42 protein-coding genes are annotated in these 44,938 nt (G+C 70.8%); 15 read left to right on the top strand and 27 right to left on the bottom strand.

Annotation, left to right across the window (positions count from 1 at the left end):
* Positions 1-303: GNAT family N-acetyltransferase (locus I4J89_RS50620; protein ID WP_507236535.1), on the bottom strand; the 303-nt coding region annotated here is incomplete at its 3' end.
* A gap of 307 nt (positions 304-610) precedes the next feature.
* Between I4J89_RS50620 and I4J89_RS46650 the strand changes: the two genes are divergently transcribed.
* The 4 genes from I4J89_RS46650 to I4J89_RS46665 all read left to right on the top strand — a co-directional run bounded on the left by I4J89_RS46650 (position 611) and on the right by I4J89_RS46665 (position 6,840).
* Entirely contained in the window at positions 611-1,297 is a 687-nt protein-coding gene (locus tag I4J89_RS46650; RefSeq protein ID WP_196420688.1) for an SMI1/KNR4 family protein, read from the top strand.
* Between the two features lie 1,027 nt (positions 1,298-2,324).
* Positions 2,325-3,437, top strand: a complete 1,113-nt coding sequence (locus tag I4J89_RS46655; RefSeq protein ID WP_230860763.1) for an outer membrane protein assembly factor BamB family protein — start codon at positions 2,325-2,327, stop codon at positions 3,435-3,437.
* Positions 3,438-3,574: 137 nt separating this feature from the next.
* Entirely contained in the window at positions 3,575-5,767 is a 2,193-nt protein-coding gene (locus I4J89_RS46660) for a hypothetical protein (protein WP_196420690.1), read from the top strand.
* 83 nt (positions 5,768-5,850) lie between these two features.
* Positions 5,851-6,840, top strand: a complete 990-nt coding sequence (locus I4J89_RS46665) for a hypothetical protein (protein ID WP_196420691.1) — start codon at positions 5,851-5,853, stop codon at positions 6,838-6,840.
* Positions 6,841-6,892: 52 nt separating this feature from the next.
* On the opposite strand, the gene rlmB is transcribed toward I4J89_RS46665, so the two are convergent.
* The 6 genes from rlmB to I4J89_RS46695 form a co-directional block, all read right to left on the bottom strand.
* Complete coding sequence (rlmB, locus tag I4J89_RS46670; protein ID WP_196420692.1) at positions 6,893-8,014, bottom strand: 23S rRNA (guanosine(2251)-2'-O)-methyltransferase RlmB; 1,122 nt, start codon at positions 8,012-8,014, stop codon at positions 6,893-6,895.
* Positions 8,014-9,429, bottom strand: a complete 1,416-nt coding sequence (gene cysS / locus I4J89_RS46675) for a cysteine--tRNA ligase (protein ID WP_196420693.1) — start codon at positions 9,427-9,429, stop codon at positions 8,014-8,016. Before cysS ends, rlmB begins: the two co-directional genes overlap by 1 nt.
* A 79-nt stretch (positions 9,430-9,508) precedes the next feature.
* The gene (locus tag I4J89_RS46680) at positions 9,509-11,077 is read right to left on the bottom strand and encodes a S8 family serine peptidase (protein ID WP_373688217.1); all 1,569 of its coding nucleotides are present in this window, start codon (positions 11,075-11,077) and stop codon (positions 9,509-9,511) included.
* Between the two features lie 65 nt (positions 11,078-11,142).
* Entirely contained in the window at positions 11,143-12,795 is a 1,653-nt protein-coding gene (locus I4J89_RS46685) for a S8 family serine peptidase (RefSeq protein ID WP_196420694.1), read from the bottom strand.
* Between the two features lie 75 nt (positions 12,796-12,870).
* Positions 12,871-14,226, bottom strand: coding sequence for a class II fumarate hydratase (locus tag I4J89_RS46690; protein ID WP_230860769.1), 1,356 nt, complete (start codon positions 14,224-14,226; stop codon positions 12,871-12,873).
* Between the two features lie 31 nt (positions 14,227-14,257).
* A complete protein-coding gene (locus I4J89_RS46695) occupies positions 14,258-14,404 on the bottom strand; it encodes a hypothetical protein (protein ID WP_196420696.1) in 147 nt (48 codons plus the stop codon).
* A 73-nt stretch (positions 14,405-14,477) separates the two neighbouring features.
* Between I4J89_RS46695 and I4J89_RS46700 the strand changes: the two genes are divergently transcribed.
* Complete coding sequence (locus I4J89_RS46700; protein ID WP_196420697.1) at positions 14,478-14,996, top strand: hypothetical protein; 519 nt, start codon at positions 14,478-14,480, stop codon at positions 14,994-14,996.
* Between the two features lie 69 nt (positions 14,997-15,065).
* Here the strand turns inward: I4J89_RS46700 and I4J89_RS46705 are convergent, their stop codons facing one another.
* The 3 genes from I4J89_RS46705 to I4J89_RS46715 form a co-directional block, all read right to left on the bottom strand.
* Positions 15,066-16,727: a fumarate hydratase gene (locus I4J89_RS46705; RefSeq protein ID WP_196420698.1), complete on the bottom strand. Its 1,662-nt coding sequence runs from the start codon at positions 16,725-16,727 to the stop codon at positions 15,066-15,068.
* 71 nt (positions 16,728-16,798) lie between these two features.
* Complete coding sequence (locus I4J89_RS46710; RefSeq protein WP_196420699.1) at positions 16,799-18,076, bottom strand: hypothetical protein; 1,278 nt, start codon at positions 18,074-18,076, stop codon at positions 16,799-16,801.
* 62 nt (positions 18,077-18,138) lie between these two features.
* Entirely contained in the window at positions 18,139-18,624 is a 486-nt protein-coding gene (locus I4J89_RS46715; RefSeq protein WP_196420700.1) for an Lrp/AsnC family transcriptional regulator, read from the bottom strand.
* Between the two features lie 139 nt (positions 18,625-18,763).
* Between I4J89_RS46715 and I4J89_RS46720 the strand changes: the two genes are divergently transcribed.
* Both I4J89_RS46720 and hisC read left to right on the top strand, forming a co-directional pair.
* The gene (locus I4J89_RS46720) at positions 18,764-19,771 is read left to right on the top strand and encodes an RDD family protein (RefSeq protein ID WP_196420701.1); all 1,008 of its coding nucleotides are present in this window, start codon (positions 18,764-18,766) and stop codon (positions 19,769-19,771) included.
* Positions 19,768-20,850, top strand: a complete 1,083-nt coding sequence (gene hisC / locus I4J89_RS46725) for a histidinol-phosphate transaminase (RefSeq protein WP_196420702.1) — start codon at positions 19,768-19,770, stop codon at positions 20,848-20,850. The genes I4J89_RS46720 and hisC overlap by 4 nt, the downstream gene beginning before the upstream one ends.
* A 6-nt stretch (positions 20,851-20,856) precedes the next feature.
* Here hisC and I4J89_RS46730 read toward each other — a convergent pair whose 3' ends face one another.
* Positions 20,857-22,065: an MFS transporter gene (locus tag I4J89_RS46730; RefSeq protein WP_196420703.1), complete on the bottom strand. Its 1,209-nt coding sequence runs from the start codon at positions 22,063-22,065 to the stop codon at positions 20,857-20,859.
* 47 nt (positions 22,066-22,112) lie between these two features.
* On the opposite strand from I4J89_RS46730, the gene I4J89_RS46735 reads away from it, so the two are divergent.
* Positions 22,113-23,291 (top strand): ROK family protein, encoded by a 1,179-nt coding sequence (locus I4J89_RS46735; RefSeq protein WP_196420704.1) that lies wholly within the window; start codon positions 22,113-22,115, stop codon positions 23,289-23,291.
* Positions 23,292-23,374: 83 nt separating this feature from the next.
* On the opposite strand, the gene I4J89_RS46740 is transcribed toward I4J89_RS46735, so the two are convergent.
* The 6 genes from I4J89_RS46740 to I4J89_RS46765 all read right to left on the bottom strand — a co-directional run bounded on the left by I4J89_RS46740 (position 23,375) and on the right by I4J89_RS46765 (position 28,378).
* The gene (locus I4J89_RS46740) at positions 23,375-24,526 is read right to left on the bottom strand and encodes an outer membrane protein assembly factor BamB family protein (protein ID WP_196420705.1); all 1,152 of its coding nucleotides are present in this window, start codon (positions 24,524-24,526) and stop codon (positions 23,375-23,377) included.
* Between the two features lie 19 nt (positions 24,527-24,545).
* On the bottom strand, positions 24,546-25,388 hold the full coding sequence (locus I4J89_RS46745) for a hypothetical protein (RefSeq protein ID WP_196420706.1): 843 nt from the start codon (positions 25,386-25,388) through the stop codon (positions 24,546-24,548).
* A gap of 46 nt (positions 25,389-25,434) precedes the next feature.
* Positions 25,435-26,556, bottom strand: coding sequence for a tetratricopeptide repeat protein (locus I4J89_RS46750; protein ID WP_309238787.1), 1,122 nt, complete (start codon positions 26,554-26,556; stop codon positions 25,435-25,437).
* 78 nt (positions 26,557-26,634) lie between these two features.
* Positions 26,635-27,111, bottom strand: a complete 477-nt coding sequence (ispF, locus tag I4J89_RS46755) for a 2-C-methyl-D-erythritol 2,4-cyclodiphosphate synthase (protein WP_196420707.1) — start codon at positions 27,109-27,111, stop codon at positions 26,635-26,637.
* 26 nt (positions 27,112-27,137) lie between these two features.
* Positions 27,138-27,848 (bottom strand): 2-C-methyl-D-erythritol 4-phosphate cytidylyltransferase, encoded by a 711-nt coding sequence (gene ispD / locus I4J89_RS46760; protein WP_196420726.1) that lies wholly within the window; start codon positions 27,846-27,848, stop codon positions 27,138-27,140.
* A 44-nt stretch (positions 27,849-27,892) separates the two neighbouring features.
* Entirely contained in the window at positions 27,893-28,378 is a 486-nt protein-coding gene (locus tag I4J89_RS46765; RefSeq protein WP_014447856.1) for a CarD family transcriptional regulator, read from the bottom strand.
* A 335-nt stretch (positions 28,379-28,713) separates the two neighbouring features.
* Here I4J89_RS46765 and I4J89_RS46770 point away from each other — a divergent pair, with 335 nt between their 5' ends.
* Positions 28,714-29,490, top strand: coding sequence for a hypothetical protein (locus I4J89_RS46770; protein WP_196420708.1), 777 nt, complete (start codon positions 28,714-28,716; stop codon positions 29,488-29,490).
* Positions 29,491-29,499: 9 nt separating this feature from the next.
* Here the strand turns inward: I4J89_RS46770 and I4J89_RS46775 are convergent, their stop codons facing one another.
* Genes I4J89_RS46775 through I4J89_RS46790 form a run of 4 tightly spaced genes read right to left on the bottom strand, consistent with a single transcriptional unit; the run spans position 29,500 to position 32,892 of the window.
* Positions 29,500-29,958: a DUF6023 family protein gene (locus I4J89_RS46775; RefSeq protein ID WP_196420709.1), complete on the bottom strand. Its 459-nt coding sequence runs from the start codon at positions 29,956-29,958 to the stop codon at positions 29,500-29,502.
* The gene (locus I4J89_RS46780) at positions 29,955-31,022 is read right to left on the bottom strand and encodes a type III polyketide synthase (RefSeq protein WP_230860766.1); all 1,068 of its coding nucleotides are present in this window, start codon (positions 31,020-31,022) and stop codon (positions 29,955-29,957) included. Before I4J89_RS46780 ends, I4J89_RS46775 begins: the two co-directional genes overlap by 4 nt.
* Complete coding sequence (locus I4J89_RS46785; protein ID WP_196420710.1) at positions 31,016-32,170, bottom strand: acyl-CoA dehydrogenase family protein; 1,155 nt, start codon at positions 32,168-32,170, stop codon at positions 31,016-31,018. Before I4J89_RS46785 ends, I4J89_RS46780 begins: the two co-directional genes overlap by 7 nt.
* Positions 32,167-32,892 carry a methyltransferase domain-containing protein gene (locus tag I4J89_RS46790; protein WP_196420711.1) on the bottom strand — a complete coding sequence of 242 codons (726 nt, stop codon included), beginning with the start codon at positions 32,890-32,892 and terminating at the stop codon, positions 32,167-32,169. The genes I4J89_RS46785 and I4J89_RS46790 overlap by 4 nt, the downstream gene beginning before the upstream one ends.
* A 47-nt stretch (positions 32,893-32,939) precedes the next feature.
* Between I4J89_RS46790 and I4J89_RS46795 the strand changes: the two genes are divergently transcribed.
* From I4J89_RS46795 to I4J89_RS46815, 5 genes are all read left to right on the top strand, one after another.
* Positions 32,940-33,767 carry a UbiA family prenyltransferase gene (locus I4J89_RS46795; protein WP_196420712.1) on the top strand — a complete coding sequence of 276 codons (828 nt, stop codon included), beginning with the start codon at positions 32,940-32,942 and terminating at the stop codon, positions 33,765-33,767.
* Between the two features lie 129 nt (positions 33,768-33,896).
* Positions 33,897-34,610 (top strand): hypothetical protein, encoded by a 714-nt coding sequence (locus tag I4J89_RS46800; RefSeq protein ID WP_196420713.1) that lies wholly within the window; start codon positions 33,897-33,899, stop codon positions 34,608-34,610.
* 35 nt (positions 34,611-34,645) lie between these two features.
* Entirely contained in the window at positions 34,646-36,070 is a 1,425-nt protein-coding gene (gene radA / locus I4J89_RS46805) for a DNA repair protein RadA (RefSeq protein WP_196420714.1), read from the top strand.
* A gap of 83 nt (positions 36,071-36,153) precedes the next feature.
* Positions 36,154-37,335, top strand: coding sequence for a DNA integrity scanning diadenylate cyclase DisA (gene disA, locus I4J89_RS46810; RefSeq protein WP_196420715.1), 1,182 nt, complete (start codon positions 36,154-36,156; stop codon positions 37,333-37,335).
* 310 nt (positions 37,336-37,645) lie between these two features.
* Entirely contained in the window at positions 37,646-38,689 is a 1,044-nt protein-coding gene (locus I4J89_RS46815; RefSeq protein WP_196420716.1) for a hypothetical protein, read from the top strand.
* A gap of 65 nt (positions 38,690-38,754) precedes the next feature.
* On the opposite strand, the gene I4J89_RS46820 is transcribed toward I4J89_RS46815, so the two are convergent.
* The 4 genes from I4J89_RS46820 to I4J89_RS46835 all read right to left on the bottom strand — a co-directional run bounded on the left by I4J89_RS46820 (position 38,755) and on the right by I4J89_RS46835 (position 41,137).
* The gene (locus tag I4J89_RS46820) at positions 38,755-39,264 is read right to left on the bottom strand and encodes a 2'-5' RNA ligase family protein (RefSeq protein ID WP_196420717.1); all 510 of its coding nucleotides are present in this window, start codon (positions 39,262-39,264) and stop codon (positions 38,755-38,757) included.
* 3 nt (positions 39,265-39,267) lie between these two features.
* Positions 39,268-40,008: an adhesin gene (locus tag I4J89_RS46825; protein WP_196420718.1), complete on the bottom strand. Its 741-nt coding sequence runs from the start codon at positions 40,006-40,008 to the stop codon at positions 39,268-39,270.
* A gap of 83 nt (positions 40,009-40,091) precedes the next feature.
* A complete protein-coding gene (gene def, locus I4J89_RS46830) occupies positions 40,092-40,631 on the bottom strand; it encodes a peptide deformylase (protein ID WP_196420719.1) in 540 nt (179 codons plus the stop codon).
* On the bottom strand, positions 40,628-41,137 hold the full coding sequence (locus I4J89_RS46835) for a glycine cleavage system transcriptional repressor (protein ID WP_196420720.1): 510 nt from the start codon (positions 41,135-41,137) through the stop codon (positions 40,628-40,630). The genes def and I4J89_RS46835 overlap by 4 nt, the downstream gene beginning before the upstream one ends.
* A gap of 20 nt (positions 41,138-41,157) precedes the next feature.
* Here I4J89_RS46835 and I4J89_RS46840 point away from each other — a divergent pair, with 20 nt between their 5' ends.
* The gene (locus I4J89_RS46840) at positions 41,158-42,054 is read left to right on the top strand and encodes an iron-sulfur binding domain-containing protein (RefSeq protein WP_196420721.1); all 897 of its coding nucleotides are present in this window, start codon (positions 41,158-41,160) and stop codon (positions 42,052-42,054) included.
* A 12-nt stretch (positions 42,055-42,066) separates the two neighbouring features.
* Here the strand turns inward: I4J89_RS46840 and I4J89_RS46845 are convergent, their stop codons facing one another.
* Both I4J89_RS46845 and I4J89_RS46850 read right to left on the bottom strand, forming a co-directional pair.
* Positions 42,067-42,651 carry a DUF4291 domain-containing protein gene (locus I4J89_RS46845; RefSeq protein WP_196420722.1) on the bottom strand — a complete coding sequence of 195 codons (585 nt, stop codon included), beginning with the start codon at positions 42,649-42,651 and terminating at the stop codon, positions 42,067-42,069.
* 106 nt (positions 42,652-42,757) lie between these two features.
* Positions 42,758-44,938, bottom strand: a 2,181-nt coding sequence (locus tag I4J89_RS46850; protein ID WP_196420723.1) for an ATP-dependent Clp protease ATP-binding subunit, incomplete at its 5' end; no start/stop codon positions are given.

Consider the following 44,938-nt stretch of genomic DNA (forward strand, 5'->3'; position numbering starts at 1 on the left):
ATGCTTCGGCAGCACGTAGACGGCCTGGATCTCGCCCACCCGCCGAGAATCTGTATCGGAGTCGCGGCACGGCGAGACGTAAATGAATCCCACGACACCGTCAACCGGATGTTCCGCGACGAGAGTTGCGGTAGGTGCATGATCCGATCGAAGATGCTGGGCCCATATCTGCCGGCGTCGCGATAGATCAAGCTGATCAAGGTGAGCCTGGGGGAACTGCCCGCGGTATGCCTCCTGCGAGGTGTGTACGTGCACCACAGCAAGCGCATCAGCGTCGTCCGCGGTTGCCACTCTGACAATCACGGCAGCTATCGTGCCATCCACGAGCCGGCGCACTGATCTCGGCAGTTCAGCACGCCGACCGGCAGAGGGTGCCGACCACCGAGCGTGACTGCACGTCGTCTCCAGGCGCGCACGGACGGCGGCAGATTAGTGCGTTCCAGCCGTCGTGCCAGCCTCAGTGCGAATTTGGATGTGAGCGACGGCGGGCGTCAGTTTGTGGTCACTGGTTATGCGAAGGCGGTCGGTCCCGGGCTCGTCAGCAGGCGGCTCCGCATCACCTTCCCGTGAATTGCGGACGGCGCCCCGACGCAGGGCCTAGCGTTCGGCTGTGACCCGCAGCGTCGAGGAGTCTTGGGAGATCATCGAAGGCTGGCTTCGCCAGCGGGTGCCTCACGTCCACCGGATGCTGGCGCCGCCAGCCACCGATGACGACCTGCGGACAGTAGAAGAGGCGCATGGCGTCGCCCTCCCGCCCGACTTGGTGTCGCTGTGGCGTGGTGCGAACGGGCCGGGTCCCGGAAGCATGAACTTCAACCTGATCGTGCCACCGGGGTTCATGCTGATGGGCACCCGCTTCGCGATCAAGCACCTGCACGAGACACGGTCGATCGCCATCGACCCTGCGAACCGGTACCGCTTCCCGGGCGACGAAGTGGATGAACAGACGCTGGTGGAGGAGTACGACGCCGCCGTCGCAGAGCTGATGGGCCGGCCCGCGGGTTTGGGCGACGACTCACCGGACGGGTTGCTGGTGCACTTGCCCGCATGGTTCATGTTCGCGCGGGAAAGCGACTGCTACTTCGTCGACTGCCGGGCCGGTGAGCAGCATGGTTGTGTGATGCGGCAGGGCGCGTACGGCGGCTGGGGCGAGCCGCTGTGGCCCGGCGTGGCGGCGCTGTGGGAAGAGACCGCCGACATTCTGGCCGCCATCGGCCCCGGCGACGAACCGGACTGGGTGCCGACCAGCGCCGGTGAGTGGTGGTTCCCCGCCGCTTGGTGGCACTCGGACAGCTGAGCACGCCCGACCGGCGGGCCAGCGCATCGCTACAGCGTCAGTTCAACAGTGAACCCTTTTCAACATGGCGAGGGCTCGCCAGCCTGACGCCGGCCGGAGCTTTAGGGCCTGTCGGCCCGAGGCCAGATTGAAAAGGGTTCACTGTTCTATCCCGGTGAGGATGATCGACGCACTCATCTCGGCAGATCCGTGCACATGCATCGGCGCAGGTGTGACGCACGGTAGCTTGGTGGCCGCAGGTGCGGGCACCGAGCGATGATCCCTCCGCTTGTCCCCAAGATCCATGCCAAGCGCTGACTATCAACGACAAGCGATGATCGCCTCGTAGCGCGTTTGTGCAGTTCAACGCCAACTGGCGGCATTCAACGACGAATCCTGATCGATATGATCGGCAAGACGAGGTCATCGGTTCGGACGCGGCCAAGCCCGCCAACTCGGCCAGCGGACAGTTGCTGTGAACGGCGCGGAGGAGGGCCGGAAATCGCGGCATCGACTGGAATCACCCGCCACAGCCCGGCATGGGCCGGGACGATGGTAGGGATCTTGGTAGGTAACCGGCTGGAATCACCCGACCGGCCCTGCGATGTGCCGGAACCGGGCTGACATGAAGCAGCAGGTCAACGGCACTGCGCAGGACCGGGCGGGACCGTCGGGGATGATCGGCTTCTTGCTTGTAAACGGGAGGTCGTCGGTTCGATCCCGACCGGGGGCTCGATCGGGGCTACTCCTGTCCGCGGACTGCGCGGACCGGGCCTCCTCGCATGCTGACCCGGGGGGCCGAGCCCCCCGGACCCCCCACGTTACGGTGGTTGCGGTAGGCGCAACGGTTGCGGTAGGCGCAGCGGTTGCGGTAGGCGCAGCGGTTGCGGTAGGCGCAGCGGTTGCGGTAGGCGCAACGGTTGCGGTAGGCGCAACGGTTGCGGTAGGCGCAGCGGTTGCGGTGGAGCCGTCCGCCTTTTACGCCACGTTCCGGTGGTTGGGGTGGTGGAGTGCTCGCGGTGCGGGGTCGGCGTTCTTTGATCTTCTTATGAGCTGCGTTCTGGTGAGTGCGATCGCTGCGGCCCTTGTCCTTGCCCAGCCCCTTCCGGCCTCGGGTTCGGAGTGGGGGCAGCCTGGCTATGGGCCGGGGGCTACCTATTTCAATCCGGGGGAGAGCGGTCTTACGGCTGCGACGGTTGGTGCCGTGCGTAAGCGGTGGGAGATCCCTACGCATGGTGGGCCGGACTGTGAGATCGGACGGGAGCCGCTGGTTTCGGGTGGGAACGTCTACACCAGTGATCCGGGGGGTGTGGGGGCGTATGACCCGGGCAGTGGGGTTCGGCGCTGGCATGCCGCTCTGCCTCGGCGTGGGGTCAGCCGGATGGCGGTCGGCGACGGCAAGCTGGTCACCCTGACCTATGCGTGTGATGGTCAGGGCAGCTATCTGAACGCTTTTCAGAGCAGCACGGGTGCGCGGCTCTGGGAGGTGCCGCTCGGTGGTCCGGCGCAGGACATGGTGGTTGATCGGGGTGTGGTCGTGGTCGACACCCGGCCCGACTATGCCCTCAGCACCACGGCGTACCGGCTGACCGACGGTCACCGGAGCTGGCGGCTCACCGGCACCCGCGGCGACGGGCTGCTGTCGGCGGGCGGGCGGCTGCTGCTGCGTACCGAAGGTCAGGGCTCCCGGGCGGTCGCCGTCGGCACCGGCGCGACGCTCTGGCAGACGCCGGAGAACTGGTACGCGGTCGGCAGCGACCCGGCCGGCACCCGTTTCTACGTCGGCGGGGCGGGCGGCGGGCTGACCGCGGTCGACGCGGCCACCGGCGTACCGATCTGGAAGTCCGCCTGGCCCTCGCCGTCGGTCACCGCTGACGAGGAGCGCGTCTACTTTCCGCGCCATCGCAGCGTCGTCTGCCTGGACGCCCGGACCGGCCGCAAACTCTGGTCGGTGCACCTGCCCGACGCGGCCGGCCAACCGGTACGCGCCGGCAGCCTGCTCTACAGCCCGTCCGGCATGGACTCGCCGCTGCGGATCACCGACGCCGCCACCGGGCGAGGTCTGCGGGGCGGCATGCCCAGCGATCAGCACTACCCACCGACCGTCGCCGGCGGCCGCCTCTTCCTCACCGACGGCGCGCGGCTACGCGCCTACTTCTAGATCCAGAATGTATGTGAAACATACGACGGTAGATATCTCTGCGACCTACGCTCCCGCCCGTAAAGATCATCGATCGATGAACGGGGCGTTCTATGGGTTCGCGCAAGCGTTTACGGCGAAGAAGTCTCGCGTTGGCGATGACGGCAGCCTTGGCCGGGCAACTCGCCTTCGTCGACGGATCGGCGCTGGCCGCCGACACTCCGCTGTGGAAGGTGGAGGTCGCGAAGATCCCCTCCGCCGAGTACACCCGGGACGCCAAGGTCTACATGACCGAGGCGACCCAGGCCCTGCGGCCGTACGTCGGTGGCGGCCTCGGCGACAGCCGGATCGACCCGGTGCTGGCGGACGTCGGCAGCCGGTATTTCGACGGTGCCCGGCTCAACGGCGCCGCCGACGGCGCGGTGGTCTGGGACAACCTGCAACACCTGGAGTCGTTCCTCAAGAGCCGGATGACCGGTGCCAGCCCGCCCAACGGCGAGGCCGAGCAAGCTCACGTCCGGACGCTGGTGGAGACGCTCACCGGCATGCGCCTGCTGTCCGACGCGGCGATCCAGGACGCCGAGGCGACGATCGGCCCGTTCCGCGCCAGCCCCATGCCGGCACCGGCCCCGGCCGGGCTGACCGAGGCGTTCGCCGACCTGGACGAGGCGAAGGCGAGCCTCGCCAAGTCCGACGAACTGCTGCGCAAGGCCAGCCCCGAGCCGGCCACCGTGCACGCCGCGAAAGCGTGGACCAGCGGCTACAACGTACTGTCGCGCCTCGGTATCACCTACACCGGTGACCACGACTCCGACGGACTCGTCGACGTCGTCGAGCTGCGCTTCGGCGCGAGCCCGCTGCTCGTCGACTCCGACAGCGACGGGCTCACCGACAAGTTCGAGATCACCGAACTGGCCGGGTGGACCAAGGCCAACAGCGCCGACAGCGACGGTGACGGGACCTCGGACGGGCAGGAGGACACCGATACCGACGGGCTGACCAACCTGCGCGAGCAGGAGCTCGGCACCTCGCCCACGGATCCGGACACCGACGGTGACGGCGTCAACGACGGCACCGAGGTCGAGCGCGGCACCAACCCGCTGGTCGCCGACCAGCCGCCCGCGCCGCCGCTGCCGGGTGACCCGCCGCCGATCGTCCCGGCCCCGAACGACACGGACACCGACGGCGACGGGCTCACCGACGTCGCCGAGGGCGAGATGCTCACCGACGTCAACAACGTCGACAGCGACGGCGACGGCCTGTCCGACGGCGTCGAGGTCGACCAGTGGGGGATCAACCCGCTCAGCGCCGACTCGGACAGCGACACGCTGCGCGACGACTACGAGTCGCTGCACGTCGAGGACCAGGGTCTCGATCCGGGCCGCCCGGACGAGCAGATCAGCAAGTGGACGTACGTCACCGACTTCCTGCTCGGCATGTTCGCCGGCGACTTCGCGCCCAAGGACTCGATGGCCTGGCTCGCCGGCAACCTGTGCGCCAGCGGCTCGAGCGTGATTCCGGTGGTGGGCTGGATCCTCGGCGGCGCGGCCGACCTGCGCGACACCATCGCCGGCGTGATCAAGGGTGACTGGGTCAGCGCCGGGCTGAGCATCCTCGGCGTCGTGCCCTACGTCGGTGACGCGGTCGCCATCCCGGGCAAGGCGGCCCGGTTCGTGGTCCGCTACATCCACCGCCTGGACGAGGTGCTCCGCTACGTCACCAAGTACGACAAGATCCCGGACGCGGTCAAGGATCTCGCGTTGGAACTGGTCCTCGGCGAGACCTACGCCTATCTGGTCGGCGAGAGTGCCACCCTGCGCGCCGCGGCCGGCCGGTTCAGCGACACCGACCTGCGCAAGCTCTCCCGGGGTGACCGCACCAAGTGGAAGAACGTCGAGGCGGCCATGAAGTCGCCGAACCATGTCGCCGGCCCGGCGGTCCCGGCACAGTGGAACGCCAAGGCGGGCGAGAACTACCTGAAGGACACCCTGCTGAACGGCAACTGTGAACCGCAGTTCCAGGTGAACACTCCGGGTTACCCGAGTGCGCGCTCGAAGTGGCGCAAGGCGGACTGCGCCGAGACGGATCCGGTGGACGGCTCGATCACCCTGCACGAGGTCAAGGTGGGTGTTCCGATCTGGACCGAGGACCTGATCAACGAGTGCCTCAAGGACGCCTGGATCATCGGTCCCGACGGGCACGCCAGCCACAAGAACCCGAACCTCAAGAAGATCCACTGGCACTTCTTCGCCAGTGCCTCGTACAACAGCGTCGGCATCCACCCGCCGCTGCTGGAGTGCTTGAACAACAACAAGATCCCGTTCACGATCCACGCACCGAACGAGGCGTGATGCGGGCTACTGAGCAGGGCGACCGTCGTCGCCCTGCTCAGTAGTGTTCGTGGCGACGATCCACGCGCTGAAGGAGGAGAGCGTTGGGCCTGGACATAGGTGTCATGCCGGCCGGGGCCGAACTGGACCGGGCGACCGTGGTAACCCTGCTGAGCCGGGTTCTCGCCGACGACCCGGACTTCCCGGGCGCCGCCACCGGCGAGTACCTGGAAACCGAACTGGTAGGCGACCGGCTCACCACGGACTGGTACCTCCACCCGGGGCGCACCGGCCTCAAGAGCGTGCGAGTCACCGTCTGGGACAACTTCCGGATGCGGCCGGCGGCACCGTTCCGGGCCGAACTGGTCCCGGTGCTCGAACTCCTGCGGGAACTCGCCGTGGCGACCGGCGGCCGGTTCATGGTCGAGGGCACCGACGTCACGGACGTGCCGCTCGGCCGCGTGCTCGACATGATCGCGCCGGATCAGACGCCCGTGGTGCCCGACGGTGCGGTGCTGGTCCGGACGACCGAGACCGACGAGGAGTTCCTGCGACGGTACGTGGCCGCCGGCGAGGAACGGCTAGCGCTGCTCCGCGGCGCCGTCCCCGGACTGGACCTCTCCCGGGACAGTCTGGTCGCGCTCTGGGGCTGGGCCATCGACCGCCTCCGGCCCCGTGATCCCGGCACGCCTCTCGAGCGGGTCATGCTCGAGAACGGCTCATTCTTCCAGCGTCCGAAGAACGCGACCCTGCCGATGTGGTACGGCCGCAGCGCCCAGGTCACCCCGCACGTCTGGTCCGACGAGTCGCTCGCGCTGATCGACGCGATCGTGTTCTACGCCGCGGAGGCGGTCCGGGCCGCCGTGCCGGAGCTGACCTGGCAGATCGCGCGAAAGGACACCCCCGGCGGCGGGAACATGCACATCGCCCAGCCGGTGCTGGCCGGCCGAGGCGACGTCATCGCGCCGATCACCGCGTTGATGCCGCTGCTCGGCAAGGTCTACTACAAGATCAAGCCGGACAAGCCGTACCCCGCCCCAGCCGCGCAGGACCTGCGTGACTGGTACGACCAGGCGGTTGCCGAGCGCCGCTAGTCATCGCGATCTTGGCGACCGGAAGCAGTCGCCAAGATCGCGATACCCGTGCTCAGCTGTAGAGCCGACGGCGGGTCACCTCGGCGAGGGTCACCGCGGCCGCGACGCTGGCGTTCAGCGACTCCACGTCAGAGGCCATCGGAATGCTCACCCGCAGGTCACAGGTCTCACCGACCAGCCGGGACAGGCCACGGCCCTCCGAGCCGACAACCACCAGCAGCGGGCCGATCGCGGCCTCCAGCTGGTACAGGTCGGTCTCGCCGTCGGCGTCCAGGCCGATCGCGGTGAAGCCGGCCTTCTGCGCCGCCTTGATCGCCCGGGTCAGGTTGACCACCTGGGAGACCGGGACCCGGGCGGCCGCGCCGGCACTGGTACGCCAAGCGGTCGCGGTGATCCCGGCGGCCCGGCGCTCGGTCATGAACACGCCGTGCCCGCCGAACGCGGCCACCGACCGGATCACCGCACCCACGTTGCGCGGGTCGGTGATGCCGTCCAGCGCCACCAGCAGCGGGGCGGTCTGCTCCAGCGAGGCGTTGACCAGGTCGTCGAAGTCCTCGTACGCGAACGGCGGCACCTGCAGGCCGATGCCCTGGTGCAGCACCCCGCCGGTCATCCGGTCCAGCTCGTTGCGGCTGACCTCCAGGATCGGGATGCCGCGGTCGCCGGAGGTCCGGACGATCTCGGCGACCCGGTCGTCGATGTCGATGCCCTGAGCCACGTACAGCGCCGTCGCCGGCACCAGCGCCCGCAGCGCCTCCACCACCGGGTTGCGGCCGAGCAACAGCTCGGGGCCTTCCTTGGTGGGGTTGGACTTGCGACCGGGCGCGACCCGCGGACCACGCGGACCGGTGGCCCGGCCGCGCGTCGCCTGGGCCCGGGTCAGACCGGCCGCCCGGCCGCCACCCCGGCCCCAGGTGGTGTCCTTGGACCCGGGGATGCCGACCTTGGGCGCACGGCCCTCGGCCGCCGCCGCCCGGCGCTCCTTCTCCTGCTTACGCGCGGTCTTCTCGGGCAGTTTCTCGGTGCCCGAGTACCCCTTGTGCCAGGGCCGCTCGTCCGCCGGCAGGGTCTTGCCCCGGCCCTTCAGCCCGGACCGGTTCTTGCCACCGGACCCGAAGGACGCGCCCTTCTTCGAGGTCGCCCGCTTGCTCGCGTTCTGTGAATTTCCTGGCATCAGTGCTGCTCTCCTACCGTCCAGCGCGGCCCGGTCGGAGTGTCCTCCACCTGAATACCCGCGTTCTTGAGCTGGTCCCGCACCGAATCGGCGGCCGCCCAGTCCTTCCGTGCACGGGCTTGTGCCCGCTGTTCCAGAGCCAGGGCGACAAGCGAGTCGACCACCGGCTTCAGGTCGTTGCCGCCCTCGCCGCCGTCCCAGGCGGCGTCGAGCGGGTCGAGGCCGAGCACGCCGAGCATGGCCCGGACCGCGGTCAGCGCGCCGCGGATGGCCGGCTCGTCACCGGCGGCCAGCGCGGTGTTGCCCTCCCGGACGGTGTCGTGCACGATCGCGAGCGCCGCCGACGTGTTGACGTCGTCGTTCATCGCGTCGGCGAAGGCCGGCGGCACCGCCTTGGGCCGGCCGGGGCCGACCACCTCGACCGCGCGCTGCACGAATCCCTCAATCCGCCGGTACGCCACGGCGGCCTCGCGCAGCGCCTCGTCCGAGTAGTCGATCCGCGAGCGGTAGTGCGGGCTGGCCAGGTAGTAGCGCACCTCGACCGGGCGGATCCCGGACTCGACGAGCGAGTCGAGGTCGATCACGTTGCCCAGCGACTTGCTCATCTTGGACTCACCGAGGTTGAGCAGCGCGTGGTGCACCCAGAAGCGGGCGAACCCGAGCCCGGCCGCCTTCGACTGGGCGATCTCGTTCTCGTGGTGCGGGAAGGTCAGGTCCAGGCCGCCGCCGTGGATGTCGAACTCGTCGCCCAGGTAGCGCCGGGCCATGGCGGAGCACTCGATGTGCCAGCCCGGCCGGCCCCGGCCCCACGGCGACGACCAGTACGCGTCCTGCGGCTCGTCGGCCTTCACACCCTTCCACAGGGCGAAGTCGCGGTGGTCGCGCTTGTCCCGCTCCGGCGCGTCACCGGCGGCCCGCATGTCGTCCGGTTTCTGCCCGGAGAGCGCGCCGTACTCCGGGTAGGAGAGCACGTCGAAGTACACGTCACCGTTGCCGGCCGCCGCCGGGTACGCGTTTCCGCGCTCGATCAGGCTCTGGATCAGCTCGTGCATCTCGGTGATGTGCCCGGTGGCCAGCGGCTCGTAGGTGGGCGACAACACGTTGAGCGAGCGGTAGTCACGGTCCAGCAGGAGCCGGTTCTCGAACGCGATCGCCCAGAACGGCCGGCCCTGTTCCAGCGACTTCTGCAGGATCTTGTCGTCCACGTCGGTGACGTTGCGGACGAAGGTGACCTCCATGCCGACGTGCAGCAGCCAGCGACGTAACACATCGTAGTTGACCGCGGACCGGAGGTGGCCGATGTGCGGCGGCGACTGCACGGTGAGACCACACAGGTAGATCCCCACCTGACCGGGCGTCATCGGGACGAAGTCCCGGACCGATCGGGTCGCGGTGTCGTACAAGCGCAGCGTCACCGGTCAAGGGTACCGGCCATCGCCGGTGGACGACCGCCCCGGCCGTGCGACACGAACGGTCACCGATCGGTGCCCCTTTTCAGCCGCCGACGGCCGCATGTGCGTCGACGATCCCGTGCCCGTAGAACCCGTTGAACGTCCGGCCGCCCTCGCAGCGGGCCGTGAACTCGGCGGGCCGGTCCGGGTAGGTCTGCACCCGGGGCTTCGGGCAGGGGCGATCGATGGCCGTCCGGTAGAGCTCACGCTCGACCGCGTCCGGCGTCATGGTCGTACCGTCGCGACTGAGGATCAGCGCGGCCACACCGCTGACGTGCGGAGCCGCCATCGAGGTGCCCTGCGTGTACAGGTAGTAGGCACACGCGCCGGCGGACGAGCAGTGCTTCTCGACCGAGCCGGCACCCGAGCCGGTGATCTCACCCTTCTCGTCGACCAGGCCTTGGGCCTGCAGGACGAGCTTCGGGTAGCTGGAGAGGATCGCACCGGCCGTGCCGTGACCGTCGGACTCGTCGCCTCCGGGCGCCGCGACATCGGCCTGCTCGACGCCGTAGTTGGAGTAGTCGGCCTTGTTCCCGGACGGACCGAGCGCGGTGGTGTTGATGACGTACGGATCCTCCTGCGGCATCTGCCGGCAGGTCGCGTTGTCGATCTTCCGCTCGTACGGGTCGGCGCCGTAGTTCGGGCTGCTCCGGTCGGGCCGGGGCCGGCCCAAATCCTCGTGGCCGTTGCCGAGGGAGCTGATCAGCGTGACGCCCTTGTCGTGGGCGTACTTCAGCGCCCGGGTCAGCCCGGCCAGGATGGCGCGCTGCTCGGCCTGCCGCTCCTGGCTGTCCGCGGGGTTGGCCGGGCAGAGGTAGCGCCACGGGTCGACGAAGAACGACATGTTCACCACGTCGAGGCCGGCGTCGCCGGCGTACGTCAGCGCGTCGACCACCGGGTCGAGGAAGAAGAAGCCGGAGTCCTGGCCGCCCTTGAGCTCGACCAGGGTGACCCCCGGCGCCACCCCGGAGATGCCGAAGCCGTCGGCCGCCGCGCCGATGGTGCCCGCCACGTGCGTACCGTGACCGCCGTCGTCGGTGCCGACCGGGTCCAGGCAGCTCTTGACCTCGCAGGGTCCGTCGGCGTCCGGGATGTCCGGCGCGAAGTTGCGGGAGAGCGTACGGCTGAAGTGCGGCGCCAGGTCGGGATGGCTGGCGTCCAGCCCGGTGTCGAGGACGCCGACGGTGACTCCCGGGTCGCCGCCCCGGACCTTCCGCGCCCGATCGGCGCGGATCATGCGCAGGCCCCACAGCTTGTCGTCGAGCGGATCGAGGGCCGCCGGGCCGGGCGCACCCACCGGCAGACCGGCGGGGCGACCGGCCGGTGCCGTGCTGACCCGCCCGATGGCCCGGAGCTCGCTCGCACCGATCAGTGCGGGCGAGGTGGCGGCCTTCGCCGCGAACCGGGCGTCGGCCGAGGTCACCCGGTACACGCCGACCGCGTCGTTGCGCTTCACGACGGTGCCGCCGGCGGATCGGATGGCCGCGGTCGCGTCCGGAACGGACACGCCGTCGGCGGCGACCACGGTGTAGTCGCTGGTGATCGGCTCAGCGGCGCCCGGTACCAGGGCCAGCAGCAGCAGACCGGAGACGACTGCGGGTAGGGGTTTCACTTCCCGGATGCTAGAGCCGAAAAGGGGTGCTTGTTCCGCGATCACGGAACAAGCACCCCTGATGGTCAGCGGCCGCCGACCGCCGCGTAGGCGTCGACGATGCCGTGGCCGTAGAACCCGTTGAAGTTCTTGCCGCCCTCACAGAGCGCGTCGAACTCGACGGAACGGCCCTCCTGCACGTAGCTCTGCAGGCGCGGCTCCGGGCAGGCGTGCTCGGCGGCGCTGCGGTACAGCTGCGCCTCGACCAGCTTCGGGGCCATGGTCTTGCCACCGCGGCGGAAGTCCGGGTAGCCGTACCTGCTGACGATCAGCGCGGCGACACCGGCGGCGTGCGGCGACGCCATCGAGGTGCCCTGCAGGTACGTGTAGTAGCCGCACTCGCCGGCCTTGGTGCACTCCTTGAAGACCAGGCCCTCGCCGTCCGCGGTGATGTTGCCGTCCGCGTCGACCAGCTCCTCCTCCTGCAGCACCTTGAGCGGGTAGGTGGAGAGGATCTGGTTGCCGGCCGTCTGGAAGGTGTCGGTGCCGAACCCGTCGCGGTACCAGCCGCCGGGCGCGGCGACCGAGATCTGCTCGAGGCCGTAGTTCGAGAAGTCCGACTTCTTCTTCGACGGGCCCACCGAGGAGACGCCGATGACGTGCGAGCCCTCCGCCGGCAGGTTCCAGCACGAGCTGTTGTCGATCGTGCGGTCGCGCGGCGTGCCACCGTAGTTCGGGCTGCCCCCGTCGACCCGCGGCTTGCCGAGGTCCTCGTGGTTGTTACCCAGCGCGCCGACCAGGGTGACGCCCTTGCGGTGCGCGTAATCCAACGCCCGCTTCATGGCCGCGATGGTGGCCCGCTGTGCGGCCTGCTCCTCGGCGCTGTCGGCCGGGTTCGCCGTGCAGTTGAAGAGCCACGGGTCGACGTAGAACGACATGTTCACCACGTCGAGGCCGGCGTCGGCGGCGTGGGTGAGTGCGTTGACCACCGGGTCCAGGAAGAAGTAGCCGGAGTCCTGGCCACCCTTGAGCTCGACCAGGGTGACGTCCGGCGCGATGCCGGAGACGCCGACACCGTTCGCCGCGGCGCCGATCGTGCCGGCGACGTGCGTGCCGTGGCCGTTGTCGTCGGTGCCGACCGGGTCGACACAGCTGGCCACCTCGCACGGGCCGTCGACATCGGTCAGGTCCGGCGCGAAGTTGCGGGAGAGCTTCGAGCTGAAGTGCGGTGCGAGATCCGGGTTCGAGGCGTCCAGGCCGGTGTCCAGGATGCCCACGGTCACGCCTCGGTCACCGGACTCGATCTTGCGAGCCTTGTCCGCGCGGACCATGGCCAGGCCCCACAGCTTGGCGTCGAGCGGGTCCAGCTTCGCCGGCCCGCCCTTGCCACCCTTGCCGGTCCGGGCGGTGCGGTCGACCTTCTCCAGCTGGCTGGGCGCGTGGCCGATGGCCTTGCGCTCGCTCGCCCCGATCAGGGCGCCGGAGGTGGCGGCCTTCGCCTCGAACTTCGTGTCGGCCGACTCCACCCGGTAGACACCGACGGCTTCGTTACCGCTCACGATCGTGCCGCCGGCCGCCTTGATGGCCGCGGTGGCCTCCGCGGCGGAAGCGCCCTCAGCGGCCACGACCGTGTAATCGACTGTGTTACCTGGCTCCGCCACCGCGGAGCCGGGTACCACAGCCAGGAAAGCCAGGCCCGTCGCGGTGACGACGGCCCCGGTGACAACGCGTCTTCTCATGGAAGCGCTCCTCCTGGAATAGGCCCTGAATAGGCTAGGAGGCATCACATCGAGAAAGATCGCTCAGCACAAGATCTACGGCCGGGTCATCCGCAGGACATCGAGCGCTTCGTCCAGTTGTGTCTCAGTCAATGTGCCGTTTGCGACGTGTCCCCGCTCGATCACCACCTCGCGGATCGTCCGATCGGTGGCCAGTGCCTGCTTGGCGATCGCCGCGGCCTCGTCGTACCCGAGGTACCGGTTGAGGGGCGTGACGATCGAGGGCGAGCCCTCCGCGTACGCCCGGGCCACCTCCTCGTTCGCCTCGAGGCCGGCGACGCACCGGTCGGCGAGCTGGCGGGCGGCCGCGGCCAGCAATCGGATCGACTCGAGCAGGTTGCGGGCCATCACCGGCAGCATCACGTTCAGCTCGAAATCGCCCTGGGTGCCGGCGAAGGCGACCGTCGCGTCGTTCCCGATCACCTGAGCGGCCACCTGGCGGACCATCTCGGGCACCACCGGGTTCACCTTGCCCGGCATGATCGACGAGCCGGGCTGGAGATCCGGCAGGCGCAGCTCACGCAGGCCGGCCCGCGGTCCGGAGCCCATCCAGCGGATGTCGTTGGCGATCTTGTAGAGGCCGGCCGCCACCACCCGCAACTGGCCGGACGCCTCGACCAGCGCGTCCCGGGCACCCTGCGCCTCGAAGTGGTCACGGGCCTCGCTGAGCGGCAGCCCGGTCTCCTCCTTGAGCAGCTCGATCACCGCCGGAGCGAAGCCGGGCGGCGTGTTCACCCCGGTGCCGACGGCGGTGCCACCCAGTGGCAGCTCACCGAGCCGGGGCAGGGTGGCGGTCAGCCGCTCGACGCCGTTGGTGACCTGTTGGGCGTACCCCGAGAATTCCTGGCCGAGAGTGACCGGCGTGGCGTCCATCAGGTGCGTGCGGCCGCTCTTGACCACCTCGGACCAGGCGCCGGCCTTGGTGCGCAACGCACCCGCCAGATGTTCGAGCGCCGGAATCAGGTCCTGGCTGACCGCTTCGGTGGCCGCCAGATGGATCGAGGAGGGGAAGACGTCGTTGCTGGACTGGGACGCGTTGACATGGTCGTTCGGGTGCACCGGCCGGCCCAGGGCGCGGGACGCCAGGGTGGCGATCACCTCGTTGGCGTTCATGTTCGACGAGGTGCCGGAGCCGGTCTGGAAGACGTCGATCGGGAACTGGTCGTCGTAGCCGCCGTCGGCCACGTGCGCCGCGGCGGTCGCGATCACCTCCGCCAGGTCGCCGTCCAGCACGCCCAGTTTCCCGTTGGCCCGGGCCGCGGCGCCCTTGATCCGGGCGAGCGCCCGGATGTGCGCCGGTTCCAGTCCCCGGCCGGAGATCGGGAAGTTCTCCACCGCCCGCTGCGTCTGTGCCCGCCAGAGGGCATCGGCGGGTACACGCACCTCGCCCATCGTGTCGCGTTCGATCCGGAAGCCGCTCTCGTCAGTCGTCACCGGACCATCCTCTCTCGACCTGCGCCCGGCCGCCGTCGATCGTGTCGATCCGGGTTCGCTCGCGCAGCGGGTATCGCTCCACCAGGGCGGCGAGTTCACCCAGCAGGTCCCGAGCCGTATCTTGATGATCACTCACGGTTGGACGCGCGCGGCAACGGAACGTACCGTCGGCGGAGTTTGGTCGACCCCCGACGAAGAGGATCCCCCTGATGCGACGCGCCATCCTGGCCGTGCTCGCCGGCGGCGTGCTGCTGACCGGCACCGCCTGTGACAGCGATGCGGACACCAGCGAGAGCGCGGCCCCGGCCGCCGCCGAGGCCACCTCGACGCCGCCGGCCACCGCCCCGGCGCCCGACTACGCGGCGGACACGACGAAGGTCTGCGGACGTCTCGACGAGATCTTCAGCGCCGCGCTCGCCGGCGAATTCGGTGCCGCCATGGGCAAGATGATCGCCCAGAAGGAGGCGAAGCAGGCGGAGGAGGTGAAGAACGCCGAGAAGGCCGCGGCCGCCGAGCTGAAGGCGGTCGGCACCCAGATCCGCAAGGAGACCGGCGCCGCGCAGGATCCGGAACTCAAGGCGGCCGGCGAGACCTCCGCCGCGAAGATCGAGCAGAGCGCGAAGGACCGCGACTACATCGAGAAGGTCAAGACCTCCAAGGACCTGGACCGCACGCTCAAGAGCCAGATCCAGGAGTGGCTGAGCCCCGTCTCCGGATACTGCGCCTGATCGGCCAGCCCGCAGCCCAACCTCATCGCTGTCTCACGGGCCTTGAGGCAGCAGTGGGGTTGGGCCCGTTTAGATGCGCCGGCCGATGCCGAGGACCGGCTTGGTCACCTCGGCGAAGAAGTCGTTGCCCTTGTCGTCCACGACGATGAAGGCCGGGAAGTCCTCGACCTCGATCTTCCAGACCGCCTCCATGCCGAGCTCGGGGAACTCGAGCACCTCGACGTGCCGGATGCAGTCCTGCGCCAGCCGGGCCGCCGGGCCGCCGATCGAGCCGAGATAGAAGCCGCCGTACGTGTTGCAGGCGTCGGTGACCTGCTTGGACCGGTTGCCCTTGGCCAGCATCACCATCGAGCCGCCGGACGCCTGGAACTTCTCGACGTACGAGTCCATCCGGCCGGCTGTGGTCGGGCCGAACGAGCCGGAGGCGTACCCCTCAGGGGTTTTCGCCGGGCCGGCGTAATAGACCGCGTGGTCGCGCATGTACTGCGGCATCGGCTCGCCGGCGTCCAGCCGCTCGGCGATCTTCGCGTGCGCGATGTCCCGCGCCACCACCAGCGGGCCGGTCAGCGACAGCCGGGTCTTCACCGGGTACTTGCTCAGCTCCGCGCGGATGTCGGCCATCGGCCGGTTGAGGTCGATCTGCACGACGGGCTCTTCGCCGAGATCAACATCGGGAAGGTAGCGCGCGGGGTCGGTCTCCAGACGCTCCAGCCAGACGCCCGACGGGGTGATCTTGGCGACCGCCTGGCGGTCGGCCGAGCAGGAGACCGCGATGGCGACCGGACAGGAGGCGCCGTGCCGGGGCAGCCGGATGACGCGTACGTCGTGGCAGAAGTACCGCCCGCCGAACTGCGCCCCGATCCCGAAGTCCCGGGTCAGCTCCAGCACCGCTGCTTCCAGCTCGAGGTCCCGGAAGCCGTGCGCCAGCATCGTCCCCGACGTGGGCAGGTTGTCCAGGTACTTCGCGCTGGCCAGCTTGGCGGTCTTCAGCGCGTGCTCGGCGCTGGTGCCGCCGACGACCACGGCCAGGTGGTACGGCGGGCAGGCCGAGGTGCCGATCAGGCGCAGCTTCTCGTCCAGGAACTGCATCATCCGCTGCGGATTCAACAGCGCCTTCGTCTCCTGGTAGAGGTACGACTTGTTGGCCGAGCCGCCGCCCTTGGCCATGAAGAGGAACTTGTACGCGTCCGGATGCCCGCCCGGGTCCTCGGCGTACAGCTCGATCTGCGCCGGCAGGTTCGTCCCGGTGTTCCGCTCGTCCCACATCGTCAGCGGCGCGAGCTGGGAATAGCGCAGGTTGAGCCGGGTGTACGCCTGGTAGACGCCGAGCGCGATGGCCGCCTCGTCGGTGCCGTCGGTGAGCACGTGCCGGCCGCGCTTGCCCATCACGATCGCCGTGCCGGTGTCCTGGCACATCGGCAGCACGCCGCCGGCCGCGATGTTGGCGTTGCGGAGCAGGTCCAGCGCGACGAACCGGTCGTTCGGCGACGCCTTGGGGTCATCGATGATCGATCGCAGCTGAGTCAGGTGTGCTGGGCGCAGATAGTGCGCGATGTCGTGCATCGCCTCGGCGGTGAGCTGGGTCAGGGCCGCCGGCTCGACGGTCAGGAACCGCCGCCCGCCCGGGCCCTCGACAACGTCAACACCCTCGTCCGTCACCAACCGGTACTCGGTCAGATCCTCGCCGGTCGGCAAGAGCGGCGAGTAGGTGAAAGCGGCGCCTCTGCTCATGAGCGGCAAGCCTAGGCCAGCGGGGTAGCCGTACGCGAACCCCTCCCCGGCGCTTCGCGCGCCGGGTCGCCTCAGGAGAACGCGAGGTAGGCCATGTCGCGGCCGGAGACCGCGATCATGCCGTCCGGACCTACGGCGAAGACCTTCGCATCGGTACGCACATCGGCACGGACCGCCCCCGAAGCGAGCGCCAGGGCGGTGATCCGGTTCTTCGAGACGACGATCGCCGCGTACGGGGTGAGCGCGGCACTCGCCTCCGGACGCCCGGTCTGCCGCCACACCGCCTTGCCCTTGCTGAACGACCAGCCCCGCAGGGTGTCGTCCTTGCGGATCACCGCGTAGGAGTCGTTCACCGCGACCACGTCCGACTCCTTGTCGCCGTACCAGAGGTCGCGCCCGTCGTACCCGTTGATCAGCAACTCCCGCCCGTACGGGTCGACGCCGAGCACCACGTTGTACCCGCCCGCCGGGTCCCGCCCCTGCTTGCAGTCCGACCCGTCGGCGGTACGCAGGTTGAGCCCGTCCCGCTGCCACACCACGTTGTTGCGCGGCGGGGCGGTGGCCACCACCCCGTAGTAACAGGTGCCGTCGCGCGACGTACCGGTCACCGTCAACACCCGCCCGGCGACCACCGCGATCCGCTGGTCGCGAGCCGGCCGGACGGTCTGTACCAGCTTGCCGGTCGCGGTGTCGATCACCCGGATCTGCCCGTCGTCCGGGAAGCCCAGCAGGCCGGGCAGCGCCGGCGGTCCGGCCACGTCGTCGTCCACGTCGCCGCTGGTCAGCCGGCGGGTGTCCGGCAGGTCCGGGTTGCCGGCGTCCAGGACGAACCCGATGCCCCCGGTGCCGACGCTCCAGAGCTGGGTGCCGGCCTTCGGGTCCCATCCGGTCAGCCGGCAGTCGTCGCCCCCGGAGCAGCTCAGATCGACGATCGCGTCCTGATAGGTCCAGACCGCGCTGGCCGTGGTGTCGGAGCGCCGCGCCACCCCGGTACGCGGGTCGAGCACCTGATAACCCTTGGTGAGCAGCCGCCCGGTGACCACCACCGCGTCGGCGCCCCGGCCGGCGATCGAGGCCCAGTCCGCGTCCGACGACCAGAGCGGCACCGCCGCGGTCAGCCCGTACGCCTCGACGGAGTTCCGGTACTCGACGATCACCGCGTCTCCGGCGATGGCGACGCTCTGCGGGGTGCCGCCGAGCTCCTGTTGCCACCGGGCACCGGGCGCGACCGGCCCGCTCGTGGTGATCCACGACCACATCCGCGGGAACGGGTTCCAGACGCCGGTCGTAGCCAGGACCGTGACGGTCACGGCGGCGACCAGCGCGAGCCCTTTCCCTGACCCGGACATGCGGACACCGTAGTGACCTCGATCCACTTATCCCGCGAGCGCGAAAAGTCCGTGTCGGTAGCTTATTGCCGGTTTGCCGAGCGGACCAGCGGCACCGTCCGGTACGGGATCAACTCGGCCAGCGCGATGATGGTGTGCGCCCGGACGATGCCCTCGTAGCCGACGATCTGGTCGATCACCCGTTGCAGGTCGGCGTTGGCACGGGCCACGATCCGGCACAGGATGTCGCCGCTCCCGGTGATCGTGTGCGCCTCCAGCACCTCGGGAATCTCGGCGAGATGCTCGGCCACCGCGTCATGGCCGTACCGCTGGCTGATCTCCAGGGTCACGAAGCTGGTCACGCCGAAGCCGATCGCGGCCGGCACCACCTCCGGGCCGAAACCCTTGATCGCGCCCCGCGAGATCAGCTTGTCCAGCCGCGCCTGCACCGTGCCGCGCGCCACCGCGAGCCGCCGGGAGAGCTCCAGCACACCGATCCGCGGCTCGGCGGCGAGCAACGCGATGAGACGCCCGTCAAGGTCGTCGAGCTGGACAGTCTGCTCACCCACCGGGGGAACGTACCGCACCTCCTGCACAGTCTGACCAAGTCCGCGCAAGCCTCTTGCCCATCTGTACGATCAGCGAGCACCTTATGGGTAGGACCCGGCCCGCAGGGAACCGTCAGGCTGTCGTGGTAAAGGTTTGCGCATGAGTTCCCTTCCCGCGGGTTGGTACAAGGACCCGGCCGACACCAGTACCCAGCGCTACTGGGACGGTGAGGGCTGGCTGGGCGAAGCCATCCCGGCGGACGCGGTTCCGCCGGACGGGCCGCCCGCGGTCAAGGCGGAACCGCCGGTTCCTCCCGCGGCTCCCGCACCGCAGCCGCCCCAGCCGCAGCCGTACGGGTCGCCCCCGCCCGGATACCCCGCCCAGCCGACCACGCCGCCGGCATACGGCCCGCCCCCGGGCTGGGGACCGCAGCCGGGCTGGGGTCCCCAGCATCCGGGTGCGCAGGCCCCACCGCCGGGCTGGCAACCGCCGCCTCCGGGATGGCAGCAGCCGCCTCCGGGCTGGCAGCCACAGCCCGGGCAGCCGATGCACGCGTACGCCTACCCCATGCCGCAGGCGATGCCGCACGGCCTCCCGCTGGCCGGGCTGGGCCGGCGGCTGACCGCCCGGCTCATCGACATCGCCGTCGTGCTGGCGCTCAACGTCGTGGTCAACGGCTGGTTCATCTACCAGTACTGGCAGGACTTCGCGCCGATCTTCCGGGAGTACATGCGGCAGGTCGCGGCGGGCAACCAGAACGTCACGGTCGAACCCACGCCGCGGATGCAGACCCTCTCGATCGCCATCCTGACCGTCGCCACCCTGCTCTGGCTGCTCTACGAGGCGCCGTCGATCGGCGCCCGCGGCCAGACCCTTGGCAAACGGGCCATGGGGATCAAGGTGTTCCGGGTGGAGAGCACCGCACCGATCGGCTTCGGCCGGGCGTTCACGCGGTGGGCCCGGCTCGGCATGTGGACGCTGTTCTGGTGGTGCGGTGTCGGTCTGATCGTCCAGTTCTTCTTCTCGCTCTCCCCACTTTTCGACCCCCGCCTGCGCCAGGCCTGGCACGACAAGGCGGCGGCCACGGTCGTCGTCGCCGTGCCCCCCGGCGCCCACCCGACCGTCAAGGCCGCACCGAGCGGCGATCTACCCGGAGGATCCAAATGACCCGGCTGACCCGCGCCGACCTGGACGCGCTGCCGAACTACGTGCCCGGACGCAACATCGCCGACCTCGCCCGCGAGCTGGGCATCGCCGAGGCGATCAAGCTGGCCAGCAACGAGGTTCCCTACGGGCCGTTGCCCGGCGTCGTGGAGGCGATCACCGAGGCGGCCCGTTCCGTGCACCGCTACCCCGACATGGGCGTGGTCCGGCTGCGGGACGCCATCGGCGAGCGGTTCGGGGTGAGCCCGGAGCGGGTCGTCACCGGCTGCGGTTCGGTGGCGCTGGCCGAGATCCTGGCGAAGGCGACGTGTCTGCCGGGCGACGAGATCGTCTACTCGTGGCGGTCGTTCGAGGCGTACCCGATCATCGCGGCCGGGGGCGGCGCGACAAGCGTGCGGGTGCCGAACACGGCGGCGCACGGGCACGACCTCGCGGCGATGGCCGAGGCGATCACCGACCAGACCCGGATGGTGTTCGTCTGCAACCCGAACAACCCGACCGGCACCAGCGTGCGCACGGCCGAGATCGACCGGTTCCTCGCCGAGGTCCCCTCCGACGTGCTGGTGGTGCTCGACGAGGCGTACCGGGAGTTCGTCACCGACCCGGACGTGCCGGACGCGCTGGAGACCTACGGCGACCGGCCCAACGTGGTGGTCCTGCGCACCATGAGCAAGGCCTGGGGCCTGGCCGGGCTGCGGATGGGCTACCTGGTCGCCCAGCCCGAGGTGGCGACCGCCCTGCGCAAGGTGGTGACCCCGTTCTCCACCAGCATGGTCGCGCAGGCCGCGGCACTTGCCGCGCTGGAGCAGGAGGACGAGGTACGCCGTCGCTGCGCGCTCGTCGTCGCGGAACGGGACCGGCTCACCGAGGCGCTGCGCAAGCTCTCCGTCGCGGTGCCGGACAGCCAGGCCAACTTCGTCTGGATGCCGCTCGGCGATCGGACCGCCGAGTTCGCCGCCGCCTGCGAGAGCCGGGGCGTCATCGTGCGCGGGTTCCATCCGGAGGGCGTACGCGTCACGGTCGGCACCCCGGAGGAGAACGACCTGTTCCTCGCCGCCGCCGAGGCCGCGCTCAAGGACTGACCCGGCTCATACCCGCGCTTCGACTCGCTCGTGGTCCTCCCGGCTGATCCGGGCCGGGAAGACCGCCGGCGAGAGCACCACCAGCACGCTCGCGACCAGCGCCAGCCCGGCCGCCAGCAGCGGCAGCGCGCCGAGGTTCCCGGCGCTGATCAGCCGCTCACCGACGAACGCCCCGCCGCCGATGCCGATCTGGAACGCCACGACGTGGACCGCCGACGCCGCGTCCCGGGTCGCCGGCGCCACCCGCAGCACCGCCGCGGCCAGGAAGACCGGGATGGCGGTGAACGCGCCGCCCCAGAGCAGGGTGGCGACCACGGTCGGGACCGGGCCGAGCACCGGCGCGAGCAAGCCGACCGAGATCGTCACCGTCACCGTGAGGCCGAGGACCAGGGGTCCTGGGCGCCGATCGACGTACCGCCCCACCACGTAGTTGGCGAGCAGGCCGACCGCGCCGTATCCGAGCAGCAGCGCGCTCAGGCCGGCACCGTCCAGCCCGGCGTCGCGGCGGACCAGCGGAGCGATGTACGTGTACGCCGCGAAGTGCCCCACCACCAGCACCATCGTGATCAGGCAGAGTCGCGCCACCGGCCCGTTGCGCAGCACCCGCACCGCACCCCGCAGCTGCTCCCCGGTACGCGCCTCGAGGTCCCGCGGCAGCGGTCCCAGCTTCGGCAGTACGGCGAGCAGCAGCACCACGCAGACCGCCCCGCCCACGGCGAACAGCCCGACCGCCGACCGCCAGCCCAGGAACTGGCCGATGGCCGTACCCAGCGGAACGCCGAGCACGATGGCGAGCGAGTTGCCCAGGAAGACCAGCGCGGTCGCCCGTCCGGCCTGCCCGGGCGGCGCCAGCCGCACGATGATCGGCCCGAGCACCGACCAGAACACACCGTGCGCCAGGGCGCAGACCAGCCTGCTCAGGGTCAGGATCTCGAAGGTGGGCGCGACCGCCGCCGCCCCCTGAGACACCGCGAAAATCGCTACCGTGACGGCGATGAGTCGGTGCCTCGGCACCCGCATGGTGAGCGCGGTGAGCGGGATGGTGCTCAGCGCGGCCACCACGGCATAGCTGGTCAACAGGAACCCGACCTGCGCCTCGGTCACGCCGAGGTCGGCCGAGATCTGCGGGAGAACGCCGACCGGGAGGGTTTCAGCGGTGACGTAGCAGAACGTGGAGGCACCGAGAACGATAAGCGCCGGGCGGTTGAGTCTCACCCCCGCACAATAAGCTCTGATCTAGAGCATAAAAAGGGAGAACGACTGTGACGACCCGCTCCACCGAGCTGCTCCGAGTGGTGCACCACCGCCCCGGCGTGACCCGCGCCGACGCGGCCCGCCTGCTCGGCGTCGGCACCGGCGCGGCCACCGAACTCGTCACCAAGCTCAGTCGTGCGAACCTCCTGGTCCAGGCCCCGGCGACACCCAGCGGCGCCCGCGGCCGCCCGACCACCGTGCTGCTGCCGCACCCCGAGGGCCCGCTCGTGCTGGCGGTCGCCATCTACCACGAGGCCTGGCGGATCGACGTGGTCGAGCTCGGCGGCACCACCACCGCCTCCCGGACGGGACGGCACGCGACCACCGACTGGGTCGCGGTGCGCACGGCGGTCGCCGCCGCCATCGACGAGCTCCGGACGCGGTACGGGCCACGGGCGCGCGCCATCGGCATCTCCGTCCCCGGTACGGTCTCCCGCACGTTCCGCCTCGACGCCTCCGGTCTCCACTGGCACGACGTCGACCTGACCGAACTCTGGCCCACCGCCGACGTCTTCGTCGCCGGCAACGACGCCACCCTCGCCGCCACCGCCGAGTCCAGCCGAGGCGCCGCAGCCGGCGCCTCGTTAGCCCTGCACGTGCGCGTCGAGGGCGGCCTCGGCGGCGCCATGGTCGAGAACGGCCGCCCGGTGATCGGCGCACGCGGCGCCGCCGGCGAATTCGGCCACATGCCCTTCGGCGACCCCGCCATCCGCTGCCCGTGCGGCGCCCACGGTTGCTGGAGCTCGGTCGTCGACGGCGGTGCCCTGGCCCGCCTCCTCGGCGACCGCCCACCCCGCGACCCGATCACCTACGCCCGCCGGGTCATCGCCACCGCCCGAGCCGCCCTCCCGGCCACCGCAGCCGCCGCAGCTTCGGGCCCGGGGCCGGCCGCGGGCGACGCCGAGGCGGCGCTCGCCGCGGTCCAGGTGGTCGGCGCCGCCCTCGGGCGTGGCATCGCGGGCCTGGTCAACGGCCTCGACGCCGACCTGGTCACGGTCGGCGGCCTCGGCGCCGACCTGCTCGCCACCGTGCCCGACGCGATCCACGCCGCCTACCACGACGGCCTCATGACGATCCACCGCGATGCCCCGCCGCCGGTCCTCCCGGCCACCCTGGGCGACGACGACGGCCCGGTCGCGGGCGCGGCCGAGGAGGCCTGGTCAGCCCTGTTCCCCCGTCTGGCCTAGGGCCGCCGTGAGGGCTGATGAGGCCTTCCCACGCCCGGCGTATGGCCGCCGTGAGGCCCGAGAGGGCCTGGTCAACCCGTCCCTCAAAGGGCGGCGATGATCACGGTGTCCAGCGTCAGGTAGTAGATCGGCGACTCCGGATCGTCCGGCGCGTCCACGTTCAGCCGCTCCATCGCCAGGAACCGGCCGGCCAGCCGATACCCGCCCGGCCGCCACTCGGTTTTCTCGGTGCCATAGGCGAGCGGAAACGAGTAGGCCTCCACCCCGGTACGCGCGTTCACCGCGACCAGCGTGTTGCCGGCCGTGAGCAGCACGACGTTCGCCGAGGTACCGCCCAGGATCCGCGCCGCCCCGGATCGGCTCCAGAGTTCCTCGCCCTCCGCGGAGCGCGCGCTCACCGCCGCATCGGAGGCGGTGACGATCACGCCGGCCGCGACCGTCGCGCCGGCCGCGTCGAGGGCCGGGACCCGCCGCAGGACGGCCGAGTCGGCGAACCGGCCCTGCCCGGCGCAGTCCCGGAACGCGGCACAGTCCGAACCCCCCGAGTCGCAGCCGATCGGCTCGAACGGGCCGGCCGGCCAGTCCGCGATCGCCACGCCCGACTCGACGTCATAGGCGCCGGTCGCGCAGACGTACGCACCGCCGGAGGTGGTGAACCCCTCCGCGCACCCGGGTGGCGTGGAGATCCGCCAGCGCACGGCGCCGGTGCTCAGGTCATACCCCACCAGGTTCTGATCGGCGGTGACCACGACGGTGCCGGCGGCGAGGCGCAGGCCCGGCGGGGTCCAGACCGCCGCGGCGCCGGTGCGATGCCCGGCATAGCCGGGCGCGTCCGGGCCGTCCTGCCGCCAGGTGATTTTTCCGGTACGCGCATCGATCGCCACCAGCTCCCCGTCGGACCACCGGGTGATCACCGTGGCACCGCGGGCCGCCACCCCGCTGAGCTGCTCCGGCCAGCGGCGGAACGACCAGCGCGCGGTGTAGAGCGTCTGCCCGTCCACCGGCCCATCGGCCTTGACCTGGTGTTTCGTGGCGTAGACGCGGAGCCGGCCGTCGACCACCAGCGGCGCCAGGTTGGTGCGCCCGGTGACGGCGGGAGGCCTCAGGGAGATCGGCGGGTACGGCGTCGTGGCACTGGCCAGCACCTCGGCCGGCGCGAGAACCCGCCAGACCACCAGGACGGCCGCTGCCAGCAGGACCAGGGCCACCGACGTTCGTAGCAGCACCCGGTTCACGGGGAGCAAGTATTCCAGGTCAGTCGTAGCCGCCGTTGATCAGGCCGAGCCGGACCAGTTCGGTGAGCGGCTCCACCACGTTCGCCGCACCGAAGCCGACGAAGAGCGGCCGCGGAGCGTCCCGGTACGTCCGGGCCGGCTCGACCAGCGGCACCGGATGGGTGGCCGCCAGCGCCTCGGCCACCTCGGCCACCTCGCCGCCGCTCGCCGCCTGCAAGGCCGCCACCAGCACGTTCAGGAAGCCGTGGTGGGTGAAGCCGGTCTCCGGGTCGGTGTGCCGGGTGGCGTGCCGCAGCCCGGCCGCCAGCTTGAACGGCAACTGCCGGTCGCGGCACGCGCAGATCACCGCGGCCAGCTCGACCGGGGTGGGGAAGAGCTCCGCCGCGAGGCCGCCCACCCGGAACTTCGGCGCGATCGACAGTCCCGCGGCGCGCGCCTCGGCGACCGAGTCGAGCGCGGCCAGCAGACCCCAGCTCAACGGGATCTCGGCGAAGAACCGCAGGCCCCTCTCGGCGGCCGCGAACGAGCGCAACGCGTCCAGGCCGGGCTGTGGGTCCTCGCCGCGGCGCGCCACCGCCGCCTCGACGTGCTCGATCACCAGACCGGCGGCACGCAGCTTCTCGACGGTCACCGGCAGCGCGGCGGCCGGCACGTCGCCGATCAGTCCGGCCTCGATCGCCGGCACCGGCTCGGTGCCGACCACCGACGCCGGCACGAGCAGGGAACCGAGCAGTTCCGAATACCACGAAGCGGCGTGCTCCTGGTATTTCGCGACGCCGTCGGTCAGGCCGATCGGGCTGGGCGGGAGCAGGGACGCGTCATCGACGAGCCCGGCATAGAGCGGAGGCACCATCGTCGACACGAAATCGAACCTAATGGACGGTGCGCGAAACGGGAACCTACGCCGGTCAGCCGTCCGAGCCGCGCCGGCCGATCACCACCAGCAGTTCACCCCCGGCGGCGAGGACCATGCCGATCACCAGCGGGGCCAGGCCGCCGATCGCCGCGTACAGGAACAGGAAGACCGGAGCGACGAAGGTCAGGTACGCCGCGACGGCCAGCCGCCGGTCACCGGCCCGCAGCCGGGCCAGCACCGCACCGGCCGGCTCGGTGAGCCGGCTGCGGAACCACAACAGCACCGCACCGAAGACCAGTACGCCGATCAGGCCGGCCCACATCCGCGAGATCCCCGGGCTGATCATGGTCATCGCGGCGGTCAGGGCGGCCGCGATCAGGGTGCCGCCGGCGCCGTACCGCACGGTCTCCCGGACCACCTCCGCCGACTGGTCCGAACTGTCCAGAACCGGACGCTGCGGGCGGGCGATCTCCGGCACCTCGGCCGGCGCTTCGGGCTCGGTGGACGGCTCGGGATCCGGCGGCGCGCCACCCGGCGGGACACCGAGCGAAGCCTCCTCGGCCAGGTCTTCCAGAGCGCGGGCCCATCGGCGGCGCTCGAACCGGACGATGCCCAGGTCACGGCCCGCGTCGCCGATCGCCGCGTCCAGCTCCAGCGCCTCGGCGTAGGCGCGCTGTGCCAGGTCGAACAGGCGCAGCCGGGCCGCGACGACGGCCAGGACCAGGTGCGCCTCGGCCTCGGTGGGAGCGACCCGGACACCGTTCCACGCGGCGTTCAGCGCCTCCTGGCCGTTGCGCGACTCGCTCAGCAGGGCGGCTCCGGTGCGTTGCGCGTACGGGTCCTCCGGCCAGTTCCGCAGAATGACCATGGCGTCCCGGGCGGCGTCCGCGTACCGGTGGCTGTCGGTGAGCGCCATGGCCCGGACGACCAGGGCGGCCAACGCCGGCGGCTCGACCGAGGCGGCCCGGTCGGCGGCGGCGAGCGCCTCGGCCGGCTGGTCCGCGGCGAGATGGATCCGGGCCAGGGTGGCCAGCAGAGCTGTCTCGCGCGGCGCCGACGTCAAACCGGAGGCGATCTCCTCAGCGGCCTCGTCGTAGCGGCCGAGGTCAGCGAGCAGCAACGCGCGCTGCCGGTGTTCCTCCGGCGTGGTGTCGGGCTCCATGGGGGTGGGCACGCTGCCGAGCGTAGGCGCTCTACCTGGAGATGACGCGAGTCGGGGTGAGCAGTACGAGCCCTCCGGCTCCGGAACGCGTCAGCCGGCGGCGTAGACCATCGCCACGGCGATGCCGGCCAGCCCCTCGCCGCGACCGGTCAGACCGAGGCCGTCGGTCGTGGTCCCGGCCACCGTGACCGGTGCGCCCGCCGCGTCCGAGAGGATCTTCTCGGCCTCGTCCCGGCGCTTTCCGATCTTCGGCCGGTTGCCGACCACCTGCACCGAGACGTTGCCGATCTCGAAGCCGGCGGCCCGTACCCGGCGGGCCGTCTCGGTGAGCAGCGCCACCCCGGAAGCGCCCGCCCACTCCGGCCGGCTCGTCCCGTAGTTGCTCCCCAGATCCCCGAGGCCCGCAGCGGAGAGCAGCGCGTCACAGGCAGCGTGCGCCACCACGTCGGCATCGGAGTGCCCGGCCAGCCCGGGCTCGCCGGGCCAGTGCAGACCCGCCACCCAGCAGGGCCTCTCCGGGTCGAAGGCGTGGACGTCGGTACCGATACCGACTCGCGGAACGATCACGCCCGGGAGCCTACGCCCGCCGCGAGTTACGGCTGGGCGTCCGGGTCGGGCAGGGTGAGCAGGTGAGTGGCGAGCGCCAGATCGATCGGCCTGGTGATCTTCAGGGCCAGATCGGAGCCGGGCACACAGGTCACCGGCCGGCCGAGCTTTTCGACGGCCCCGGCGTCGTCGGTGTGTGAGTCGGCGGCCGCGGCGTGGGCGGCGCGGAGGATCGAGGCGCGGAAGCCCTGCGGGGTCTGTACGGCTCGCAGCACCGAGCGGTCGACGGTGCCGAGCACCGCGCCGTCGGGGGCGACCTCTTTGATGGTGTCGACGACCGGGAGAACCGGGATGACCGCGGCGGCGCCGTCACGGACCGCGGCGGCGACCCGCTCGACGAGCGACACCGGGGCCAGGCAGCGGGCCGCGTCGTGCACCAGCACGATGCCGACGTCCTCCGGAACCACGGCCAGTGCGGCGGCGACCGACTCCTGGCGCTCGGCGCCGCCGGCCACCACGGTGACCGGTGCGATCCCGGCGAGCAGCGTGCGCACGGCGTCGACGTCGGCCGGCGGGGCGGCCACCACGATCATGCGAACCGAGGGCGCCGCGGCGACCCGGCGAATCGCGTGGACCAGCAGCGGCTCACCCTCGAGCAGGCGAAGCGCCTTGGGTGCGCCCGGACCGAGGCGAACCCCGGCTCCGGCAGCCGGAACGACGACCGCGACGTCACCGCGAGCATTGAGCTGCGCGGTCACGTCGCGGTCGTCGGTCAAGGTATTACGAGGGATGCGTCGGTGGATCAGGCCTCGGTGAGGACCTTGTCGAGCAGGACCTCAGCCTCGTCCTTGGTGCTTTTCTCAGCGAGGGCCACCTCGCCGACCAGAATGTCACGAGCCTTGGCGAGCATCCGCTTCTCACCCGCCGACAGGCCACGCTCACGCTCACGGCGCCAGAGGTCACGAACAACCTCGGCAACCTTCAGCGGGTTGCCGGAAGCAAGCTTCTCGAGGTTGGCCTTGTAGCGCCGCGACCAGTTGGTCGGCTCCTCGGTGTGCGGGGCGCGGAGGACGTCGAAGACCTTACCCAGGCCTTCCTCGCCCACCACTTCGCGCACGCCGACTTCCTCGGCGTTCTCAGCGGGCACTCGAACAGTCAGATCGCCCTGGGCGACACGCAGAACGAGATACTGCCTTTCAACGCCCTTGATGACCCTAGTCTCGATTGCCTCGATGAGTGCGGCCCCGTGGTGGGGGTAAACAACGGTCTCGCCGACACTGAAAACCATAGGTTCGAAACCCCTTTCGCTGTGTCTAGGGTAACACGCTCCGGCGGCGGTGTCTCGCCCTGACGGTCACTGTTAGTGCAGCTCAGAGGCCCTGTGACGGGGCTTTCTCCCGCTTGACAGGGAAGCGAGAAGCTGCCTAAGTAACACAAAGTGACCACGGCGTCACGTCTCCCGCCAACGAGTCGGAAATTCCGGACCTGATGGCTTTGTGAGATCAAGCTTATCGCTAAGGTCGGGAACGACGCACCACTGGCGATGCGACCCCCACGTGGGGGACGCTGGACGGGAGTTCCCCGACCGAAGCAAGATCTGGTCGGTAAGGGGGGAGGTGAGTCATGGCTGGCGCAAGCGACAACGGCGGCTGGCCGCCCGACGGCGGTGCTCCCGACGACCTTCCGGACCTCCCCGAGGAGTGGGGGGTCATCGTCATTCCGGACGACCTCTCGGAGCTCTCCGACGAGGTCGACGCGGTGCGCGCCGAGCTGCACACGGCGGAACCGCTCACCCGCTGGCAACTCTTCACCCGGCGGCCCGCGGTCCGGCGACTCCGCCGGATCGGCACGCTCGCGGTGCGTACTCCCGCCTTGATCATCTCGGTGGCGATCCTGGTCACGGTGGCGAGCCTGTTCGCCTCAGCCTGGCCCGGGCCGCTCCGGCAGCCGGCCACCCAGCGCACCGCCGGCACGACGCAGAGCGCCAGTGACACGCTGCCCGCACTGGAGATGGTCGGGCCGGACGGCCAGCCGGTCTCCCTCACCGGACAGCTGCCGGCCGTCGTGCTCCTCACCGACGGTTGCGCGTGCGACACCCTGATCGCCGACACCGTGACCGGGGTCGGTTCCGGCACCGCCGTCCTGGTCGTCACCCACCTCCGCGCCTCGGCCGGCTCCGCACCGGCCCAGCTGCCGGCGCGGACACCGCAGGCGGAGGGAAAGGTCGTCACCCGCCTGCACGACCAGACCGACAGCCTCCGCAAGGAGCTCAAGCTGAGCGCTCCCGACGGGACCGCCGCCGTATTGCTGGTGGACAGGCTGGGCAACATCGTGCGAAAGATGCCGCGGGTCGCGACGGCCGAGGTGGTCCTTCCCTACCTGCCCCAACTGACCCGCTGACGAAGTGTTCTACCTTTCCATCCGTTGCAGGGTGTAACGGAAGACGACCGGGCCGGCCTCCTCGACGTTCACCCGTAGGAGCAGGTCGCCGGAGAGACCGACACTGAACATCTCCGGGGTGCGCGCACCCGAGCAGGGCACGCCCCGCCCCGACTGGTAACCGCTGCCGAGGCTCACCCGGATCCGGGAGCCGTCGTCTCCGGCGCACACGACGGAGACCAGGTACGAGCCGGTGTCCAGCCCTGGCACCTCCTCCTCGTGGCCGGTGCCGGCGCCGAGCGCGAGGGTGGAGGCAGTCTCCTGGTCACCGGTGTCCGGCAGCAGCTGCTCGGTGCTCAGCCGCCAGTGCAGCAGTCGCGGGTCGGTGGTCTGCTGCGGCGCCGCACGCCACCACCAGGTCGCGCCTGCCACCAGCAGAAAGGCGGCCGACAAGTGCAGAACCGCGTCGCGTCCCCGTTCGCCGCTCACGTCCCGAGAGTAGAGCCCTCCAGAAGGGTGACATAGAGGGTGAGGCCGGGGCCGAAGGCGAGCATGACGATCCGGTCCGGCGGGCGGTCCCGGCGGCGCAGGGCGTCCAGGACCAGCAGCACGGTCGGTGACGAGCAGTTCCCGTACGCGGAGAGCACGCCCCGGGACGCCGACATCGCCGCGTCGTCCAGGCCGAGCCGCTCCTGCACCACGTCGAGGATCTTCGGGCCGCCCGGGTGTATCGCCCACCCGTCCACGTCGGCGATGGTCCGGCCATGCCGGGCGAGCACGTCGTCGACAAGCGTGCGTACGTGGGTGGAGAGCACCGACGGGACCTGCGGCGACAGTCCCATCCGGAAGCCGAGATCGGTGACCTCCCAGGTCATGTGGTCGGCCGTGGTGGTGTCGGTGATGGCGGCGACCTCACGTACGGCGTACCCCGGATGGTTTTGATCTTGGGGGGTGAGGACTGCGGCGGCCGCCGCGTCTGAGAAGAGCGCGTGCGAGACGATCTGCTGGATGTCCGTGCGGGTGCCCGGCGGTTGCAGGTGCAGGCTGGTCAGTTCGGTGCAGAGCAGCAGGGCCGGGCGGCCGCGGGCGACCACGAAGTCACTCGCCGTCCCGAGACCCGGCAACGCGGCGTAACAGCCCATGTGGCCGACGAAGAGACGCTGCACGCTCGGTGACATCCCGAGGTCCCGGGCCAGCAGGATGTCCAGGCCCGGCGTCGCGTAGCCGGTGCAGGAGCAGACCGCGAAGAGGCCGAGGTCGCCGGCGGCCAGACCGGCGTCTTCCAGCGCCCGGCTCACCGCGGCCTTGCCGAGCGGGATCGCCTCCACCTGATAGCGCCGCATCCGGCGCTCGGTTGACCAGCCCGAGACGTCCTCCAGCAGCGGGCTCACCGCCGCCTGCCGGGTACGGACGCCGGAGTTCGCGAAGATCCGCTGCGCGAGCGCCTTCCTGGCCCCGGTGTAGTGGCCGGAGAAGTAGCCCGCCCAGATCTCGTCCTGGGTGGTCGACGGCGGCAGCGCTACGCCCAGCCCGCTGAGCACCGCGGTCACCAACGCGGGGCCACGCCGTCGGAGTCGGGATCGCCGCCGAGCGCGTCCACGCCGAGCCAGTCCGCGCAGACGTCGCTGGTGGCCGGTTGCAGCGAACCCGCCCGGGCGTCCCGGTAGAGCCGCTCCAGCGGGTGCCCGCGGCGCATCGCCGAGGTACCCGCCGCCTCCAGCATCGACGCGGCCACCTCGGCCGCGGTCGTTCCGGCGAGCAGTTTCGCCCGCCACACCCAGCGGGTCGTCTCGGAGTCGCCGGGCGCCTCGTCCACCCGGCGGGCCGCCTCCCGGACCGCGAGGTGCGCGGCGGCGACCGCGGCGTCGGCCCGGCCGATCCGGGCCCGCACCGCCGGCAGGCCACCCAGCCCGCGCGCGGTCACGTGCTCGACGGCGGCGTCGACCGCCGCCCGGGCCACCCCGACATAGACCGCGGCGTAGCTGGCCACCATCCAGTGCGGCGCCAGCTGGGCCACCACCAGGGCCAGCCCCTCCACCCCGCCGAGCAGCGCAGAGGACGGGACGGTGACGTCGATGTGCAGATCGTGCGAACCGGTGGCGCGCATGCCGAGCGCGTCCCAGGTCTGCTCCACCCGCAGGCCGGGACCGGCGGGCACCAGGAACTGCGAGACCTGGGTGGGATCGTCCGGGTTGCGGGCGGCGACCAGGTACGCGTCCGCGTGCCCGGCACCCGAGCAGAAGGTCTTGGCGCCGGTGATCCGGTAGCCGCCGTCCACCGGCCGGTAGGTCGTACTCATCCGGGAGAGCCGGGAGCCGACGCCGCGTTCGCTCATCGCCACGGCGTACCAGCTGCCGCCGGCGGCCGCCTTCAGGTAGTCGTCACGGGCGGCCAGCGCCTCCGGTGGCAGCCCGAGGGCGTCGGCGAGCTCGTCGCTGACCCCGCTGAGCGCCCCGGTCACCGAGGCGTGCATGTTGAAGATCAGAGCGGTGGCGCCGTTGCCCCGGGCCAGTTCGTAGGCGACGTCCGCGTACTCCGCGAAGCCGGCGCCGGCACCGCCCAGCCGGGACGGCACCATCAGCCCGAAGAACCCCGCCTCCCGCAGATCCGCGAAGTCCTCGGCAGGGAACGAGCCGTCCCGGTCGGTCTCGGCCGCCCGGGCCGTGAACCGGGGCGCCAGACGGCGGGCCTCGTCGATCATTCGGTGCCTCCGGTGCTACGGCCGACCGCCTGGTACAGAACCGCGGTGGAGAAGGTGGGGACGATCCGGCCGAGCGGGCGGCCGTTGGGGGTACGGCGCAGCGCCAGCCATCGGAACAACCCGGACAGCGTCGGCCGGATCCCGCGGACCCGCAGCGGCACGCCGTGCCGGGCGAACTCGGCCACCAGACGCCGGGGCGGTACGAACAGCGCCGGATCGTGCAGGCCGACCGGGGCGATCCCCAGCCGCTCACCGGCAGTGACCGTGACGAACCGGCTCAGCCCGGTGTCGTTGACCGTGTCGAGCACCACCAGTCCACCCGGGCGGAGCACCCGGCACAGCTCGGCGACCGTGCCCGGCAGGTCGGTGACGTGCTCCAGGATCTCGCCGGCCACCACCACGTCGGCACTGCCGGAGACCAGTGGCAGCGCGGTCACGTCGCCGTTGATCGCCACCAGGCCCTGGCGCGCGGCCTGGGTCAGGGCGGGACGCCCCAGGTCGACGCCGACATGCCGGTAACCCTTGGCGCGGACGTGCGGGACGAGCAGGCCGCCGCCGCACCCGGCGTCCAGCAGTACCGCGCCGGGTGCCGCGGCCGGCGGGATCAACGCCGCCCGGGACTCGGCGAGCCAGTGCAGAAGTTCGAAGTCGCCGCCGGGACGCCACCACTCCCCGGCCATGTCGTCGTACTGACGTGGATCGTTGCGCTGCATCGACAGCATGTGATCGAGCCTGGCACGGGAACGGCACAAGCACCACACTGCGACTCATGTCCCGCGTACTCGCACTGTTTCGGTCCGCCCATCCGGAGCCGGGTCTGGCGGTGACGTTCGCGATGACCCTGCTGGCTGTCGGCGTGGGCCATCGCGGGTGGCGGCTGCTGCTGGTCGCGCTCGCGGTGGCGGCCACCCAGTTCGCCGTGGGCTGGGTGAACGACTGGCTGGACGCGGAGCGGGACCGGCAGGCGGGGCGGCGGGACAAACCGGTGGCGGCGGGTGCGGTGTCCCGGCGTACGGTCGGGGTCGCCGGCCTGCTCGCCACGCTGGCGATTCCCCTGCCCGCGCTTCCGCTGGGCTGGACTCCCACCGCCGTGATCTCGGTGGCCGGCATCTTCGCACTGCTCTACGACTGGCCACTCAAGTCGACCGAGTTCTCGGTGGTGCCGTACCTGGTCGCCTTCGGGCTGTTGCCCGCCTTCGTGGTGGTGGCGCTGCCCGGGCAGCCCACGCCGCCGGTCTGGCTGGTGGCCGCGGGCGCGCTGCTCGGCGGCGGTGCGCACTTCGCGAACGTGCTGCCCGACCTGGCCGACGACGCGGCGACCGGGGTGCGCGGGCTGCCGCACCGGATCGGCGCCGGCTGGTCGCAGGCAGCCGCCGCGGTACTGCTGCTGGCTGCGACGCTCACCCTGGTCTTCGGGCCGCCCGGGCCACCGTCGTGGCCGGGCTTGACGGCGGCCGCGGCCGCCGTCGTGGTCCTTCCCCTCGGGTGGTACGCCGCGCGGCGCAGCGCCGGACGGCCGGTCGCCCTGTTCCGGGCGGTGATCGTGGTGGCCCTCATCGACGTCCTGCTACTCGTCCTCAGCGGCCGGGTCACCTGACGTCGATGATCAAGATGGGCGAGTGGATGGGTCGGCGCACGCGGGCGATCGCCGCCCATTAGGCTGATCTGAGCCCACCCGCGGCGGAAAACCTATGCAAATGTGGCTGTCTCTTTTTGGAGGATCGTGATGCGCTCGCTGGGAACCCGTCGCGCCGCTCTGGCCGCGGGTGCTGCCACGGTCGCTGTGCTCGCACTGGGCGGCTGCTCGGCGGGTCAGGTCGCCGAGACCGCCGTCCTGGACACGCCGATCTCCGGCGTGGACCGGGAGACCCTGCACGCGAGCGTGTTCATCCGCAACCTGATGATTCCGTACAACGGGATCCACGGTTATGAGGCCGGGTCCGACGCTCCGATCGAGCTGAGCCTCTACAACCAGACGGACGACCCGATCACCGTCGCGATCAGCAGCAAGCCCACGCAGCAGGCCCAGGTCGTCTCGGCCGAGCAGGTCGGCATCGGACCGGCCAGCACCGCGTCGGCCGGGCACGCCTCCGAGTCGCCCGCCGGGCACGCTTCCGAGTCGCCCGAGGCGCACGGTTCCGCCGCTCCGGGTGAGCCGGAGTCGCCCGGTGCGAGCGCTGAGCCGACCGTCCCGGCCGTACAGATCAAGCCCGCCCGGGTCACCCTGCCGGCGCAGGGCTCGGCCCTGTTCCGGCCCACCGACCGGGAGCTGCTTCAGGTCTTCGGCCTCTCCGACGACCTGGTGCCCGGCACCTCGGTCAACCTGGTCTTCGAGTTCAGCGACGGTTCGCCGGCCCTCGAGCTGCAGGCTCCGGTCGGCAACCCGCTGGAGCCGGCGCCGCGCGTGTCGGCCGGTGGCGGCGAGGCCGAGGGCCACTAGGCCAAGTTGTCGTACCTTCCGGCTAGCTTGTCGGAGTGACGACCTCGCGATCGACCGCCAAGGCTCCCCGCCAGGCATACGTTTGTGACGCCTGCGGCCACCAGCCGCCCAAGTGGCTGGGCCGCTGCTCCGAGTGCGGCGAGTGGGGCTCGATCATCGAGTCCACGGTGTCCGCACCCCTGGTGTCCGGCCGGGTGGTCAGCTCGCGCATGCCGGCCGAGCCGGCCCGCCCGATCGCGCAGATCAGTGCCGCCCCGGCCCGAGCCGTGCCCACCGGTGTCGGTGAGCTCGACCGGGTGCTCGGCGGTGGCCTGGTCCCCGGCGCGGTCGTGCTGCTGGCCGGCGAGCCCGGGGTCGGCAAGTCCACCCTTCTGCTCGACGTCGCCCAGCAGTGGGCGGCCGGTGCCGGCACCCCGTCGCTGGTGGTCAGCGGTGAGGAGTCGGTGAGTCAGGTGCGGCTGCGCGCCGAGCGGCTCGGCGCCCTGCACGAGCGGCTCTATCTGGCGTCGGAGAACGACCTGGGGACGGTCATCGGCCACCTCGACGCGGTGAAGCCCGGCCTGCTCGTGCTCGACTCGGTGCAGACCGTCTCGGCGCCCGGCACCGAGGGCGTGCCCGGCGGCGTGACCCAGGTGCGTGCGGTGACCGCCGCGCTGGTCTCGATCGCCAAGGAGCGGGGCATCGCCACCGTCCTGGTCGGTCACGTCACCAAGGACGGTCAGGTCGCCGGCCCCCGGGTGCTGGAGCACCTGGTCGACGTCGTGCTCCACTTCGAGGGCGACAAGCACTCGTCGCTGCGCCTGGTCCGCGGGGTGAAAAACCGGTTCGGCGCCGCCGACGAGGTGGGCTGCTTCGAGATGCACGAGGGTGGCATCACCAGCCTGCCCGACCCGTCGGGACTGTTCCTCACCCGCTATCTGGAGCCGGTGCCCGGCACCTGCGTGACGGTGGCGATGGAGGGCCGGCGCGCGCTGGTCACCGAGGTGCAGGCGCTGATCGGCGCGGAGGTGCAGGGCTCGCCCCGGCGCACCGTGTCCGGTCTCGACAGCGCCCGGCTCGCCATGGTCCTGGCCGTGCTGGAGCGCCGCACCAAGCAGCTCAAGCTCTACAACCGTGAGGTCTTCGCCGCGACCGTGGGTGGCATCCGGCTGGTCGAGCCCTCCGCCGACCTGGCGATGGCCCTCGCGGTCGCCTCCGGCGGACTGGACCTGGCCATGGCGCCCCACCTGGTGGCGATCGGCGAGGTCGGCCTGACCGGTGAGATCCGCCGGGTCGGCGCGGTGGGCCGGCGACTCGCCGAGGCGGCCCGCCTCGGTTTCAAGGTCGCGCTGGTCCCACCCGGCTGCGGGCCGGACGGGACGACCGGCACGCCCAAGGGCATGGAGGTCATCGAGGTCGGCGACCTGCGCTCTGCGTTGCAGAGCGCGGCGCGCGCCTCGGCAGAGCACGGTTCGCGGTAACTGATGGTTACAAATCATCACGCTACGGAGCATTCATCGAACCACGCCTCGTTGACGTGGATGACAGTCCGTAGAATGTCCAGGTGCCGCTCGACCGCGATGGTTCCAAGCCCGCCGCCAGTTCCACGCCGCGTCCCGGCGTCAACGGCGCGGGGCATCGCGCGATGACACCGGCGGCCGGCTCCGGTCTCACCGGTGGCGCCAGCGATCCGCTGCGGGCCAATCTCGCTCTGATGGCGCCGGGCACCGCGCTGCGCGATGGTCTGGAGCGCATCCTGCGGGGACGCACCGGCGCGTTGATCGTGCTCGGTTACGACGCGGTCGTCGAGAGCATCTGCACCGGCGGTTTCCCGCTCGACGTGGAGTTCTCCGCGACCCGGCTGCGTGAGCTGTGCAAGATGGACGGCGCCGTCGTCCTCTCCAGCGACGGCACCCGGATCGTGCGGGCCGCCGTTCATCTGATGCCGGATCCGTCCATTCCCTCCGAGGAGTCCGGGACCCGGCATCGCACCGCCGAGCGGGTCGCCAAGCAGTCCGGATATCCGGTGATCTCGGTCAGCCAGTCCATGCGCATCATCGGGCTGTATGTGAATGGTCAGCGTCACGTCCTGGACGACTCGGCCGCCATCCTCTCCCGGGCCAACCAGGCACTGGCCACCCTGGAGCGATACAAGCTGCGGCTGGACGAGGTCTCCGGCACGCTGTCCGCCCTGGAGATCGAGGACCTCGTCACGGTCCGGGACGCGGTGGCGGTGGTGCAGCGGCTGGAGATGGTCCGCCGGATCGCCGACGAGATCTCCGGCTATGTGGTGGAGCTCGGCACCGACGGCCGGCTGCTCGCTCTCCAGCTGGACGAGTTGATGGCCGGCGTCGACGCCGATCGCACCCTGGTCATCCGCGACTACCTGCCCGCCGGCCGCAAGGCGCGCACCCTGGACGAGGCTCTGGTCGAGCTCGATCTGCTGACGGCGACCGAGATGATCGATCTGGTGGCGGTGGCCAAGGCGATCGGTTACCAGGGCGCCTCCGACGCCCTGGACGCCGCGGTCTCCCCGCGCGGGTTCCGCCTGCTGGCCAAGGTGCCCCGGCTGCCCGGGCAGATCGTGGACCGGCTGGTCGACCACTTCGGCAGCCTCCAGCGGCTGCTCGGGGCGACGGTGGAGGATCTCCAGGCGGTGGAGGGTGTCGGGGATGCCCGGGCTCGCGGTGTGCGCGAGGGCCTTTCCCGGCTGGCCGAGGCGTCGATCCTCGAGCGCTACGTCTGACCACACTGCGTAGCCATTGGTGAGATACGTCACTAACGAACCGGACTTTCTGCTCAGTTAGCCGCCGCAGATCCACGATTCAGGCACGGTTCCTCAACGGTCGTCACTACTCAGCGTGATGGGCCCTTCTGCTCCGCGAGCTTTCCGCCTAGCCTTCTGGCAGCTCCGGCGGATTGCCGTGAGCGCCCAGAAATTGGGGAGATTGTGATCCGGGCCGAGCTTCGATCGGTCACCGCATTGCGGCCCGGGGAGTCAGTGGTGAGACCGCCCCCAACCCGAACCGTGTTGGGGGCCGATCTTGCGCCGTTTCATGCTTGCTGTCAGTGGAGCCGTGTTCGCCACGGCAGCCGTGGCCGGCATCGCGTCGACTGCGAACGCCGCCGGCGGCGAGTCCTGCGTCACCGCAGCCGAGGCCACCTACCAGCACCGGTTCGACGGACCGGGCGGCACCGTGACGATCACCGCGACCAAGCCGCTGTGCGAGGGTGCGGAGCAGTCGTTCTCGCTGGTCTCGTACACCACGCCGGCTAAGAACTTCGCCGTGCCGCAGTTCGTCTACGACACCCACAGCGCCTGGATCGACAGCGGTCGGCGCAGCGTCACCCTCGACGTGGACGTACCCGGCTGCTACACCCAGGTCGACGCGATCTTCGGCACCGGGATCGTCGACGAGATCACCAGCAGCTACGTGTACAACGACCTCAAGCTCGGCTCGCCCAGCGGCATCGGCAGCCGCTCGACCGGCGGCCAGGGCTGGTACAACGGCGGCAGCGCCAAGTGCGCGCCGCAGCCCTCGGTCAGCTTCCAGAGCTACTGCGACGGGGTGCTGCACACCCGCCTGTCCAACGCGGCCGGCGCCGGTGTGGACGCCGTCTTCCTGGTCGGCGGCAAGCGGATCCAGGTACACCCCGGTAAGTTCGCCGACCTGACCTCCCGGCCGTCCGGTCCCGTCCAGGTCCGCGACAACAGCTTCAAGACCAGCACCGGCACGTGGACCCAGCCGGCCGACTGCGCACCGCCCGCGCCGCCCACCACGAAGCCGTCAACGCCCGCTCCGGCGCCCAGCTCGGCCACGCCCACCGCGACCGCGCCCAGCTCGCCCACGCCCACGGCGACCGCACCCAGCTCGTCGACGCCGTCATCCCAGCCGGCCAGCTCGATGCCGAGTTCGGCCGCGCCGTCCTCGTCGTCTCCCGCCGCCGCTTCGCCCGCACCGTCGGACGACGACTCCGGCCTGCCGCTCACCGGCACGAACGTGAGCCACCTGGCGCTCTACGCGCTCGGCCTCCTGCTCGTCGGCGCCGGGCTCGTGGCGATCGCCCGGCAGAGCCGCCGGGGCCGGCACTCCGCGTAGCACCCACTGCTTCACTCACGATCTGGGGAGCCGGCGACCGTCCCGCCGGCTCCCCAGATCGGCTTTTACAGCGGGTGTGAGATGTCGTTCGCGTGGTCGGCCACGGCGGCGCCAGTGACCGTGGCGCGCAGCGGGAGGATCTCCAGGCAGCGGCGGATCGCGGAGGCCATCATCGGGTTCGGCACCCGGAGGGACACCGTGCAGTGCGGGACCCAGCGACCCGGGCGGTAGTGCTCCCAGACCTCCACGCCGCCGGCGGCGAGACGCTCGTGGACCTGACGATGGTGCGCCAGCAGGTCCTCGGTCGCGGTGACGCCGAGCCACAGCACCCGGCCGACGAACTGGCCGGCGAAGTCCATGTCCAGGGTCAAGCCGCGGCCGACCGGGAAGTCACCGAGGGCGTCGGCGACCGCATGCGGGTCGATGCGGCCGGCGGCCGCCAGCGAGACATGCGGGCGGTGCTTCTGATGCAGCGAGCCGAGGGTAGGGATGCCCTCGGCCTCCAGGGACCGCCAGAGGGTACGCAGACGCCGCGTCGCGTCGACGTCCAGATAGAGCTCGAGTGCCGCGACCAAGCGTCAGGCGGCCACGGCGATCGCGACCGGCTTGCTGATGATCGTGCCGAGGCGGCCGCGCAGCTCGTACTGCCCGGCCGGGACGGCGGGACCGGCGGCCTGGCCGGAGGCGCACTGCGTGGACTGGCGGCCGTTCCAGGTCACCTGGTACTCCCGCTCGGCGCCGGGCGCGAACGACCGGACGTCGTCACCCTTCGCCGTGCTGCACGGGTCTGAGGACCACAGCTTCTGCGCGCCCTGCTCCAGGTAGAGCTCCTGCGCGTCGGCGCCGACGTTGCGATTGCACGTACGCGTACCGATATTCTTGATCTTCAGCCGGATGCCGAGCGGCGTCCCCCGGCGAACCGTGGTGTCTGCCGGGATCGGGGTCACGGAGATCTCCGTGTCCGCGCAGGAACCGTCGGTCGGCACCGTGACGTTGGCGTCGGTGCCCAGGCTCGGCGCGGTCGAGGGCAGCTCGTCCTCTTCATTTTCATTCGGCTTCGGCTGGAGGTCGGCCGGATCGGGCAGCGCCTGCCCCACGCCGGGACCCTCGTCCAGGAACGACGGATCCGTGCTCGGTGACGGCGAGCCCGGAGCCGGCGTCGGGAACTGCGACGCGGCGTTCTTGGTACGCGGGTCCTTCTCGTCCTCACCGGAACAGGACATGAACAGCACGATCACGCCGAGCAGGACCGCGCCCAGCACGACCGCACGCCGCCGCCAGTAGACAGCGGATGGCAGAGGACCAACCGTCGCACGCATGATGGGCCCCACCGTAGACCCGCAGAGCCCCACATGTGGTGCACGACGCGCCGGTTATGCGACACCAACTCGCGAACCGCTCGTTAGAGATAGACCTTGCGCTGGTAGATGGCGTGTGCTCCGGCGACCCGATCCAGGAACAGCTTTCCGGCGCAGTGATCGATCTCGTGTTGCAGGGCGCGCGCCTCGAAAGCGTCCGTGGCCACGGTCACCGGCTCACCGGTGCCGGGCAGGACGGCCTCGACCACGATCCGCCCGGCGCGCTTCACGTCGCCGGTCAGGTCGGGCACCGACATGCACCCCTCCCGGCCGGGCCGCCAGCGGCTCGCCTCGATGATCTTCGGATTGCAGAGCACGAAGGTGCCATGGGTGGTCGCCGCCTTCGGATGCCCGGTGACGTCCACACAGAAGACCTGCGCGCCGACGCCCACCTGCGGCGCGGCCAGGCCGACGCAGCCCGGCGAGACGCGCATGGTGGACACCAGGTCGGCGGCGAGCCGGACGACCTCCGGGTCGGTCGGGTCAACCTCCTCGCCGACTGCGCCCAGCACGCTCGCCGGTGCGGTGACGACCGGAAGCACCCGGCCCTCGGGACCGGCCCACTCCAGCTCCGGGTCGCTCACAGGATCTCCGACTCGGCGCGCCGGACGGTCACGTCGACGCCCAGCTCGGCGGCGGCCACGGCGAGATGCTCGGCCAGCTCGTCGGCGGCACCGGCCGGCAGGTCGACCTCGGCCACCATCACGTACAGCGGGCCGGTGAGCCGGGTGGTGAGATCGGTGATGTTGCCACCCGCTCCGGCGACCACCCGGGTGACCGCCGCGACGATGCCGAGCCGGTCGGCGCCGTGCACGCTCACCAGGTACGGCTCGCCGGTAGGACGGTCGTCCGCCTCCGGCTCCACCTTGCGGACGGTGGCGATGAGACCTGCGGCGGTGATCGGCTCCAGGGCCTGCTCGGCCTGGGCGGCGGTCGGCCCGGTACAGATCAGGGTCATCGCGAAGTGTCCCCGCAGGCGGGTCATCGTCGAGTCGGTGAGGTTCGCGCCCACGGCGGCCAGGGCCTCGGCCACGTCGGCGACGATGCCGGTCCGGTCCGGACCGATGACGGTGATGGCAAGCTCATGCACCCGCCTACAGTAAACGGGCTATGACTCTCGCCGACGAAGCTATCGCCTGGTATCAGGCAAATGCCCGCGATCTCCCCTGGCGGCAACCGGACACCACTCCGTGGGGTGTCCTGGTGAGCGAGGTGATGCTCCAGCAGACCCCGGTCGTACGCGTGGAGCCGGCCTGGCGCTCCTGGATGACCCGGTGGCCCGATCCGGCCGCGCTCGCCGCCGACCCGGTCTCCGAGGCGATCCGCATGTGGGGCCGCCTGGGCTACCCACGCCGGGCGATGCGATTGCACGCCTGCGCGGTCGCGATCGTCGATCGGCACGGTGGGCGTGTCCCCGACGATCTCGATCAGCTGCTCGCGCTGCCGGGCGTCGGCACGTACACCGGGCGGGCGGTTGCCACGTTCGCGTACGGGCAGCGTCACCCGGTCGTGGACACCAACGTGCGCCGCGTCGTCTGCCGGGCGGTGGAGGGCAAGCCGGATGCCGGCCCCACGACAACCGCAGCCGACCTGACCGCGATGGAGGCCCTTCTCCCGGAGGACGAGGAACGCGCCGCGAAGGCGAGCATCGCGTTCATGGAGCTGGGCGCGATCGTCTGCACCGCCCGCTCACCCAAGTGCGCCGACTGCCCGTTCCACGACGTCTGCGCCTGGCGGCTCCGCGGCGAACCACTGCCCGAGGGCCCGAGCCGCAAACCCCAGAAGTACGCCGGCACCGACCGCCAGGTCCGCGGCCTGATCCTGGAGGTACTCCGGCACGCCACCGCCCCGGTCCCCCGCCAACGCCTCGACCTGGTCTGGAACGACGACCTGCAGCGCGCCCGCGCCCTGTCCGGCCTGGTCGAGGACGGCTTGGTGGAGCCGCTGGGCGAGCACGACTTCATCCTGGCCGGCGACGCCCCCCGCGGCGAGATCCAGCCGCTCTGAACCCAGCCACGGTCAGCCGGCGCCCAGCCGGGCACGGATCGAGTCCGGAAGCGGATACAGCTGCTCGGCCGGCAGCAGAGCCGCTGCGCCCGGCTCGTCGCCCACGTCGAGGCGACCACGGATATCCCGGGCCAGCCCGGTGACGTCCGTGATCCCGGTCGTCCACTCATCCACATAGCGGGGCACCGCCGCTCCGCCCAGTCCCAATTGGAGTGACCGATAGGGCAGCTCCCGCAACCGGAGATCCCGCTCCGGGTCCCACTGCACCCGAGTCGGCGCGCTCTTGAGCTGTCGCTGCCAGTCCGCCCGATCGGCATGCAGGCCTCGCACGTAGTGGCTGAGCGACGCGTTCGCGAGCGCCCACTCGAACCCCGCACGGCTGATCGACACGGCAAGCACCCGCTCCTGGCCGGGCTTCATGGCCCAACCGCAGCGATACATCATCCACAGGAACGACGGCTTGATCCAGGTCATCCGCTCCCGCTTGAACGGCGGCACGAACCGCCCCGCCCGGACGGCGGGCTCAGCGATGGCCGGCGAATACGCCTGGTAGACGGTGACGCTGTCCTCGTCGAAGACCGCCCTGATCTGCCGCATGGCCTCATGATCGCCGCAGCTGTCCCGGCAGCGCGAGCGATATAGAACGGGTGAAGACAGAAAACGGCCCGGCTGCGTTCGTCGCAGCCGGGCCGTTTCCAACAGCTCACTCCTCGCTGGTGGTAGCCCCCAGGTCAGCCGGCACCGCGTCGGGCACCGTCACACCACGGTCGGCACCGCGGAAGACCAGCTTGGCCTTCTCCACCTGAGCCGGGTCCCCCTCGCAATCCACCAGAACGATCTGGCCGGGGCGCAGCTCGTTGAAGAGGATCTGCTCGGACAGGGTGTCCTCCAGCTCCCGCTGGATGGTCCGGCGCAGCGGCCGCGCCCCGAGAACCGGGTCGAAGCCCTTGGCCGCCAGGTACTTCTTGGCGTTGTCGGTCAGCTCGAGACCCATGTCCTTGTTCTTGAGCTGGCCCTCGATCCGGGCGGTGAAGATGTCGACGATCTGCAGGATCTCGCTCTCACGCAGCTGGTGGAACACGATCGTGTCGTCGATACGGTTCAGGAACTCCGGGCGGAAGTGGTTCTTCAGCTCGTCGTTGACCTTGATCTTCATCCGCTCGTAGCTCGACTCCTCGGCCTCGGAGGCCTGGAAGCCCAGCGACACCGCCTTCGCCACGTCACGCGTACCGAGGTTGGTGGTGAGGATGATGACGGTGTTTTTGAAGTCGACGATCCGGCCCTGGCCGTCGGTCAGGCGACCGTCCTCCAGGATCTGCAGCAGCGTGTTGAAGACGTCCGGGTGCGCCTTCTCGATCTCGTCGAACAGCACCACCGAGAACGGCTTGCGCCGCACCTTCTCGGTCAGCTGACCACCCTCGTCGTAACCCACGTAACCGGGAGGGGCACCGACCAGACGCGACACCGTGTACCGGTCGTGGAACTCCGACATGTCCAGCTGGATCAGCGCGTCCTCGGAACCGAACAGGAACTCCGCGAGGGCCTTGGACAGCTCCGTCTTACCCACACCGGACGGGCCGGCGAAGATGAACGAACCGGACGGCCGCTTCGGGTCCTTCAGACCGGCACGCGTACGCCGGATCGCCTTGGAGACCGCCTGCACCGCGTCCTCCTGGCCGATGACCCGCTTGTGCAGCTCATCCTCCATACGCAGCAGCCGGGAGGTCTCCTCCTCGGTGAGCTTGTAGACCGGAATACCGGTCCAGTTACCCAGCACCTCGGCGATCTGCTCGTCGTCGACCTCGGACACCACGTCCAGGTCGCCGGCCTTCCACTCCTTCTCCCGCTGCGCCTTCTGACCCAGCAGGGTCTTCTCCTTGTCGCGCAGCTGCGCGGCACGCTCGAAGTCCTGCGCGTCGATCGCGGACTCCTTGTCGCGACGCACCTGAGCAATGCGCTCGTCGAAGTCACGCAGGTCCGGCGGCGCGGTCATCCGGCGGATCCGCATCCGGGCGCCGGCCTCGTCGATCAGGTCGATCGCCTTGTCCGGCAGGAACCGGTCCGAGATGTACCGATCCGCCAGCGTCGCCGCCGCCACCAGGGCCGCGTCGGTGATGCTGATCCGGTGGTGCGCCTCGTAACGGTCCCGCAGGCCCTTGAGGATCTCGATGGTGTGCGCGAGGGACGGCTCGCCGACCTGGATGGGCTGGAAACGGCGCTCGAGAGCGGCGTCCTTCTCCAGGTGCTTGCGGTACTCGTCCAGAGTGGTGGCACCGATGGTCTGGAGCTCGCCGCGGGCCAGCATCGGCTTGAGGATCGAGGCGGCGTCGATCGCGCCCTCGGCGGCACCCGCACCCACCAGGGTGTGGATCTCGTCGATGAACAGGATGATGTCGCCCCGCGTACGAATCTCCTTGAGCACCTTCTTCAGGCGCTCCTCGAAGTCACCGCGATACCGCGAACCGGCGACCAGCGCACCCAGGTCCAGCGTGTACAGCTGCTTGTCCTTGAGCGTCTCGGGCACCTCACCCTTGACGATCGACTGGGACAGCCCCTCCACCACGGCGGTCTTACCGACACCGGGCTCGCCGATCAGCACCGGGTTGTTCTTGGTCCGGCGGGACAGCACCTGCATGACCCGCTCGATTTCCTTCTCCCGGCCGATCACCGGGTCGAGCTTGCCCTCCCGAGCGGCCTGCGTCAGGTTGCGCCCGAACTGGTCGAGCACCAGCGACGTGGAGGGTGCCGCCTCACCGGTGGCTGTGCCGGCCGCGGCCGGCTCCTTGCCCTGGTAGCCGGAGAGCAGCTGGATGACCTGCTGGCGGACCCGGTTCAGGTCGGCGCCGAGCTTGACCAGCACCTGGGCGGCGACGCCCTCACCCTC

Origin of the sequence: Actinoplanes aureus, assembly GCF_015704865.1 — a bacterium.
GTDB classification, from domain to species: domain Bacteria; phylum Actinomycetota; class Actinomycetes; order Mycobacteriales; family Micromonosporaceae; genus Actinoplanes; species Actinoplanes aureus.

Excerpts from the sequence above, each read along its gene's own strand:
- I4J89_RS46655 (WP_230860763.1), top strand. The coding sequence starts at position 2,325 with ATGAGCTGCGTTCTGGTGAGTGCGATCGCTGCGGCCCTTGTCCTTGCC.
- I4J89_RS46660 (WP_196420690.1), top strand. The coding sequence starts at position 3,575 with ATGACGGCAGCCTTGGCCGGGCAACTCGCCTTCGTCGACGGATCGGCG.
- rlmB (WP_196420692.1), bottom strand. The coding sequence starts at position 8,014 with ATGCCAGGAAATTCACAGAACGCGAGCAAGCGGGCGACCTCGAAGAAG.
- I4J89_RS46685 (WP_196420694.1), bottom strand. The coding sequence starts at position 12,795 with ATGAGAAGACGCGTTGTCACCGGGGCCGTCGTCACCGCGACGGGCCTG.
- I4J89_RS46690 (WP_230860769.1), bottom strand. The coding sequence starts at position 14,226 with ATGGGCGAGGTGCGTGTACCCGCCGATGCCCTCTGGCGGGCACAGACG.
- I4J89_RS46700 (WP_196420697.1), top strand. The coding sequence starts at position 14,478 with ATGCGACGCGCCATCCTGGCCGTGCTCGCCGGCGGCGTGCTGCTGACC.
- I4J89_RS46705 (WP_196420698.1), bottom strand. The coding sequence starts at position 16,727 with ATGAGCAGAGGCGCCGCTTTCACCTACTCGCCGCTCTTGCCGACCGGC.
- I4J89_RS46710 (WP_196420699.1), bottom strand. The coding sequence starts at position 18,076 with ATGTCCGGGTCAGGGAAAGGGCTCGCGCTGGTCGCCGCCGTGACCGTC.
- I4J89_RS46720 (WP_196420701.1), top strand. The coding sequence starts at position 18,764 with ATGAGTTCCCTTCCCGCGGGTTGGTACAAGGACCCGGCCGACACCAGT.
- hisC (WP_196420702.1), top strand. The coding sequence starts at position 19,768 with ATGACCCGGCTGACCCGCGCCGACCTGGACGCGCTGCCGAACTACGTG.
- I4J89_RS46765 (WP_014447856.1), bottom strand. The coding sequence starts at position 28,378 with ATGGTTTTCAGTGTCGGCGAGACCGTTGTTTACCCCCACCACGGGGCC.
- I4J89_RS46770 (WP_196420708.1), top strand. The coding sequence starts at position 28,714 with ATGGCTGGCGCAAGCGACAACGGCGGCTGGCCGCCCGACGGCGGTGCT.
- I4J89_RS46785 (WP_196420710.1), bottom strand. The coding sequence starts at position 32,170 with ATGATCGACGAGGCCCGCCGTCTGGCGCCCCGGTTCACGGCCCGGGCG.
- I4J89_RS46790 (WP_196420711.1), bottom strand. The coding sequence starts at position 32,892 with ATGCTGTCGATGCAGCGCAACGATCCACGTCAGTACGACGACATGGCC.
- I4J89_RS46795 (WP_196420712.1), top strand. The coding sequence starts at position 32,940 with ATGTCCCGCGTACTCGCACTGTTTCGGTCCGCCCATCCGGAGCCGGGT.
- I4J89_RS46800 (WP_196420713.1), top strand. The coding sequence starts at position 33,897 with ATGCGCTCGCTGGGAACCCGTCGCGCCGCTCTGGCCGCGGGTGCTGCC.
- I4J89_RS46815 (WP_196420716.1), top strand. The coding sequence starts at position 37,646 with ATGCTTGCTGTCAGTGGAGCCGTGTTCGCCACGGCAGCCGTGGCCGGC.
- I4J89_RS46825 (WP_196420718.1), bottom strand. The coding sequence starts at position 40,008 with ATGCGTGCGACGGTTGGTCCTCTGCCATCCGCTGTCTACTGGCGGCGG.
- I4J89_RS46840 (WP_196420721.1), top strand. The coding sequence starts at position 41,158 with ATGACTCTCGCCGACGAAGCTATCGCCTGGTATCAGGCAAATGCCCGC.
- I4J89_RS46845 (WP_196420722.1), bottom strand. The coding sequence starts at position 42,651 with ATGCGGCAGATCAGGGCGGTCTTCGACGAGGACAGCGTCACCGTCTAC.